Consider the following 51,866-nt stretch of genomic DNA (forward strand, 5'->3'; position numbering starts at 1 on the left):
TCTTCGGCGGCGTTGCTTGCGAGTTGGCGTGTTGGGAGGGGGGAGGGGGGTGTTTAAATGCCCCGGCATAGAAGCCCGGCGTGGGTTTACAGCCCCCCCGGGGTTCAAATCCCTGCTCCTCCGCCATATTTCACGGAAAAGCCATCAGCAATGATGGCTTTTTTGTTTATGCAATTTGAACCCGGGTTCCTCGTGCTAAGCGCTGCTCCAGCACAATAGTCGGCTAAAAAGCCGCTAAGCAATTAGCGGCTTTTTGCATTTACACGACTTCATTTTCGATGAGCGTTTTAAACCTGCTATATTTTGCGTCAGCTTATCAATTAGCCCAATCCTGAGCTCCACTCATACTTTCATCATACCAAGCTCTTAATTTCAAACTGCATTAATTAGCAAGTTGTTTCTTTAAATATCATCTAGTTAACAATATTCATTTTATGCTTTGCGAAATGCCATTGTTGGGCTAAATTACCCTGATAACCTATATTCCGGTTGCGGTATTCTGATTTGGCTAAACTCTCTTAGTCAGCATTGGTTAAAGGTGGATAAAGTTGATATCGATATATTTAGTTGACGATCATGAGCTGGTGAGAACTGGGATCCGCCGTATCTTAGAAGATGAGCGGGGGATCAAAGTTGTGGGTGAAGCGCCCGATGGTGAGACCGCGGTACAGTGGGCGAGACAAAATGAAGCCGACGTCATCTTAATGGACATGAATATGCCAGGTATGGGCGGACTCGAAGCGACGCGTAAGATTTTACGTTATCAACCCCATGCTAAGATTATTGTGCTAACAGTGCATACTGAAGATCCGTTCCCCAGTAAAGTGATGCAGGCGGGCGCGTCTGGTTATTTAACCAAAGGTGCGACGCCACCTGAAGTATTGCAAGCGATACGTCAGGTTTCCCGTGGGCAGCGCTATTTATCTCCTGAAATTGCCCAACAAATGGCATTGAGCCAATTCAATCCGGCCGATGAGAATCCGTTTAAAGCCTTGTCTGAGCGTGAGCTGCAAATTATGTTGATGATCACCAATGGTGAAAAGGTCAATGATATTTCTGAGCAGCTCAACTTAAGCCCCAAAACCGTTAACAGTTACCGTTACCGCTTGTTTGCGAAGCTTGGGATCAGTGGTGATGTGGAGCTGACTCGTTTAGCGATCCGCTATAAAATGTTAGATGCTGGCCATTTCTAATGGCCGCTTGTGTCAATGGTTCTAGCATTAATTAAGTGTTAGCTGTGAGTTTGAAAACGATTTATCAAGCAGTTTTGAAGATGGTAAGTAAAAGAGTGGGTGTGTAACGATGTCGACAGGTTTTAACGCCCAGAGTTTTTTACGCACGGTCTCATCCTCTGCTGGGGTTTATCGCATGTATGACGTCAAAGGTGACGTCATTTATGTGGGTAAGGCCAAAGATCTTAAAAAGCGCTTATCTTCCTATTTCCGTAAAAACCTTGGCAATGTGAAAACTCAGGCGCTGGTGTCCCATATCCATCATATTGATGTGACGCTGACCCACAGTGAGACCGATGCGCTGCTGCTTGAGAATGACTATATCAAGCAGTACATGCCCAAATACAATGTGTTACTGCGGGACGATAAGTCATACCCTTATATATTCTTGAGCCAACACGAGCATCCACGCCTTGCATACCATCGCGGGCCGCAGCGGGAGAAGGGCTATTACTTTGGGCCTTATCCCAATGGCGGTGCGGTGCGCGAAAGTTTGCACTTGATGCAAAAGCTGTTTCCTATCCGCCAGTGTGATGATCTCTATTATAAATCCCGCACTCGTCCCTGCCTGCAATACCAGTTATCCCGTTGCAGTGCACCTTGCGTCGGTAAGGTCAGTAATGCGGAGTATGACGAGCAGGTTAAACTGGCGAGTCTGTTCCTTAAGGGAAAAGACAAGCAAGTCATCAGTGAACTCGTAGCTAAGATGGAAGAGGCCGCCGAGCAGCAAGCCTATGAGCAAGCCGCGCGTTTTCGCGATCAAATTATGGCGCTGCGCCGAGTGGCAGAGCAGCAAGAGGTCTCTGGTAATACTGGCGATATGGATGTTATCGGTGTGCATTACGCCTCGGGTATCGCCTGTTTCCATTTACTGTTTATTCGTGAAGGTAAGATTTTTGGTAGCCGTAGCTATTATCCAACGGTGCCCGCGCAAACGGATATCGAAGAAGTCTTACGTTCCTTCCTGCTACAGTTTTACTTAAATGCCGATATTCAACGCACTATTCCTAAGGAAGTGGTGATAAGTCATCACTTTGAAGAATTGCATGAGTTAGAAGCTGCCGTCTCTGAGGCGCTAAATAAAAAGTTCAGCATCAAAACCAATGTGCGTGCTGACAGGGCGAGTTTTTTACGCCTCGCGATCACCAACGCCACCAATGCGGTGATGACGCGTCTGTCCCATAAAAATACCGTTGAACAGCGTTTTGTGTTATTGGAGGAAATCCTCGAACTCAATACGCCGATTCAGCGAATGGAGTGTTTCGATATCAGCCATACCATGGGTGAGAGCACGGTAGCCTCCTGTGTGGTGTTTAATCGTGAAGGGCCGCATAAAGCCGAATATCGTCGTTATAATATTGAAGGTATTACGCCAGGCGATGATTATGCCGCGATGAAACAAGCCATTAGTCGCCGATTTGATAAAATCGATGCCAGCGGCAAAATTCCTGATATCTTATTTATCGACGGTGGTTTGGGTCAGCTGCGTATCGCGCAGCAAATAGTGGATGAGAAGTTCGTTAATTTAGATAAAGCGCCGCAACTGATTGGGGTGGCAAAGGGAGAGAGCCGTAAACCCGGGCTGGAAACCTTAATCTTTGGTGACACAGAAACGAGCTTTTCCCTTGAGGATGACTCACCCGCATTGCACCTTATTCAACATATTCGCGATGAATCGCACCGCTTTGCCATCACTGGGCATCGTAATCGCCGTCAGAAAACCCGTAACACCTCAACGCTTGAATCCATTCCGGGCATTGGCCCTAAACGCCGTAAAGCGTTACTCCAACATTTGGGCGGTTTGCAGGAAGTGAAGGGCGCGAGCGTGGCCGAGTTAGCGAAAGTGCCAGGGATCAGCATAGAAATGGCACAAACCATTCATGATGCATTGCGAGGGTGATAAAATTAAGGCAAGATTGGCGCTGCTTTTGACTAACTGGTTTGATCATGCCGTTTAACTTACCCATAGCATTAACTCTTTTTAGGCTTTTTTTACTGCCCATTTTTGTGGTGTTGTTTTATTTACCTTACAGCTGGACGCCTTTTGTTGCCGCATTTGTGTTTTGGTTGGCGGCGTTAACGGATGCATTAGACGGTTATGCGGCGCGTAAACTCAAGCAACTGACCCGTTTTGGCGCCTTCCTCGATCCCGTCGCTGATAAACTGATGGTGATCACCGCGCTCGTATTATTAGTTGACCAATACGCTGATATTTGGCTCACACTGCCAGCACTGTTTATGATTGGCCGTGAAATTGTGATTTCAGCCCTGCGGGAGTGGATGGCTGAATTAGGTAAACGCGGCACGGTTGCAGTTTCTTGGATCGGCAAATATAAAACGGCGGCGCAGATGGTGGCGATTATTGGCCTTATCTGGCAATACAATCCACTCATGATCACCGCGGCATTTGTGCTGTTATATATCGCTGCCGTATTAACGTTCTGGTCAATGATGAGTTACATTTTAGCCGCCTGGAAAGATTTAACGGCTGAATAGCACAATAAAAGATCAAAGAGATTATTTAGTGCGCAAGCAGTAAGTTATCGATAAAACAGCGGTTGACACTGCATCGTAAATAGGTAGAATGCCTCCCCGTAGACGAGAGACGAAGTGAAAACAAAATCTTAACTCTGCGTGATGCGACATTAGCTCAGTTGGTAGAGCGATACCTTGCCAAGGTATAGGTCATCGGTTCGAACCCGATATGTCGCTCCAATCTAAAATGATTGGAAAGATGGCGCGATGGCAGAATGGCTATGCTGCGGATTGCAAATCCGTCGATCTCGGTTCGACTCCGGGTCGCGCCTCCATAATTAAGATATTAATGACATGATTCCCGTCGTTAATATAAAGAGTTTGCCCGAGTGGTGGAATCGGTAGACACAAGGGATTTAAAATCCCTCGCTGGTAACAGCGTGCCAGTTCAAGTCTGGCCTCGGGTACCATTATTATAATGGTGACAGCTCAAACGAGCTGAAGCGTTAAACTTCGTTACCTATACATTGAAATATAAGTAGAAGAGCGAAGCAAAGAGTTAACAATATCAATAGCAGTGCTTACGATATTCAGAGTTTGCCCGAGTGGTGGAATCGGTAGACACAAGGGATTTAAAATCCCTCGCTGGTAACAGCGTGCCAGTTCAAGTCTGGCCTCGGGTACCATTATTCTCAGTGAATAGTAAATAAGCCTCGACATTAGTCGGGGCTTTTTTGCATCTACAGCTTTGATTATTTGGATTTGGTTTAAAGGGCCGTTTCTATCTTCTTCTCTAGAGCCACGGCTTCGCGCTTGCCACTTTTGTTACAGGCATTAGTCCTGCCTTATAACCTACAAATTCCTCAACTTTATTTCTCCACATTGAGCTTGATAGCATCAAACTGAGCTCGTGTAGGCGGCGTTTGAGCGCTAAGGCTTATTGCCAAAGTGATGTCGTTAACCTTGTCCCATAAAAAAGCCCCGTGGTTTTCACGAGGCAATTTTACACATCCACAATACTACTCATTTATCGCTTGTTTTAGCGCTGTCGCCGCCTTAAAGCTTGGCTGGTTAAAGCCTGCAATCTCCATCGTCTCGCCAGTTTGCGGGTTTCGACCCGATTTAGGTAAATGATAACGTAACTCGAAGGTACCGAATTGCGGCAGGAAGACTTTCTCACCTTCGCTTAAGGCGATATGGATCTGTTGTAGGATCTGTTCGACAACAGGTTTAGTGCTGGCCTGGGACTGTTCAAGCGAAGTGGCGATACGTTGGATCAGTTGTGCTTTGTTCATTGAAACCTCTGAATTCAGTGAAAGAGCAGGAAAGGGGAGTTATAACAAGCTCGAGATTAGATTGAAAGTCTAGGTTTACCAAAGCGGCTTAACTGCTGCTTTATTGGTTAGCGGTGATTACTCACCCTTTATTTTGAAACGTAAATACGCCTCATATAAGCAGCACTAGGTAAGCAGCATTAGGGGCTAAGTTGGCCTGTAGCGTTTAGAACTAAAGTAGAAGTTAAAGGATAAAGCCTTTTAACACTGATATTTACGACTGTTTGATGTTTGACATGGTGTAATAAATGCCATTGCTTCAGCAGTGTATAAACAAAACATTAGCCACAAAGCGCCCTTGCGGGCGCTGTTAGAGGTGGAGTTAAACGTAGGAATAATAAGGGACTTGTCGCGGAGTTAAGAAAATAACGTTTCTTCTAATGTGCGTCCTTTAAGTAGCATCTTATATTGCCAATGCTGCTGCTTAAATAGGGCGAGTAGGGCGATTTCAAACTCATAATGGCGATTTGCCGTGTCATCCAATTGGATAACAAACACATGGGCTTGTTTTGAGGTGATATTCACCACACCAGCTATTTGACCTACGGCTTGGATCAGCGCTTCACTGTCGCAGCTTTCCATGGTGAGGGTGAGATAATCACTGCCGCTATTGGATGAGCGCATCGAAATCGACTGGCCCAATTCACCTTTATCTAGATACAGCACTTGGTCACAGAGCTTCTCGAGTTCGTCCAAGTTGTGAGAGCTGATCACAAAGGTGGTTGTGGGTGAGAGCGTTCTGACGAGTTCACGGATTTTCTTTGCATTGGCGGGATCGAGTCCTGCGGTTGGCTCATCGAGTAACACCAGCTTAGGCGAGCCGATTAAGGCTTGGGCAATCGCCACACGTTTACTCATCCCATGGCTCAGGCTCGGTGGCTTTTGCTGCGCCACCTCGGCTAAGTCTACTAAATTCAGCACTCGCAGGGCTTCTTGATTTGCCTGCTTGCTATCCATCCCTTGAAGACGCGCAAAGAAGCTTAACTGGCTGATAATGGTCAAATTAGGATCGAGCGTTGCATCCTGTGGCAGGGCGGCAATTTGCCCTAATAATGCAGGACTATTTGGCGCTTCTCCCAGAATACGAACCGTGCCCGCGCTTGGGGTGAGGTAACCACAAAGTAGGCTAAATAGCGTGGTTTTACCTGCACCGTTAGGGCCAACCAAGGCGATGGGCGCTCCCGATTCGAGGGTTAAGTTAACGTTATTGAGCGCTTTTTTACTGCCATAGTGTTTGGACAGTCCTTGGCATTGAATGAGGATCATAGTTGACTCCTTTGGATATAAACTCGGCCAAGGAAGAGGGCGAATGCGGTTTGTAATAGGGGGATTGGTGCGTAGGCAAAGCTCTGGAGTCCATTGGTGTTCACCATGTTCGACAGTTGAGCGCCAGGCAATATCCATTGTAAGCCTTCAAATAAGCTGGATTGATTACCCAAAATCAATAGTGCAATCGAGACGACTGTCCACAAGATGGTGGCGAGCACCATGGCCTGTCTTGCCGTGTTGGCATAGAGGGACAATAAAGTCATGACCGCGGTAAAGGGTAAAATCACGATAACCAAGTTGATGCCTACCAAGGCAGCCGACGTTAATGCGGGTAATAACAAGCCGATATCGCGAGTGAGAGCCAGCGCTACGGTGGCGAGTATGGTCAATAAGATCAGTAGACCTTGGATCAAGATTTGCCCCAAAAAGCGGCCGAAGAGTAGACTGTCTTTGCTGGTTCTTAGGATATAGAAGCGCAATGTGCCGCGGGATTTGTCTGAGGAGAACTGATCGGCGGCAATCAAAATACTGAACATGGGAAACAGATACAGCGCAAAGCACCAGAAGATAGCCATTTCCGCCACGGGCCAGTCAAATAGCACATTGAGTGCTTGGCTGCCTAAGAGACCGTCGATCAGATCTTTAATATTGGGCTGCATCAATAGGGTCGAAGCGCCTTGGATGGGATAGAGCAATAGCATGCCCCACACTAATGCAAAGGCGATCAGGGCGATAATCCCGCGAAGGTTGAATAGAAATTTGCGACATTCAAAGCCAGCGATCAAAAGCATGTTGTTGAATGTACTGGGAGCGTTTGGTGTCATTCGCTGTCTCGTCAGTGAGTGGGCGGACAAACTTTCACGTTAGTCATCATTAAGAGCGACCATTCGCGAAAGTCGTCCGCGGTGCGGTTAGGATAAAGAAGCGATAAGCGAGTCTAACTTATCTTTAAGTTCAGCCACTTGCTCTTCAAGCTGCGTAACTCTCGCTTCCAGTTGTTGTCTATCCTGCTCATTTAGCGGCTGGGCATCTGCATTTGTGGCACTGGTGAATGACCCGGCGCTGACCTGCTCAGCACCTTGGGAGAATAGCTCAGTATAACGGCATTCACGCTTACCCGGTTCCCGTGGCAGTTGGGCTAGCACGGGTTTATCTCGCTCCATCAATTGCTTAATGCAGGCTTCCACTTCGAGCACATCTTTAAAGTCATGTAGCCTGTTGCTGCGGGTACGCAACTCCCCCGGCGTTTGTGGGCCGCGAAGCAGCAGCAAGCAGACAATAGCTACCGCCGCGCTGGAAAGTTGTAACTCGCTAAATTCGGTGTTGCAGAATCTGTGCTTGTATTTGACGACTCGGCTACCAAAGCCGGATTGCTCGCTGATTAGTCGCTTTTTATTCAATGAATCGAGGGCGTCTTGAACCTGCGCTTCGCTTAAGTCCAATACGGGATCGCGGCTGGTTTTTTGATTACAGGCGAGGGTCAGGGCATTGAGTGAAAGAGGGTATTGCTCTGGGGTGGTGACTTCTTTTTCAAGTAGACAACCGATAACTCTGGCTTCGTGTAACGTGAGTTCCATATAAGCTCCAAAGAAAAAAGCATGGCTTTGTTATAACAGAGCCATGCTTAATATCCTAGCGCTTGTCGGTAAACTGAGGTTTAAGGCCAACTATTTGTACAAATAAAGCACGAACATGGGGGCAAGAGAGTGCTAAGTCCCGTATTCGGTTGATTATTCTTCCAAATCAGTCTGCTTCAGTCAGGCGCAAGCCATCATCATCGATGCTTAACTTGCCCGCTTTAAACAGGCCGCCGATGCTCTTCTTGAAGGCTTTTTTACTCATGCCGAGTTGATCGTAAATCACTTCGGCATCGGTTTTATCGGTCAGCGGTAAGAATCCACCCGCTTGCTTGAGTTTCACTAAGATAATGTGCGCGTGTTTATCGAGCTCTTGCTTACTGCCTTGCTGCAAGACCAAATCGATTTTGCCATCGCGGCGAACTTGTTTGATAAAACCTTTCAATCTTTGGCCAAAACGCAGCTTTTGGAACACTTCATTTTGGTAAATCACGCCCCAGTGGGCATGGTTGATAATGGCTTTGTAGCCTAAATCTGTGGTGCCACCGATATATAAGTCAACCTGTTGACCCACTTCGTACTGGGCTGGAGTTTTATCGAGGAACTTATCAATTTTTGATGAGGCGACAATACGTTCATCCGCGCGGTTAACATGCACGTAAACGAGGTAAGAGCGGCCTTCTTCGATGGGTTTATGCTGCTCGCCAAAGGGCAGTAGCAGATCTTTATCTAATCCCCAGTCTAAAAATGCCCCGTAAGGACCCGTTGCCACGGCTTTTAGATAGGCAAACTCACCGACTTGCGCAAGTGGTCTGCGCGTAGTGGCAATGACGATATCTTCAGAGTCCAGATATAAAAAGACCTCTAGCCAGTCACCGACTTGGCAATCTTTTGGGGTGGCTTTGTTGGGCAGTAACACTTGGCCAAATTCGTGGGCATTTAAATACACACCGAAGCTGACTTGTTTTACCACCTCAAGTTTGCAGGTTTTTCCTATCTGTACCATGTAGCTCTCTATCTATAGATGTCATTCGGCGGTGATTATAACCGCTTTATCCGTAAACGGCAGCTTCCAGTTCGGCTTTTAGGTTTGCACTTTAGGATTAATGGCTTAGTGAGCGTTAAAAATCATGCCGACGCTGCGATTGTTAGCCATTTATTCTGCAAGGCTATTAAAAAATATTGAACGTATTAAAAGTAGGATTATTCACTAACTTATTAATTTATCGAAATTAACCCTGCATGGGGATGCCATCCCTGTTAATGGGGTGTTTGTTATATTTTAATGAAAAATATTAAATGAGATTCTTGCTTGCATTCTGTGACATTGCGCGGTTTAATTGCGCCGTTTAACGACTTCGCTCGTTACAGACATGACAAATATTACGTGAGTTGTAATGATTTTATGGTTCACAGGTCATTCACCGTGTAACGTACAATTTATAATGGTTACATGGGGTTAAGAGGAATTGTTTAGCTAATGCACAAGCATCCATTTTTTGCTCTTTGCCTAAAAGCATCACAATGTCAGCGCTCAATCGTTATGCCCTATGACGATACCAGCCTTAAACATCTCACGTTAATCCGTATCAATTCTGGCCGCGAAGAAGCCAACAGTCCCCTGTTACAATAATCTTGCCTGTTATTAGGTGCGCTCGGTCTTGCCTAGCCGCTTAATATGTAATGTTGTTCCTTTAGTGTTACCTGTTGTTGTAGACATGCTTGCCCCCCTTTTTAATGAATTTGGGGTCTTCGGCTGTGATGCAACGCCTAACGTTAGGGTTTTGGGTGTTTTTTAACCTCAAAGCGCGCTAAGGTTAATGCCATTGGTGAGAAACCTTGGCGATAAAAGGTGATATGAACGCAATCTCCTACCATCGCCAGTGTAATAAGAATCTGGGGTCTCCCCCGGCTGCGTTAAGGAAAAACGCATCAATGTCACCTCTGCTGGGTTGATTTTGCTGCATTAAACAGGGTGAATTCATCCTAATTGTATGTCAGGTAAATATATGTTTTACCTGGGTTTGTCGAACGGGCGGTCGCGCAAGAATGCCGTGGCCGTTTAACCCATTTTTTTATAGACGGGCTAAATAAAAATGAATGATTGGTCTATTGATGCTGCTCGTGCTGGGTACAACGTTACCCACTGGAGCCAAGGGTTTTATGGGATCAGCGACCAAGGTGAGGTGACAGTGTCGCCGGATCCTAAGAATCCTGATCACAAGATTGGCTTAAATGAGCTAGCAAAAGACATGGTTAAAGCAGGGGTCGCTTTACCTGTATTAGTTCGTTTCCCGCAAATTCTGCACCACAGAGTGAACAGTTTGTGCCAAGCATTCGACCAAGCGATACAAAAATATGAGTATCAGGCGGACTATTTGCTGGTTTACCCCATTAAAGTAAACCAACAAAAAACTGTGGTAGAAGAGATCCTTGCGAGCCAAGCATCAAAAGAAGTTCCGCAATTAGGCCTAGAAGCCGGCAGTAAGCCAGAATTAATGGCCGTACTGGCCATGGCGCAAAAAGCCAGCTCAGTGATCGTATGTAACGGTTACAAAGATAACGAATACATTCGTTTAGCCTTAATTGGTGAAAAGTTAGGCCATAAGGTCTACATCGTTTTAGAAAAACTGTCTGAGCTGAAGATGGTGTTGGCCGAGTCTAAGCGTTTAGGGGTGAAACCTCGCTTAGGTCTACGTGCTCGCCTGGCATTCCAAGGTAAAGGCAAGTGGCAAGCCAGCGGTGGCGAAAAGTCTAAGTTTGGTTTATCTGCGGCGCAGATTTTGACTGTAGTTGACCAGTTAAAACAAAGCGATATGTTGGATTCGCTGCAATTACTGCACTTTCACTTAGGTTCGCAAATCGCCAATATCCGCGATATTCGTCAAGGTGTGAGCGAAGCGGCGCGTTTCTACTGTGAATTACGTGAGTTAGGGGCCAGCATTAACTGCTTCGACGTCGGCGGTGGTTTAGCGGTAGATTACGACGGCACTCGTAGCCAAAGTAATAACTCAATGAACTATGGTTTAAGCGAATACGCGAACAACATCGTAAACGTGCTTACCGATATCTGTAATGAATACGAGCAACCTATGCCACGTATTATTTCAGAATCTGGCCGTCACTTAACGGCGCACCATGCGGTACTGATCACCGATGTGATTGGCACAGAAGCTTATCAGGTTGAAGATATCCAGCCGCCAGCGGAAGAATCGCCGCAGCTGCTGCACAATATGTGGCAATCTTGGACTGAGCTGAGTGGCCGTGCCGATCAACGTGCCTTGATTGAGATTTATCATGATAGCCAAAGTGACCTGCAAGAAGCGCAATCGCTGTTTGCCTTGGGTCAATTAAGCTTGGCAGAACGTGCGTGGGCTGAGCAGGCTAACCTACGCGTATGCCATGAAGTTCAAGGTTTGTTAAGCACCAAAAACCGTTACCACAGACCGATTATTGATGAGTTAAACGAAAAGTTAGCCGATAAGTTCTTCGTTAACTTCTCATTATTCCAATCCTTACCGGATGCTTGGGGTATCGATCAGGTGTTCCCTGTGCTGCCATTGTCTGGTTTAGACAAAGCGCCAGAGCGCCGCGCTGTGATGCTGGACATCACCTGTGACTCCGACGGTATTGTGGATCAATATGTAGACGGCCAAGGGATTGAAACTACGCTACCAGTACCAGCGTGGAGTGCTGAAAGCCCGTATTTAATCGGCTTCTTTATGGTGGGGGCATATCAAGAGATTTTAGGGGATATGCACAACTTGTTTGGCGACACTAACTCGGCCGTTGTCAGCATTGAAGAAAACGGTATGACCAATATTGAATCGGTACTTGCCGGTGACACAGTCGCTGACGTATTACGCTATGTTAACTTAGATGCCGTTGACTTTATGCGGACTTACGAAGAGTTAGTCAACCAGCATATTGTTGAGGATGAACGCGCACAAATTTTAGAAGAATTACAAGTGGGCCTAAAAGGTTACACTTATTTAGAAGATTTTTCTTAATATTGAGTGTGTTAAAAAAGTCAGCCTAGGGACACTTAGGCTGACTTTTGTTTTTTATAGCCTATTATTTTTGCTAGCGAGTTGCCAAGGTGACTGTGTTGCTTTTTGCTAGCGAGTTGTAAAGGTGAGTGCGTTGCAAGGCTATCATCTTGTAAAAGCAAGCGCGGTGGTTTTATTGCGGCGCTAGTCGTGTAAAAATAGCCGCGCAAATTTGATGGGTTATCAGTCTTAAAATGCGTGCATACATTTAAGTCAGCGTTGCCAGCGAACCATGAATGACTGATATACCAATAGATTAGATGCCCAAACACAGGGATAAGATGAGGCGAACGGCTTGATGTTTTTTGAAGGCGCGGAAAAAAAGCTTGAGATCAGACTCACTTCCAATATGGCATCACTGCGCCAACGAGAGTACGGCTTTTGGTCAACCTTGGTCGCCTGTGCCAATGCGGAAATCCTGTCAATAATCCGTAATCCTGCCTGCGATGCCTATCTACTGAGTGAATCGAGCCTGTTCGTCTGGGATGATAAGATTCTGCTGCTCACCTGCGGTAATAGCACCCTGATTGAGGCGGCCTGCTACTTTATTAACGCCTTAGGGGTTGAGCACATTGCCGCGCTCTGTTATCAGCGTAAGAATGAATACCAAGCCCAGCTACAAAGCACACACTTTGCTGACGATATTGCGAAATTGCGGACCTTGATCCCCGGAAAAGCCTTTCGAGTTGGTCACTTAGATTCACATCATCACTATTTGTTTTGTACTGACAATTTGTTTTGCACTGACGGCCAACCTATGTCGTCAACGTATGATACCTGCCTTGAACTGATGATGTACCACATCCGTGGCGAGTTGGCTGATTACCTCAAGTCGCCCACACAAACCGAGCAGGGGATTTATCAACGCTTAGGATTGCAGCGAATTTTCCCTGATTTTCAATTTGATATGCACTGTTTTCAGCCCGCGGGATTTTCGTTAAATGGGATACGTGGGGCTGACTATGTTACCTTGCATATCACGCCATCGATAGGGCCGGGAGATAACTCCTACGTCAGCTTTGAGACTAATCTGGATTTAGCTGTTTATCCCTATCCCCTTGTTGCACAGATGATTAAGCTATTTATGCCCTCAAGCTGGGATCTCATCCGTTTTAACCAGTCGCTTATGACTGCTGGATTTCCTGAGCATGTATGTTTAGCGCATGGTTCAATCGTAACTGAGCAAGGCTGTCAGATTGATTTTAATCACTATCAACAGCTTCAAACTGAAGAGTTACTGCCTGTATTCCTATAATCGTTTCCCAGAATTGAGTTGGTGATTCAATGGAATAAGCGACTGCTAAAGTTGCGGTGTGATTAGAGGATTTATTCGCCACAAGCTGAAAATTTTTCATCAAAAATGGCCCTAATTTAGGGCCATTTTATGTTTGCTTGCGGTTTTTTTGGGCAATTAAAACTGAAATTTCTAAACTGAGCCGTTGGCAATTAGTCAGAAAATCCCTTGCTATACCATTTAGCGGCTATTACTGCGCTGCAATCTCTGCCAGCACCACTTGATGATGGTCGCTGGTTTTAAACTTATCGAACACATGGGCAATAGTGCCATCGGTGTTGATGAGGAAACTTAACCTATGGATTCCATCATAGACTTTACCCATAAATTTCTTTTCGCCCCACACGCCAAAGGCATCAGCAACGCTGTGGTCTTCATCGCTGAGTAGGGTAAAGTTAAGTGATTGTTTTTCAGCAAACTTAGCTAATTTAGCCACAGGATCTGGGCTAATGCCGAGGACGGTTACTTTGTGGCTGTCGAGTTCAGCTTTGCTATCACGTAAACCGCAGGCTTGTACTGTGCAGCCAGGGGTTGACGCTTTAGGGTAAAAATAGACTAAAACGGGACCACGCGTTAAGCATTCTTGTAGTGAAACAGCGTTACCCTGTTGATTTTGTAAGGTAAAAAGTGGCGCTTTGGCACCAGCGGTTAAGGTATTCATCTATTATCCTCTGTCGTTTCTTGAGGTCGTGCCTTCCATGCGTCTAATGGTGCAATCCAGTGCCATCTCCTCGGAGAGTTGATAGATACTCTTTTCGAGCTTTTCTAGTTCAACTTTTTCAGGAATATTGATGGTTAATGAAATAGTTTGCGTTTGCTCGCCATTTTCAAGCTCTTCAGAGAAGGAGCGGACTGCCGCCAAGTCTAAGGAGCGGTCGGCAAGAAACTGGGTGATGGATTTCATCGTGCCGCGCTGATCTTTACCAGTAAAGCGCACTTCAAGGCGCGAAAGGTAATTTTGCGGCGTGTGCTTAGAGGTACGCTTCATCACCGTCATCAGTTCTAATTCAACACTGAGACTCGGGAGCAAGCTTTCAATTTTCGTTATGGATGCCCACGAACCTGACAACATCATGATTAAGGTAAATTCGTTACCAAATAATGCCATACGGCTGTCGACGATATCGCAGTCACAGTCACTGGCAAGCCGAGCTAGTTTACTTACGAGTCCAGGACGGTCTACGCCCATTGCAGTTACGACCAGGAAATTGGTCATGAATTGTCCTCACTTTTTCGATATCATAGAGCGAAAACTCGAGACCGAGCGCCGAGTTTTTGTGCGGGATGTAATGCTACCATAACTAAATCAATTTGAGACCCCCGTTAGTGCTTGTCATTAATGGTTGGCATCAGTACCATAGCGAATCCTGAAATTTTGGGGAAGTCAGATGATAAACGGAAGCATCGTAGCCTTAATCACGCCAATGAACAGTGATGGCTCAGTAGATTTTGCAAGTCTTGAAAGGTTAGTCGAATTCCATATTGACCAAGGCACAGACGCCATCGTTGCCGTGGGTACCACCGGTGAGTCAGCGACTCTGCCAATGAATGAGCACGTTGCCGTGGTCGCTCAAACCGTTAAGTTTGTCGCAGGTCGTATCCCTGTGATTGGTGGCAATGGTGCGAATGCGACAGCAGAAGCTATCGAACTCACCAAGTCCTTATCTAAAGTCGGGGTTGACGCCATGTTAGGCGTAACACCTTACTACAATAAACCGACGCCAAAGGGCTTAGTGGCCCACTATAAAGCCGTGGCGGCCAGCACTGATATTCCCCAAATTCTCTATAACGTTCCTGGGCGCACCGCGGTTGATATGAAGCCTGAAACCGTGGCCGAGTTAGTGAGCGTGAGCAATATTATTGGTGTAAAAGAAGCCACGGGTGATGTATCACGGGTTAAACGACTACGTGAACTTTGCGGCAATGACTTTATGCTGTACAGCGGTGATGATGCGACAGCGAGAGAGTTTTTACTCCTTGGCGGTAACGGGGTGATTTCGGTTGCTAACAACATAGTGCCAAAAGCCTTTAAAGCTATGTGCGACGCCGCATTGGCGGGCAACGCCGAATTAGCCGCAAGTATCGACGAGCCACTACGTGGTTTATATAGCACACTGTTTTGCGAAGCAAATCCTATCCCAGTGAAATGGGCAGCCCAGCGTATGGGGTTGATTCAGTGTGGTCATATTCGTTTACCTTTGACTGAACTTTCTGAGCAATGTCATGGTCTGTTGTTAGATGCAATGACTCGTGCCCAGATAGAGGTTAAATAATTAATGTTAAAGAAAGTCACTCCACTGTTCTTAGTTGCTGCTGTTGCAGCTTGTAGTTCGCCATTAGAGCGTCGCCAAGCCAACGGTGCTGAAGACTATGTTCAGGCTGAGCAAGCGCCAATGCTAAAGATCCCTGAGGGATTGAAAACGCCGCCTTACAATAAAGAATACGAGGTTCCGGCAATCGGCGCTAAAGCAAACCCTGCGCTTGTTGGTAAAAACCTTGATATCCGCCCACCACTGCAAGTTTTGCCAATGGCAGAAGGTACGCATGTGGAAGAGGGCAGCGATAACATTAAGATTGTGGTTGAATCGATTGATAACAGTGTCGATCTTAAGCAAGAGATTTTCGCTAACTTAGATGGATTCTTAGCGAAGCAAGCGATCCCTGTTCGTAGTCGCGACTATGATAAAGGCAACATTGAAACCGATTGGATTGAAAGCCGAGAGGTGTTGGAGTCAAGTTTATGGGGCTCAGATAAAGAATATCTGCTGCGTCAGCGTTATCGCTTCGATATCGAAACCCGTCCACACGGCCGTACCGCTAATATCGTTATTCACTTAGTAGAACACGAAGAGTTTTACGATGGTAAAGAGCAGGATGTAATGCTCAGTGGTGAGGATAAGCAGCGTTACACCATCGATATGCTTAACAGTGCCATTGCTTATATGAGCGTTAAGCGTGAGCAAACCATTCAAGCAAACCGCTTAAAGCAGACCTTAGGGATCAATGTTGATTTGGTCACGCCAGAAGAGGGTGATGCATATTGGTCTGCTAAGGCTTCCTATAAGCAAGTGTGGGATCGTCTGCGTATAGTATTGCCAGAAATGGGCTTTGAAATTTCAGATATGGACAGTGCTAAAGGCCTGTACTTTATCAAGTTTACCGATAACTCAGGTTTCTGGAGTTCATTGTGGAACGACAATCAATTGTCCTTAAAAGAAGGTAGCTACCGTTTACTCTTACAAGACGGTGATACCCCTGATGAGACTAAGATTTTGCTTCGTGACGCTGAAGATCAGCCGTTATCGAATGACGTTGTCGCCAAGGTGTATGAATCATTGTCGAATCTGATGAAAGAAGAGCGCAAACTGCGTTAATTCCACCTCAGTCAAAAAGGGCGATTTATCGCCCTTTTTTGTGTCTGCAATTCAGCCTATTGCTCTAGGACGATACAGCATGATGTATCAGAATATTTCTAGGTAATATCAATAGTTACATTATGGTTTTAGATTAAACCGCTTAAGTTGTGAGTTATTTTGAAATAATCCGCTTAAATTGCCGTTTATCGTATTGCATTCTTCACCTCGGTGGTGTTTTTCGACTTGTCCGCAGCGTTATTACAAATTTTGCGCGCTCAGCGTAATTTGTAAGAAAAAGTAAAACGTATTGATGCAATGATGCGAGTGGGTAAACTAGCCGTCACTAATGCGAGTCATCATTTGGAAGCCAGATGAAAAAAATCATAATTATCATCGCTATTTTGGCAGCGGCATGGTTTGGATATCAAGCTATGCAACCTCAAGAGCAGCAGCAAGCAAAAGTTAAGCTCACCCCTAATGTGGTTATCGCCACCGCTTCTATGGCACAAGTTCGAGACGAAGTGGAAGCTATTGGCACAAATAAGGCATTTGAGTCCGTCACCATTACGCCCAAAGTCACTGATGTGGTGACCTCATTAAAGTTTGATGATGGCGATATTGTCAAAAAGGGCGATTTATTGGTGCAACTGCAAAATGCCGAGCAGATAGCCAAAGTGAAAGTGGCGCAGGTGAAAGTGAGTGACAATCAGCGTGAATTGGCGCGGATTAGTTCGCTTGTCACCAGTCGAACAGTGGCAGAATTAGAGCGTGACCGCCTGCAAACCTTAATCGATACGGCCCGCGCCGAGTTAGAGCAGGCACAATCTTCCCTCAATGATCGCAGTATTGTCGCCCCCTTTAATGGCCGTTTAGGCCTGCGCCAAGTGAGCGTGGGTAGTTTAGTGACACCGGGTACTGAGATCACCACGCTCGATGATATCTCTAAGATTAAATTAGATTTCTCAGTGCCAGAGCGTTTTATTCAAGACTTGCAGCCCGGCAAGCTTGTTGAAGCAAAAGCCGTGGCTTTCCCTGATGAAATCTTTAAAGGCAAAGTGATTTCCATCGATAGCCGTGTTAACCCAACCACCCGTGCCGTGATTGTACGCGCCGAAATCCCAAATCCAGATTTACGCTTACTGCCTGGGATGCTGATGAAGGTCAAACTCATCAAACGCAGCCGCGAGGCGCTAATGTTGCCTGAGTCGGCGATTATCCCAATCCAGAAAGAACACTTTGTTTACAGTGTGAATAAAGACAATGTCATCGAGCGTAAGCAAGTCACTATTGGAGTTCGTACCCGTGGCTGGGTAGAAATTACCGATGGCTTAGCGATTGGTGAAAATGTGGTGATCCGCGGCCTGCTTAAGGTGCATCCTGGTGATGTGGTAAAGACCCAACTGGCTGAAAAATTTAGCTATCTTTCCGATGCTAATACGGAGCCAAGCGTATGATCCTGACCGATCTTTCCGTTAAACGGCCGGTATTTGCCTCGGTCATTAGCCTATTGCTGGTGGCCTTTGGTTTAGTCGCATTTGATAAATTACCGCTGCGGGAATACCCCAATATCGACCCGCCGATTGTCTCGATTGAAACTAACTATCGCGGTGCCAGTGCTGCGGTAGTTGAGAGTCGCATTACTCAGCTGATAGAAGACAGGATCAGCGGCGTCGAAGGCATTCGCCATGTGAGTTCATCGAGCAGCGATGGTCGCTCACAGGTGACCTTAGAGTTTGATATTAGTCGTAATATTGAGGATGCTGCCAATGATGTACGCGATAGAATTTCGGGTCTATTAGATAACTTGCCCGAAGAGGCCGATCCCCCAGAGGTGCAAAAAGCCAACGGTGGCGATGAAGTGATTATGTGGCTCAACTTAGTGTCGGATCAAATGACCACATTAGAGCTAACCGATTATACCCGTCGCTATTTATCCGACCGTCTGTCGGTGGTTGACGGGGTGTCGATGATCCGTATTGGTGGTGGCAAGGTTTATGCCATGCGCATCTGGCTTGACAGACAAGCCCTTGCATCCAGAAGCCTCACGGTGGCCGATGTCGAAGCTGCACTTAGGGCTGAAAACGTCGAGTTACCCGCAGGTTCGCTTGAGTCCAAGGAGCGCCACTTTACCGTGCGTTTAGAGCGAAGTTATCGCAGCGCTGAGGACTTTGCCAATCTGGTGATTGCTCAAGGAGAAGATGGTTATTTAGTCAAGCTTGGTGACGTAGCTAAGGTGGACATTGGCTCCGAAGAAGAGCGTATTATGTTCCGCGGCAACAAGGAGGCCATGATTGGCCTTGGGGTGTCAAAACAGTCGACCGCCAACACCTTAGAAGTGGCCCGCGCCGTTAATGCGTTAGTCGATAAAATCAATCCTACATTACCAGCGGGAATGTCGATTAAGCGTAGCTACGATAGCTCAGTGTTTATCGAAGCCTCGATCAAAGAGGTGTATCAAACGCTGTTTACCGCAATGATCTTAGTGATTATTGTGATTTATTTATTCCTTGGCAGCGTGCGTGCCATGTTAATCCCTGCGATTACGGTGCCCGTGTCTTTGCTCGGCACGTTTATCGTGCTCTATGCCTTGGGATATACCATCAACCTGTTGACGCTGCTCGCGATGATCCTCGCCATCGGTATGGTGGTGGACGATGCGATTGTGATGTTGGAAAACATTCACCGCCGTATCGAAGAAGGGGATTCCCCCTTAAAAGCGGCGTTTTTGGGTGCCCGTGAAGTCGCCTTTGCGGTCATTGCCACCACCTTAGTGTTAGTGGCGGTATTTATGCCGATCACGTTCCTCGAAGGAGACTTAGGTAAGCTCTTTAAGGAGTTTGCGGTGGCCATGAGTGCGGCGGTGATTTTCTCCAGTATCGTGGCGTTAACCCTAAGCCCGATGATGTGCTCTAAGCTGCTTAAACCCGCGTCGCAGGACTCATGGCTAGTGCGTAAGGTTGATAGCATTATGACGGACATTTCCCGTCGCTATCAAAGCTCGCTAGAGAGCGCGATGGCAAAACCAGTGCTGATGTCAGTTATCGTGTTGATTGCGCTCGGTAGTAGTGTGTTTCTTGCCCAAAAAGTACCGCAGGAATTTGCACCGCAGGAGGATCGAGGCTCATTATTTTTAATGATTAACGGGCCTCAGGGGGCGAGTTACGAGTATATCGAATCCTATATGACTGAGGTTGAAAGCCGCCTAATGCCATTGGTGGATTCGGGGGATATCAAGCGTTTGCTGATTCGTGCGCCCCGTGGCTTTGGCCGCGCGGCAGACTTCTCTAACGGTATGGCGATTATTGTGCTCGAGGATTGGGGGCAACGTCGTCCTATGAAAGAAGTGATTGGCGATATTAACAAGCGCCTCGCGGATTTAGCCGGTGTGCAGGCTTTCCCTGTGATGCGTCAAGCCTTTGGCCGTGGCGTGGGCAAACCGGTGCAATTTGTTATTGGTGGTCCAAGCTATGAGGAACTCGCTGCTTGGCGGGATATTATGATGGAAAAGGTGGCGGAAAATCCTAAACTGCTTGGCCTTGACCACGATTATAAAGAGACCAAACCGCAGCTTAGAGTGGTGATTGACAGAGACAGGGCAGCAAGCCTAGGGGTGTCAATTTCTAATATCGGTCGCACCTTAGAATCTATGTTAGGTTCGCGCCTTGTCACCACCTTTATGCGTGATGGCGAAGAGTATGATGTGATTGTGGAAGGGGAGCGCAGTAACCAAAATACCGCGGCCGATCTGCAAAATATCTATGTTCGCTCCGAACGGACGAAGGAGCTGATCCCATTATCCAACTTAGTTACGGTAGAAGAGTTTGCCGATGCCAGCTCCCTTAACCGCTACAACCGTATGCGGGCGATTACCATTGAGGCCAGCTTGGCGGATGGTTATAGCCTAGGCGAAGCGCTGGATTACCTCAATCAAGTGGCGCGAGCTTACTTGCCTGCGGAAGCAGTCATCAGCTACAAGGGACAATCGCTGGATTATCAAGAGTCTGGCAGCTCAATGTACTTTGTGTTCTTGCTGGCGCTTGGGATTGTGTTCCTGGTATTAGCGGCGCAGTTTGAAAGCTATATTCACCCTATGGTGATTATGCTGACGGTACCGCTTGCCACGGTTGGCGCCTTGATAGGGCTGTGGTTTACGGGGCAGAGCCTTAATATCTACAGCCAGATTGGGATTATTATGCTGGTGGGCCTTGCGGCAAAAAACGGTATTCTGATCGTCGAATTTGCCAATCAGTTGCGGGATAAGGGCGTCGATTTTGACCGCGCCATTATCCAAGCCTCATGCCAGCGTTTACGGCCTATCCTGATGACGGGGATTACTACAGCTGCGGGCGCCGTCCCTCTGGTTTTGGCAACGGGCGCAGGTGCTGAAACCCGCTTTGTGATTGGCGTAGTGGTGCTTGCGGGTATTATGCTGGCGACGCTGTTTACCATTTATGTGATCCCAACTGCCTACGGTCTTTTTGCCCGTAATAGCGGCTCGCCAGAAGCGATTGCTCAGCAATTAGAAAAGGAATTAGCGCAGGATTAACCCCTCGCGAAAGCTTAGCCAAAATAGGCGCTTAAGTACACTTAAGCGCCTATTTTATTTGGGCTAAATCACTTTGGGCTAAATCACTTTGGGTTAACGTCAACGGCTTGAATATAGCGAAAGGAGGTTTTCTCAAAGCCAATGGACTCATAGTAGGCTTGGGTCTGCTCGCGGCGCATAGAGGTAGTGACCTCAAGCTGGCGACAACCTCGTTCACTTGCCCTCGATTTCGCAAAATCAATTAGTTGCGTCCCCACACCTAAGCCTCGACTGGCCTCAGTCACCACTAAAGCAGTAATGCGGCAGATTTGCTGCTGTGAGGGAAAATAATCAAAAAGATTAGGGCGTGTTGACGTTTCGAGATTAAATTTTGTTCGTTCTGGCAAGCTCGTGCTCGCGAAACGAGGAATGAAGTGTAGTTATTCTACTCAAATGACGAGTGGCAAAGAGCAAGGGCTTGCCAGACGAACCCTTCGGGCAGCGTTTGGCAGACGTTTCTGCTACGTTATAGTCCGTTTATGTAGAATAACTACACAGCACGGACTTTGCCTTGCATAAACGTCAGCCAAATAGCTGCAAAAATAACCCTGAAACGCCAACACGCCCTATACTTATCAACCCCACTGCGGCTCCCTCAGACTCGGCGAGATAGATTTCATCCGATCTTTTAGGATCATCGAGATACTGATGTAACTGCGCCTCGGTGGCACTATAACCCAGCTGCAACAGTAAGGCCGACATGGCGTTATGGTCGGCTATCTGTGCTTTTTTTATTAGCATTTTTCTCAACATACTCCAATGTTAAAAATGCTTATCTGTTCATGACCATTTGTAGTGTCATATAAACCTCAGCATTTATAGGCGATTCCGTTGCAGGTGTAACCGAAAAAATCAGCACCATGAAAAGACGAATGCCCTGTTTTAAGTAGGCTATTACCTCCAAGTTCATGGGCTTTAGATTGGCATTGCATAAAAACTCTTGATATGAGTTCTGAGCCAGACAAGTTGGACTCCGGCGTATTTTTTTTATAGCTTTCAGAGGCTTTTACTGGTACGAGCAGTATGCATGTTGTTGGAAGTTCATCCTCTGAAAGATACATTTTTACAGGCTCAGCTGAATTTGCCGTCTGGAGTACGAGAGCTGTGATAATCATCGGTAGTAGTGTTTTCATACTTTTAAATCACTAATAGTGTTGTTGTATCTGTTATTTTCGCTGTCGCTGATAGAGCTTATATCAAGTAACGAGCAATATAAGCACTCATTTTCAACAAAGTTAAGGCTAAATGAAAAGTAAGTAGGTTTAACTAATTCATAGCATTAAATCGATTTCTTATGAGAGTGCTTTGAATCTACGAACGCTATTTGTAATCACCTGAGATATGCCGCTATTACTGCTGGGAACATTCTTAATCAGAAGCATTAACGCATAAAAAATCCCACACTCATAGCGAAACCGACAAGCACAATAAAACCCCGCAACAGGGATTGGGGAATGCGATAAGCCAGCGCGGCGCCAAGATAGCCGCCAATAATCGCCATAATGGCAAGCAGTAACAGATATTGTCCGTCAATCAGATTACCTAGGGCGTAAATCACCACGGCAATGGTGGTGAGTAGGGCGGAGAGTAAATTTTTAAGCCCGTTCATCCCATGTAATTGGGTTTGGCCGAGTAACCCAAAGGTGGCGAGTAAAATAATCCCTAATCCCCCGTTAAAATAGCCGCCGTAAATACAGACGATGAAGAGAATCACCATTGCAGTCAGTGGCTTGACGGTATTCACACGGGTGATGCTGGCATGGGCTAAACGTTTTTTCAGTAACCAAGGTCCAGCGATAAAGGCGAGGGTTGCCAGCAAAATCAACCAAGGGACAAGATAAGCAAACACTTGCTCGCTGGTGCTTAGCAGTATTGCCGCGCCTAGGCATCCGCCAGCTATCGCAATCAGGCACAGGGTTTTTAAGCTAAGATTTGCTGGAGATTCAATCTCTTTTCGAAAACGCCAGGCACTGGCAAGGTAGCCGGGGAGCAGAGCGGCAGTGCCTGTAGCGTTGGCCATCAGTGGTGGCTCGCCGACAAACACAAGGGCAAATAAGGTGATAAAGCTGCCGCCGCCCGCCACCGCATTTAGCATGCCGCCGAGTAAACCTGCGAGGGCGATCAGTAACCAATCCATAGTGAATGCTCCGCTGCCATTGTTGTGCTGAACTAGAACGTCAATTGCTTATAAAAACATCACCTTAACAGTAAGTCACTCAGATGAAAAGCCATCAATATTGCTAAGTCGCGGCAGATTAATGGCTTTGTTATGGGCGTGCTAAATCGGTTTAGGCATAAAACCTTGGCATTTAGTGCTATACAGTTAAATTATCGAAAGTTATTGAGACTTAGCTGTGATGTATTTATTCAGCATGGAACAACCCTGAAGCAAATATCACACTGGCTATGGCCAAGTATTGATCGCTAAATACTTCTTCTCCCCAGCAATGTTGCCCACGCTCTTGATAGTACACATGGTAGCTGGCATTCGATGGCGTAGCGACGCAGTACCAACCATCAAACGTCTGCTTGCTAAAGTTGACCCAATACTGTGCATCCGCTTGTTTGATCTGCAGAAGTAGTGCCTTATCTTGCGCCAATAGCGCCGCAAGTTCGACTACGCCGGTGATCTTGTGCTCGGTTTTTAACTGATTGAGTAATGCTTTGAGTGTCATAATTGCGCCCTTCATCCAGAGGATTGCACTCCATATTAGCGAATGGCTGAGGCAATGGAGGACTCAATTAAAGCTTCAAACACATCGGCTTGGCCTGCGGGGATCAGTTGCCGATGAATTTCGCGGCGCTTTGCACTGTCAAATAAACGCTCCGCAACCCAACCCGTTAAATAGAGCGAGGACAGGCAACCTCCCGCAGTGGCAATATTGCCATTGATCACCAGAGCGCAGTCTTCCACCTCTACGCCCATGGCCACCAATCCGGGTTTGGCATCGGGATGCGTCGTTGCCGAGATATTGTCGAGTAAGCCTAACTTGGCAAAGAAGAATGAGCCCGCACAGATACTGCCAAGTAATTGCCGCGAGGGATCTAATTTAAGGGCCGAAATAAAATCAGGATCCGCAAGTGCGGCAGGTACGCCTTTGTAACCACTGCTGAATAATACCACGTCAGCATCGGCGACTTGCGCGACATGACCATCGGTTGCAACCGTCATTCCCAAACTCGACTTATGGCTAGGTTTGGTCCCGAGCACTTTGACTGTCCAATCGGTTGTTGTGCGGCCGAGAATATCGCGCATTAAAAAGAAATCGATATCAGTAAATTCATCAAATATCACAATCGCAATTTGGTACATCCTTTGTCCTCTCGTTTGCATTGGAATGACTTAAGGCTTGAATAGGCTCAACCTTAAGCCTTGGGGTATTAATATGGAAATGGTTGTTATCTTTCTGATTTTAAATAAAATATTGGTTATCCAGTTAGTCTGCTGTCATAAGGCAAACCCCGAGACTACAAAGCGCCGACATTCTGATTAGACATCATTGTGACTATCGGGCATTAACCTAGCTCAGCACTTATTAAGAAATTTAGCTAACAACTTGAGCATCCTTACTATTTTGGCTGCGGCGAGTTTACCGTAACTGTGCTTAAGATGGCTAATTTTGGTGCTAAAGGGGTAAAACGTCTTTTTGTAACAATGATTCAGCACCTGTAGGTGAGTAAATCGATCGCTTTCAGTTAATAGGTTTTAAAATGATGGGCCTTAAACAACATTTAGCCCTTGATAAGTTGGATAAAAATAAAGAAACCATAATATTGGGATGGATATGACGGTTAGCTGTTTCACTAGGGGGCGAGTGTTGTACCAATACTTATATAAAAAAAACGCGTAGGGAATCTGAAAAAAGAGCGAATAAAACCACATGCCAGCCGCTAATATTATGCCTTCGTGGGCATTTGGCGAGGTATCAATTAAATAGCTGCCAATACCATATAAACCTATGATTGCTTCAACCCACAGTATTGCGCCAAGTGAAAGTACAACGCTTTCGTCATAAGTGAATTTAATAGGAAATGTCACTTAGCACTCTCCCTTATTTAGCTAAGTCATCAATGTTTACAATGTGATAGCTGCTTAGCTTTTGATAATTATTAGCGATGAATAATTTAGTTGGGTAATTCACTAGATAGCTAGGCTTATATAGAAGTCTAAGCCTAGCATTTAGCTGATGTGTATTGTGTGAGTTTATTAACTTATCGTGTTAAAGAACGCTTAAAACACCATCTCTGGTACATGGTCTGGCACGATTAATTTGCCAGCGGTTTTGCTAACAATTTCTTCAACGCTGACACCGGGGGCGCGTTCTAACAGATGGAAGGCGCCATCTTTAATCTCGATAAAGGCTAAATCGGTAACAACACGTTTGATGCAGCCGTAGCCTGTGAGCGGTAATTCGCATACGGGTAACAGCTTAGAGTTACCGTACTTATCGGCGTGCATCATAGTCACGATAATATTTTCCGCACCCGCCACTAAATCCATTGCGCCGCCCATGCCTTTGATGAGCTTGCCAGGGATCATCCATGAGGCGATAGAACCATTTACATCGACCTCAAAGGCGCCGAGTACTGTTAAGTCCACATGGCCGCCACGGATCATGGCAAAGCTTTCGGCGGAGGAGAAAAACGAGGCACCTTTTATCGCGGTAACGGTTTGTTTGCCGGCATTGATTAAATCCGGATCGATGGTTTCTTCCGTCGGAAATTCACCCATGCCGAGTAGGCCGTTTTCCGATTGCAGCATCACTTCCATACCTGCGGGAATGTAGTTGGCCACGAGCGTGGGAATGCCAATACCGAGGTTGACGTAGTAGCCGTCTTGTAATTCTTTGGCAACGCGCTGTGCCAGTTGTTCTCTTGATAATGCCATGATCTTTATCCTTCCTTTACCTAGAGTCGCTATTAGCCTCAATTTTTCGGTCTTTATTTAGGGCTTAGACTCTGTCGCTTTAGCTTGCATAATCGTTCAGCGTTGCTTATTTCGCCGCTTTTACCGTGCGCTGCTCGATACGTTTCTCGAACTTGCCTTGGATGACGCGATCAACATAAATGCCGGGAGTATGGATATGATCAGGATCGAGCTCGCCCGGCTCCACAATAAACTCGGCTTCTACTACCGTGATTTTGCCCGCAGTCGCCATCATAGGGTTAAAGTTGGCGGCGGTTTTGCGGAACACTAAGTTACCCATAGTATCGGCCTTCCAAGCGCGAACGAGGGCAAAATCGGCGGTCAGAGATTCTTCTAACACATAATGACGGCCTTTGATTTCACGGGTTTCTTTGCCTTCCGCCACGGGGGTACCGTAGCCTGTGGCGGTAAAGAATGCCGGAATACCTGCACCGCCGGCGCGGATTTTTTCCGCCAGCGTACCCTGCGGCGTTAAAATCACATTCAGTTCGCCCGAGAGCATTTGCTGCTCGAAAGTAGCGTTCTCACCGACGTAGGAGGCGATCATGGTCGAAATCTGGCGATGTTTTAACAATAAGCCCAGACCGAAATCATCCACACCAGCGTTGTTTGAAATGGCGGTTAAGCCCTTAACGCCCATCTTAACCATTTGATTGATTAAGCCTTCAGGAATACCGCACAGGCCAAAACCGCCAACCATAATGGTCATATCATCGGATAAACCTGCTAACGCTTCTTCATAGCTGCTGACGACTTTATTGAGTCCTGCCATTTTGATGTCCTTTAAATTGTTATTCGTGTCCAATCATTTCTAGAACCTAGAAACTAGAACCTAGCACCTAGGCTTTAGCGCCATGCAAGATTGCATTGGCGACTTTAGAGCCATTAAGACGATTTAATTGTTTGCTGATCCCAAAACCCGCTAATGCCAGTTTTTCCAAATCGATACCCGTCTTCAAACCGAGTCCGTGGAGCATATAGACTAAGTCTTCACTCGCTAGATTGCCCGATGCGCCTTTTGCATAGGGGCAACCACCTAGGCCCGCCACTGAGGCGTCAAAGCTGCGCACACCTAAGTCGAGGCAGGCGGTAATATTGGCTAATGCTTGACCATAGGTGTCGTGGAAGTGCAGGGCGAGTTTTTCTACCGGCACTCGCTCCATCACGGCTTGCAGCATTTTACGGGCTTTTAACGGCGTGCCTACACCGATAGTGTCGCCGAGCGAAATTTCGTAACAGCCCATTTTGTAAAGGATTTCAGACACTCTTGCCACTTCGCTCGCCGCGATTTCCCCTTCATAGGGGCAACCTAAAACGCAGGACACATAGCCACGCACTGGGATATTGGCGGCTTTTGCCATGTCCATCAACGGGATAAAGCGTTCTATCGACTCTTCAATCGAACAGTTGATATTGCGTTGGCTAAAGCTTTGTGACGCCGCACCAAAGATAGCGACTTCGGAAGCTTTTGCATCCAGCGCCAGCTCTAAGCCTTTGACATTGGGGGTGAGGGCGCTGTAAACCACGCCCGCTTGACGGCGAATTTGGCGCAATACGTCACCGCTATCGGCCATTTGTGGCACCCATTTGGGTGACACAAAACTGCCTGCTTCAATTCGCTTCACGCCCGCATCGGCGAGGGCTTCAATCAAGGCGACTTTGGCCTGTGTCGGGACGGCGGCTTCATTCTGCAAGCCATCACGGGGCCCCATCTCGAACAGGCTAACCCTATCCGAGCTGGCGTTTACCGAGGTCGTGCTTAAGTTCGCAAGATCCAGCGCAGACATCTTAGGCTTCCTCGCTCTGGGCTTTGGGCTCAACATGGAGCAGCACAGCGCCATCGCTCACTAACTCGCCCGCTTTGAAGTAGAACTCGGTAACTATACCGTCGAAGGGCGCTTCGATGGTGTATTCCATCTTCATCGCTTCCATCACCAGTAGCCCTTGTCCCGCCTTCACCTCTGCACCAACATCGACCAAGTGAGTCACGACTGTGCCATTCATCGGTGCCTTGAGCTTATCTTCATTGCTGGCCTCGGCCTCCACCACTTGGGTTTTAACCGCTTTAAAATGATAACTGCCAGAGGGTAAAAATAGCGTAAAATCATCGCCCTGGGCGCTAACGGGCACTTTGCTCTTATGGCCGTTGATTTCGGCTAACAGTAAATCCTGCTTAAGCTCACCACTAAGGGACTTGCTGATATGACCTTCTTCCGTTGGCAGAGATAACTGATAGTGGTCGCCAAAGTCTAATAGCACCAATTGTTGTAACTCGTGGGCATCGTCGAGCAGGGCAATGGTATGCTGACTGACGCTGTTGAGTCTAAAGCCACTGACTTGGCCCCAAGGCGAGTAAGGATCGGCGCTATTAATTGCCTGTGCCTTGGCGGCTTCTTTACGGGCAAGCACTTGATACAGCGCGGCAAAAGCGATAGCCGTATCGGTTTCGCTCGAAGCACTGCCAATCAGCGCATCGCCGTAACGGTTGATAAAGTCAGTGCTAAAATCCGCCTTGGCGAAGGCGGGATGCTCAGCAATATTGGCCAAAAATGCAATATTGTGCTTAAGCCCGCTGATTTGATAGGACTCGAGGGCATGCACTAGGCGTTGCAGCGCGCGTGGACGCGATTCATCCCACACAATCAGTTTGGCGATCATAGGATCGTAGAAATTACTGATCACATCGTTTTCACGGATGCCGGAGTCGATACGCACGTATTTGCTTTGCTCGGGCTCGCGCAGAAAGTTGAGCTTACCGCTGGCGGGTAAAAACTCATTTTGCGGATCTTCGGCGTAAATACGCACCTCAAAGGCGTGGCCGTGGATACGCACTTCGTTCTGTTTGAGCGGTAAAGGCTGACCACTGGCGACCATTAACTGCCATCTGACTAAGTCTTGGCCCGTCACCATTTCGGTCACCGGATGCTCTACCTGTAGGCGAGTATTCATCTCCATAAAGTAGAAGCTATTGTCGGTATCTAACAGGAATTCAACGGTTCCCGCGCCAACATAATCGATGGCCTTGGCGGCGGCCACGGCGGCTTCACCCATTTGGGCGCGCAGTTCATCACTTAAACCGGGTGCTGGCGCTTCTTCGACCACTTTTTGATGGCGGCGCTGAATCGAGCAGTCGCGATCCGATAAGTAAATCGCATTGCCAAAGGTATCGGCAAACACTTGCACTTCGACATGGCGGGGCTGGCGTAAATAACGCTCCAGCAATAATTTATCGTTACCGAAGGAGGAGGCCGCTTCACGGCGCGCCGAGTTGATGGCGTCCATGATTTCGCCTTCATGCTCAACGATACGCATACCTTTGCCACCGCCACCGTAGGCGGCTTTAATCAGCATCGGGAAGCCGATTTTTAAGGCTTCGGCCTTGAGGGTGGCATCGGTTTGATCGTCGCCATGGTAGCCCGGCACTAAAGGCACTTGCGCCGCCGTCATAATGGCTTTGGCTGCACTCTTGCTACCCATGGCATCGATGGCATCGCTGCCTGGGCCAACAAACACGATTCCTGCTGCCTCACACTTGCGGGCAAAGTCGGCGTTTTCCGATAAAAAACCATAGCCTGGGTGAATGGCTTGCGCCTGAGCTTTTTTGGCGATTTCAATAATCAAGTCGCCCTTCAGGTAAGAATCCGCTGGGGCGCTGCCACCTAAGTAAAACGATTCGTCGGCCATGGCAACATGGCGGGCGTTTTTATCGGCATCGGAATATAAGGCTACGGTGCGAACGCCCATGGCCTGCGCGGTTTTGATAATGCGGCAGGCAATTTCACCACGGTTAGCAATTAAAAGCTTAGTGAACATGCTGTTAGTCAACATCAAAGAACTCCTTGAGTATCTGTTGGCGTGTGCCAGTTCGGCTGACGTTTTTCAAAAAAGGCGTTTAAACCTTCTTGGCCTTCATCAGATACCCGAATGCGGGCGATGCGCTCGCTGGTGTAATCAATCGTATCTTGGTCTATCACGCCGTCTTCGAGGCGGGCGAGTAGGGTCTTTACCCATGCCATGCCCTGCGGACTGTTGGCGAGCAGTGCGGTGATAATGGGCTGCGCTGCGGTCGCTAAATCGTCGTTTATCTCATGGATAACATTGAGTTTTAGCGCCGTTTGCGCATCAAAACGTTCCGCGGTCAGCATATAGCGGCGTGAGGCGCGATTGCCCATGGCGCGGGCAACGTAGGGGCTAATCACCGCAGGGATCAGCCCGAGTTTAACTTCGCTTAAGCAGAAGCTTGCGCGCTCGGTGGCGATGGCAATATCACTGGCGCAGATTAACCCAAGCGCGCCGCCAAAGGCTGCCCCTTGGACTAAGGCGATAGTGGGTTTTGGAAAGGTATCTAAATCCTGCATCAGCTTGGCCAGCGCCTTGGCGTCATTCAGGTTTTGATCAAAATCCATCTTGGCTTGTTTGCGCATCCAATTTAAGTCGGCGCCTGCGCTGAAGTTTTTGCCATTGGCTTTTAATACCAGCAGTTTGCAGTCTTTGTGCTCGGCAAAATAACCGAGGACGGCGATCATTTCGCTGATCATCACCTCATCGAAGGCGTTGTGCACTTCTGCTCGGTTTAGAATTAACTCGCCCACGCCGTTATTCAGCGCATAGCTGACGTGCTGCAAATTGCCTAAGTATTGAGTGCTAGTGTTCTGGTGTTGTGTGTCAGTCATTGTTATTCCCTCTATATGAGTGATACGTAAGGCATCGCAAGATGCGTTACATACGGAAGACGCCGAAGCGGGTGTCTTCGATAGGGGCATTTAATGCGGCTGACAGGGCAAGGCCCACCACATCACGGGTTTGCGCTGGGTCGATAATGCCGTCATCCCACAGGCGGGCGCTGGCATGGTAGGGATGACCCTCTTTATCGTATTGGGCAATAATCGGTGCTTTAAAGGCTTTTTCGTCCTCAGCAGACCATTCTTCACCTTTACGGGCTAAACCGTCGCGGCGCACTGTCGCTAATACGCCAGCGGCTTGTTCGCCACCCATCACAGAGATGCGCGCATTGGGCCACATCCACATCATGGTCGGCTCGAACGCGCGGCCACACATACCGTAGTTACCCGCGCCGTAGCTGCCACCGATAATCACAGTGAATTTAGGCACATTGGCGCAGGACACTGCGGTCACCATCTTGGCGCCGTGCTTAGCGATACCTTCGTGTTCGTACTTTTTACCCACCATAAAGCCGGTGATGTTTTGCAGGAACAGCAGCGGGATCTTGCGCTGGCAGCACAGCTCGATAAAGTGCGCGCCTTTTTGCGCCGATTCGGAGAATAAAATGCCGTTGTTGGCCACAATCCCCACGGGATAGCCGTGAATGCGGGCAAAACCACAAACTAGGGTTGCGCCATAGTTGGCCTTAAACTCATCGAAATCCGAGTCGTCGACGATGCGAGCGATCACTTCTTTCACATCGAAGGGCTTTTTCAGATCGGTGCCGACAATGCCGTAGAGTTCGTTGATATCAAACTTCGGTGGCTTAACCGGGCTTAGCAGACTGTTGATTTGTTTTTGATGATTCAGACGCAGCACTGCGCGGCGGGCAAGCTCTAATGCATGCTCATCGTTTTGGGCTAAGTGATCCGCCACACCTGAAATTTTAGTGTGTACATCGGCGCCGCCAAGTTCTTCAGCGCTGACTTCTTCACCAGTCGCGGCTTTCACTAACGGCGGTCCAGCTAGGAAGATAGTGCCTTGTTCTTTAACGATAATCGATTCATCGGCCATGGCAGGAACATAGGCGCCGCCCGCGGTACACAGACCCATCACCACCGCAATTTGTGGAATGCCCTTGGCGGACATTTGCGCTTGATTGTAGAAAATCCGGCCGAAATGGTCGCGGTCTGGAAAAACTTCATCCTGACGGGGCAAGTTAGCACCGCCCGAGTCGACTAAATAGATACAGGGCAGATGGCAGCGACTGGCAATCTCTTGTGCCCTTAAGTGTTTTTTGACTGTGATAGGGTAGTAAGTGCCGCCTTTGACCGTGGCATCGTTGGCGATAATCATGCACTCTACGCCGCTCACGCGGCCAATGCCTGCAATGATGCCTGCGGCGGGCACTTCTTCGTCATAGACTTCAAATGCCGCAAATTGCGACAATTCTAAAAAGGGCGAACCTGCGTCGAGGAGTTTCTCAACCCGTTGACGAGGAAGGAGTTTACCGCGGGCCAAATGGCGCTCTAGGGCAACGGGGCCACCGCCGAGTTCAATTTTGGCGAGCTTGGTTTTGAGATCGGCCACGAGGGCGGCCATATCGTCGGATTTGGCTTTAAATTCATCGCTACGGGCGTTGATACGACTGCTTAATTGCGTCACGTTGATTGTCCTTATAAAGCGGTAACTCAGTATCAGTTGGCTCGGTGGGCGAAGGGGCATGAAAGGCTAAAGCTCATCATGCGCCGTTCGCCCTAGGCTGCTTATTTCGATTCGTTAAAGAGCTCACGGCCAATCAGCATACGGCGAATTTCTGAGGTGCCGGCACCGATCTCATAGAGTTTGGCATCGCGCAGTAAGCGGCCAGTGGCATACTCGTTGACGTAACCGTTACCGCCGAGCAATTGAATGGCATCCAGTGCCATTTTGGTGGCCAGCTCCGCGCTGTAAAGAATGGCGCCTGCGGCGTCTTTGCGGGTGGTTTCACCGCGATCGCAGGATTTCGCCACGCTATAGACATAGGCTTTAGCGGCGTTCATGCCAGTGTACATATCGGCTAATTTGCCTTGTACTAATTGGAATTCACCGATGGATTTACCAAATTGCTCACGTTCGTGGATATAAGGCACGACGATGTCCATACAGGCATTCATAATCCCCAGCGGGCCGCCTGAGAGCACGACGCGTTCGTAATCTAAACCGCTCATCAGCACTTTAACGCCATTGTTGAGGCCGCCGAGAATGTTTTCCTCTGGTACTTCGACATCTTCAAACACCAGTTCACAGGTGTTTGAACCGCGCATGCCCAGTTTGTCGAGTTTTTGCGCTTGGCTGAAACCTTTAAAACCGCGCTCAACGATAAAGGCGGTGATGCCGTGGGCGCCCTTCGTTAAGTCGGTTTTTGCATAAATTACATAGGTATTGGCATCGGGACCGTTGGTGATCCACATTTTGTTGCCGTTGAGGATATAACGATCGCCTTCTTTACGGGCGTGTAGCTTCATTGAAACCACATCGGAGCCGGCATTAGGCTCACTCATTGCCAGTGCGCCGATATGCTCACCGCTCACCAGCTTTGGTAAGTATTTAGCTTTTTGTGCAGCATTACCGTTACGGTTAATTTGGTTCACACACAGGTTAGAGTGGGCGCCATAACTTAACCCGATAGAGGCTGAAGCGCGGGAAATTTCTTCCATGGCGACCACGTGGGCGAGGTAGCCCATGTTTGCGCCGCCGTATTCCTCAGGCACAGTGACACCTAAAAGCCCCATCCCACCCAGCACGGGCCAAATTTCATTGGGAAAGGCATTGTCGTGATCCACTTTCGCAGCAATCGGTGCGATTTCATTCGCGGCAAAATCCTGCACCGCATCGCGCAGCATATCGACATCTTCGCCTAGGCCAAAATTAAGACTGGTGTAGAGTGAGTTCATTGCTTGTGTCCTTTCTGATGTTCTAATTTATATTTTTATGATTATTAGGTGCTTGAGTCTTTAAATCTGTCTTGCTTTGCGTGATGTATCCCTGTCACGCGGTCGTACCAACTGAGGTGTTCGTTAATGTTATGCTCGCAAGTTCGAAGGTATTAGGCCTTAGCCTTGCTTTCTTCTAGGGCGAGGCGGCATTGCTGCTCGGCTGAATTTAGCTCCATCAGGACCACTTTAATGTCGTCCATTTGCTGCTGTAGGGCAGATTTCTTTTCTTCCACTAGGGCAAGCATAGTATTGAGCTGAGTGGTGCTGCTCTTGTCGGCATCGTAAAGTTCGAATAGGCGACGGGTTTCTGCCAGAGAGAATCCAAGGCGCTTGCCGCGCAGGATAAGTTTGAGTCGAACCCTGTCTTTGAGACTGTAAATACGGGTTTGACCGCGACGTTTTGGCTTAAGTAAGCCTTGGTCTTCGTAAAAACGAATGCTTCGGGTCGTGATATCAAACTCTTTAGAGAGATCACTGATCGAATAAGTCGTTTGTGGCGTGTTAGTTGCGCTCATTCAGGCACCTTAGTTAATCATTTTTATGCAAGATATATGAAGTTTACGTAAAGGTAAAGATTGTGGTGTGGTTAGTCGATTTTTTTTGTCAATTCTTGTTGCCACTTGGCTCAAGCTATGTTGTTTAACATGTTGATAAATATTACGTTAGCTTGAACTCAAACAAGTGTTTTTTTAGGTGAGCCCACCCATATTGCCTTAAGGCTCCACGGGGGAAGAGAACTTATTAAGTGGTGGCGTTAAGGCAGGCGTGTAAGCCGTTATTCCAACGTATTGAGCAAGCCATCATCGGCTAACACACCCTCATAGGTTGGGCGATTTAATGCTTCGATAAGTACCGGGTCACGTGTGTATATATCATTGTAAAATTTAATTTTTCCGTTTTTGATGGTCACGGTCCAATACATAATCAAAATATCTAAGGGCTGATCTAAAAACAGGTTTTCTGTTTTTCCCTCTGCAAGTTTGCGATTGAGCGTTTCACTGGACCAATTCGCATTGGCGCTCAGCAGTTTATCGGCGAGCACTAGAGGATCTTTTACTCGAATACAACCGTGACTGAAGGCTCTATTGGTTTGCTCGAATAGATTTTTCGATGGCGTATCATGCAGATAAATTGAATATTGGTTTGGGAAGATAAATTTAACTAAACCAAGGGAGTTATCTTCCCCTGGCCCCTGCACAAACCAGTAGGGAAAGTTTTTGCGGGTCATACTGTGCCAATCGATGCCGCGAGCATCGACGGGCGTGCCCGAGGCTTCAACGACTTTAAAGTGCTTTTTTTGCAGATAATCGGGATCTTTACGTAAGTGGTTGATGATCTCCGTGGAGATACTGCGGGGCACGGTCCAAGTGGGATTCACAACCACATATTTTAATTTGGATTTAAACAATGGCGTCTTTGCGTCGATTTTGCCGATGATAATGTCAGTACGCCAGTTTAAGTTATTGTCTTTAAATAGTAATAATTCGTAGCCAGCCAAATTAACCAGCAGATAGTTTGCCGGCAAGTTGGCTGATAGCCAGCGGGCACGCTCGAGGTTAATGCGGATCTGCTCGACCCTTTGTGTATAGGGAACATTTAACGCCGCCATTGTGCCTGCGCCTATCACCCCATCGGCCTTAAGGCTGTGGTCAGTTTGAAATTGACGTACCGCAGCTTCAAGCGTGCTGTCATAAGTTAATGGCTCGTTCACGGCGGCGCTATTCTCCGCTGGCGAGCTTGCTGCTAAGTAACCTAACTCTTTTAGCCGTGTGGCAATGCTTTGTACCGAGGGGGAAGTGCTACCGGGTTTAATGACTTCCGTATAAGGAATCGTGGTAAAGGGATAGCGAGCGGCCAAGTCTTTGTACTGGGCAAGATACTGTTTAAGCTGGTGATATGGCGCAATCTTAGGCGCTAAGCCTGTAATCGCCTCGGCCACAGTGTGCGCTTTAATGTGTTCTTCAAGCTGTTTTAATGTGGTATCAAAATCCAGATGAGCTTCATCATAGTTCCAGGTTTTGCCGAGCATACTGGGATTGACTTTGCCATTCAGTAAATGAATAGCATAGGTAATAATTCCATCGGTTAGTAGCACTTCAAATACACTACTGCGATATTCATCTTGCCAATTCGATGCACTCAGTTGTTGGTAAAGTTCGACCAACTTGGGATAGTGGTAATCTTCCTTCGCAAGACCCTCTTCATCGGCACTTTTAATTACATCGAGTAGCGTGCCTGCATAGTCTTTATCCTCCCAGAGCGCTTGATATTGGCGCACTTGATAGACCCGTGAGAGTAACTTAGCGCTGATGATCTGAGTGTTATCTACGTTAGCCCGCTCACCGATAGACAGGGGTTCGAGTAATGCTTCAAGTTGTTGTGTCGAAGCAAAACAAGCCGTACTGACGAGATTGATGAATAGGAGTAGACCGAGTTTGACTTGGCTTAAGCGGCGCATAATGAGTATTTCTTTCCGTGAAAAATCCATTAAAGACATAAGATTATGTGGAAGTCTTCTACACGGCAAGTGTTAGATGGTCTATCTCTTCGGATTTATTTTTTAACCCCAGTATATCCCTTAGTCTAATGGGGGAATAATGCGTGGCAGGTCATAATCAACCTCGGAAGGAAGGGGAGAGTTTCATCTGTGTTGACACGGATGAGTGTCATGATGGGAGGCCTTATGACAGATGTTGGACAACAATTACATCAGACATCTATTGCGAATAAACAGGCATTTTGGCAACAAGCCGCCAAGGCCTTAGATTGGGTTACGCCAAGCAAACAAATATTAGATGAAAGCGAGGCACCATTTTACCATTGGTTTAGCGATGGTGAGTTAAACACGTGTTATAACGCGATAGACCGACATGTGTTAGCGGGACGTGGTGAGCAGATTGCGATTCATTACGTTAGCCCAGTAACCGAAACCGAATACAGTATTACCTATCACGAACTGCAGGCTCAAGTAGCAAGGCTTGCAGGGTATTTGCGTACTATGGGGGTGACCAAGGGTGATCGGGTGGTTATTTACATGCCGATGGTACCCGAAACGGCCTATGCCATGCTTGCCTGCGCGCGCATTGGCGCCATTCATTCGGTGGTATTTGGTGGCTTTGCGGCCAATGAACTTGCCACCCGTATCAATGATGCCAAACCTAAGCTGGTAATGTCTGCCTCCTGCGGGATTGAACCTTCAGGGGTTGTGCCCTATAAGCCCTTACTAGATAAAGCATTAAATGAAGCGGTGCACAAGGTTGAGCATTGCTTGATTTTAAACCGCCCTCAATATGAAGCGCAGATGCAAACTGGTCGAGACGCCGATTGGCAGACCGCGCTTAAAGGATGCGAAAGCGTTGACTGCGTCACGGTAAATGCCACCGATCCTTTATATGTGCTCTATACCTCTGGCACTACAGGCCAACCTAAAGGGGTGGTGCGTGACAATGGCGGTCATGCGGTCGCATTAGCTTGGTCGATGGCCAATATTTACGATATTCATCAAGGCGATGTGTTTTGGGCTGCATCGGATGTGGGTTGGGTTGTTGGTCATTCCTATATTGTTTATGGCCCGTTACTCGTGGGGGCGACCACGCTGTTATATGAAGGCAAACCCGTTGGTACACCCGACCCAGGCGCCTTTTGGCGTACGATTGCCAATTATCAAGTTAAAAGCTTTTTCACCGCGCCCACGGCGATTCGCGCTATTAAGCGTGAAGATCCCGACGGCGAATTTATTCAAGGTGTTGATTTAAGCTGCTTGAAGAATGTCTTTTTGGCTGGGGAGCGCTGCGATCCCGACACCCTGCATTGGGCTGAAGACAAGTTACATAAACCGGTTATCGATCATTGGTGGCAAACTGAAACAGGTTGGCCAGTAGCCGCAAATCTAATGGGGGTGGCGCCTATTGCGGTTAAAGCCGGCTCACCGGGGCGACCCGTGCCTGGATACGAAGTTGATGTGGTCGATGAGCTGGGCGCTAAAGTGGCGCCGAATGTCTCTGGTAATGTGGTGATAAAATTACCCTTGCCACCGGGCACGCTCACAACGCTCTGGCAAAACAACAAACGTTATCAAGACAGTTACTTATCTATGTACCCAGGCTATTACCTCACGGGAGATGCGGGTTACATGGATGAAGAGGGTTATCTCTACATTATGAGCCGCATTGATGACATCATTAACGTTGCGGGTCATCGTCTCTCTACTGGGCGGTTTGAAGAGGTGCTGTGCCAGCATCCCGATGTGGCCGAAGCCGCCGTGATTGGTGTTGATGACAAATTAAAGGGCCAAGTGCCATTAGGCTTAGTGGTACTTAAAAAGGGCGTGACTATTACGGATGAGGAGCTGCATAAGCAGTTAATTGCACTCGTTCGTCAAGAAATTGGTCCCGTTGCATCCTTTAGGTTGGTGAGCGCGATTCAAAAGCTGCCGAAAACCCGCTCGGGTAAAATCCTGCGCGGCACTATGCGTAAAATTGCTGATAATCAGCAATATACGGCGCCAGCGACCATTGAAGATCCGCAGACCCTCGATTTAGTCCGCACGACCTTAACCCGCATGGGCTATGCCGATGCTTTAGTGGGCTAGAGTGAGCGGCTCAAGTTAACGACTTAAAAAGTTAAGAGCGTCAAACAAAAGAGCAAGCGATAGTCTTTTTAGATTATCGCTTTCTTATTTTAGATTTAGACGAATGCTTAGATCACTTGCCCTTATTCGTCACATTTTGGTAGTCTAGCCAGCATTCTTAATAGAGCTTTGCGTCGACAGTGCACTATTAAGGCGCCGGATCTTAAGCGGTACTGCGGACATTCATTATCCTTATTGCTTTTGACCCATTAACATTTCACAACGGCTTAGGGACGACCCTAAATACGCCGATATCAATTTGGGGACGACCCCGTATGGGAGTTCTCTATGAGCTGGTTACTGTTAATACTTGCTGGACTTTTTGAAATTGGTTGGGCCATCGGTCTCAAATACACCGATGGTTTTACTCGCTTGTGGCCGAGTGTGTTTACTTTGCTCTCAATGGCGTTCAGTGTGTTGCTACTGGGCCTCGCCGTTAAGCAATTGCCGATAGGCACGGCTTATGGGGTGTGGGTTGGCATAGGTGCCATGGGCACGGCAATTGCGGGCATTATTCTCTTAGGCGAGGGAGTGAGCTTGCTGAAAATCGCCAGCTTAATCCTCATTTTGCTTGGCGTACTCGGCTTAAAACTCGCTCATTAATCAATTCTCTTCCCCAAGGAAGCGCTCGCCCCAGATGTATACGATTGGTAAAGATGTTTGATGAGATCTAGGAATATTTTCCTGAAAAAACAACGCATCTTAGACTGTAATCGAGATTGCCAATCGTATGCATCGTCTATTGTCTCTGGTAATTAAGTTACAAAGCCCGATATAATTACACCTCCAAATTGGTTATTTCTAACCTCTGTGACCCGTGGGAATTATATAATGCAAAACCACAGCAATCTTAATGACATTGGCGTGATTGGCCTTGGCGTGATGGGCAAAAACCTCGCGCTAAACATCGCCGACAATCAATATCGCGTCAGTGCCTTCGATCTCGATCCTGTTAAAGTCAACGGGGTTTTACAACAAGAAAAACAAGAACGTGTAGGACAGGATCTGCGTATTACAGGCTGTGCTAATCTTTCAGAAATGTTAGCCAGCCTCACTCATCCCCGTATTCTCGTGCTATCTGTCCCTGCGGGTGCGCCTGTGGATGGGGTATGCCATGCCCTGATTTCTGCTGGTATCGAAGCGGATGACATCGTAATCGATACGGGCAACAGTCTTTGGACTGACACCGTTGAACGCGAAAAGCGTTATCAAGGCAAATTTATCTTCTTCAGCTCAGCCGTTTCGGGCGGTGAGGTTGGTGCGCGTTTTGGGCCTTCATTAATGCCAAGCGGCGATCTTGGCGCATGGCAACATGTTGCGCCGATTTGGAAGGCTATTGCCGCTAAGGTTGACCCTAAAACGGGGCTGCCGATTGAGCGTTTTGAGCCGGGAAATCCGGTGACCGAAGGCGAACCTTGCACGACCTATATTGGGCCTGCGGGTGCTGGGCATTATGTGAAAATGGTGCATAACGGTATTGAATACGCCGATATGCAGCTGATTTGCGAAGCCTATCAGTTAATGCACGATGGCTTAGGCATGAGCGCTGCACAGGTAGGTGAGGTGTTTGAACGTTGGAATAAGGGCAGTTTAAACAGTTATCTGATGGGGATCAGCGCAGAGGTGCTCAAACAGGCGGATCCGCTAACGGGTCAGCCATTAGTTGAGATGATCCTCGATAAAGCAGGGCAGAAGGGCACTGGACTTTGGACTGCGGTGAGCAGTTTACAAATAGGTTGTCCGGCTCCCACCATTGCCGAAGCTGTTTATGCGCGCGCGGTGAGCACCCAAAAATCCCTCCGTGTTGAGCTCAGTAAAAAGCTTGCTGGCCCCTTATCTCCTGCGATGGATGAAAACCAAAAAGCCACCTTAATCGATGCCTTAGAGAGTGCGCTCTATTGCGCTAAGGTCTGTTGCTACGCTCAAGGTTTCCAACTGATGGCGATGACGGCGCAGGAGCAAAAATGGCAACTCGATTTTGCTGAGATCGCGAAAATCTGGCGTGCGGGCTGTATTATTCGTGCCACCTTCTTGCAATCGATAACCCAAGCTTATCAAGCGGATGCTGACTTAAGTTGTTTGTTAATGGCAGACACCTTTGCAACTACCTTATCAGAAAAACAAACAGCGTGGCGCAGTGCTGTGGCGGCGGCGGTTATGCAAGGGATCCCAGTGCCTTGCATTGGCTCTGCACTGGCATATTACGACAGTTATCGCAGTGAGACCTTGCCAGCTAATTTGCTCCAAGGACAACGGGACTTTTTTGGTGCCCATACTTTTGAGCGTTTAGATAAGCCAGCCGGTGAGAAATACCATTTAGATTGGAGTGCCACAAACAGAGTTTTAATTAAACTCTAGATAAAATAATTTGAATAGCCCCTAGAAATAGGGGCTTTTTTATTGGTCGTATCTGTTTTATAACTTAAGCTTGTTTTGTAAATGTTAATAATATGACGGTTTAACCGTTCGCCATTCTATATTTTTGGGCGGTTTAATTTTGCTTTTTTAATATTTTTAAAGAATTTGAAGATTCAAAATGTAAAAATTTATGTAATTTAAACAGTTTGTTGTCTTGTAATTAAAAAAAGCAAATAAAATTATTATCTTTTTGTTTTTAATCTATTTTTTTATATCTTATTTATTGTCTGTCTTTATCTGTTCTTAATTTTATCTGCTGATAAAATAATCGAATAAACCTATTCAGTCTTTCATTCTGTTTATATTTGTTTTCATAATTATTTCCTTTGTGTTAAATCTTTGCTTCCCATTTGATGCTTGTATTTTATAAGAGTTCATAGGGTATAACTAAAATAACAGAACTTAATGCGGAATAATGTTAATCAACATTATCACGCCAAATTAAGTTGTAATAAGTAATGAGAAGAAGGAATGTCTATTATGCGTATGTCCATTGTTGCATTAAGCATCACGGCGGCCTTATTGGCTGGCTGTGGGAGCGATGATAAGAAGACTCCGGCACCTGTGCCTAAAGTGAATACTGCCCCGACCACAGCGGATATGACTGTTGATGTGTCACAGTCGATTCTTTTTACTGGAAAACTTGAGGGGACGGATGCCGAAGGTGGTTTAACTTATTCTTTAGTGGACCCTGCTGATCTCAAACTCGGCACCTTTACGCTAGTCAATAAAAGCACGGGTGAATTTACCTATGCATCTGATGCCAATGAAGGGACTGAGGTGATTCGGTTCAAAGTCTCCGATGGCCAATTACAGGCTGAAGCCAATCTGACAATCAATATTAAGCATGGCGATCCACTCTTTACCTACCAATGGCATTTAAAAAACACTGGGCAGAATGCTTTTGCGGCTAACCGCGGTGTTGCCGGTGAAGATATGAATGTGAGCGGTGCAATTTCAGATAATGCTATGGGACAAGGCGTGATTGTCGCGGTGGTCGATAGCGGCTTAGAAATTGCTCATCCAGATCTAACAAATAACACTGTAAATGGTGGTTCATACAATTTAATTACAGGTACTGTTGATCCAACACCTTTCTCTGGGTCTGCTACAGCAGCTCATGGTACAGCAGTAGGAGGGATTATTGCTGCAGAAGGTTGGAACGGTATTGGTGGTCGCGGTGTGGCACCTAAGGCAAAATTAATTGGCTTTAACTTTTTAGATGAAGATCCAACGGGTAAAGTGACAAACGTACAAACATTTGAAAACTTTGCTAAATCCCACGGTGCCAGTGCCTATAGCGATAGTGCACGCGTTTTTAACCAAAGCTATGGTTACAGCGTGCCATTCCCTCATGGGTTTGATGAGGATGAAACCGAAGTTTATCAAGATATTGCAACGCAAAGCTTCGATGGCAAAGGCAGTATTTTCGTTAAGTCCGCGGGTAATGGGTATGACTACTATCGTTTCCGTACTTTCTGGTTACCGGGAGATTACTTCACGGCAACGACGGAAAATCCCGCTAACCACGGCTTACCTTTCCATAATTCCAACATGTCCTCTGACAATGCTAACGTTTATAACTTAGTTGTTAGTGCAATTAATGCTAAGGGTAAACTTTCTAGCTATTCATCCGTGGGCTCGAATATTTTTGTCACAGCACCTGGTGGTGAGTATGGTGATAATGATCCTGCGATTGTTACAACCGACTTTATGGGATGTGTGAAGGGCTCAGCAATCGCTGAAGATAGACCAAGCACGCCATTCCACGGTGGTTTAAACCCGTTAAACCCCAATTGTGATTACACATCGACAATGAACGGTACCTCGTCTGCGGCACCTAACACTTCGGGAGCTGTCGCCGTCATTATGAGTGCTAATCCAGATCTCACTTGGCGTGATATTCGCTATATTTTGGCGAAGACCGCTACTAAAGTTGATGCGGATATTGCGCCTAAAACCGTGACCATTGGTGAGGGTGAAGGTGCGCCAGTGTATGCGGCTATCCCTAGTTGGTTACAAAACGCGGCGGGTTTTTCATTCCATAACCTCTATGGTTTTGGTCGAGTGAATTTAACTGAAGCCGTTAAGCTCGCCAAATCCTATGCACAGGACTTAGGCGACTATGTCGTAACCGAGTGGCAAGCAAGCGCAGCGCTCACCAAAGCGATTCCCGATGCCGATATTAATGGCGTGACGGATACCCAAGTAGTCGCTGACGATTTAGTGATTGAAGCCGTGCAAATTGAGCTGACTGCCGATCACCTGCGTCTACCTGATTTAGCGGTAGAGCTGATTTCGCCTGCAGGTACTAAGAGTGTGTTGATGACACCTTATAACGGTTTAGTTTATCAAGGGGTGATGGATAAGAATGATCCGGATGATCTTGTTAAAGGCTATGATGCAACACCTATGTTATCAAATGCTTTCTATGGCGAATCATCAAAAGGTGAATGGACAATCAAGCTGATTGATGTGAATAGCGGTAGCTATCGATTTGTTAAATACGATCAAGGCTATATCTCAATCCCTAACGAAGCCGATGGCAAACTGAAAGGTTGGTCAATTCGTTTCCATGGCCATGCCGCCAAGTCTGCATCTTAAGGAGTAACCAATGAAAGCGTTAAATTTATCATTAGTAGCTGTTGCACTTTCACTGTCAGTTCAAGTAATGGCACATGACAAGATCGAACTCACTGAACCTCAAGCTGAGTCTAAAGGTATTCAAGTGAGCCGTGCCGAGTTTCTCGGTTTAGATACACCCTACTTTGTTAAAACTGAGACTGGGGTTAAACAGGCTAAGCAATTGGTTAAAGGGCAGAAAGTGGTGACTCAATCGGGTAAACCCTTTGCCGAAATGACCGGAAAGTTAGTGGTTAAACTAAAACCAGGTGTATCAGCCGATGATTTTGCTAAGACTCACGGTTTAAAAGTTGATTGGCAGAATGACAATAACTTATTGCTGCTGGCCGCCGAAGAAGGTACTGATTTAATTGGCTTAATTCAAGCGGTTAAAGCCTCGCCTGAAGTGGAGCGTGCTAAGTTAGATCGCGCACTCGCCAAGCAAGAAATTCAGTAAGCCATTTAGCGAAGCTAAAAGGTGAATAAAGGGCCGCAAGGCCCTTTATTATGAGTTAATTATTAATATGAGCCTATTAACATCAGAGGCTTTATCGTAAAACGACAAATAATATAACCACTTAGCGTTAAACTATCTGGTTCACGATGGGTTTACAGACTATAATCTGCTTTTATGCCTTGGGGCCGTGCTTCACTCGGCTTTCGCGCATGATTAACATGGACCATGTTTGCATTATTCCATGTACTTTTCCATACGAGTGGTTGCATTGTTCAGCCCGAAGGTCTCACCAACTCAAGTCTCAATATGAACTACTGGAATAGCGATAACTTTGAAGGATTAAAGTCGATAGGGACTCAGTATTCGGCTCTGAAGGGGTATGAACTTTTTGGCCAATATTGTCTGCAAAAAGAGCAAGGACTAAAGAAGCAAGCGATTGCGACGGTGAATACATTTGTGTCGCACTGTAAGAGCCAATCCTTGACTAAACAAAGGTAAATAGCTGAAGAACTATCATCCTTAGGTTATTGGCAGCGTGAAACACACCAGTTACTCGCTTATCCCCTCACCGTATTGCTCAAAAATGTGCTGGCCCAATGGGCGGTAGATGAACCCAACAACCCCATTCCCCACAAATGGTTAGGCTATATTGGTGAGGATATCGCCTCCTATGAAAGGGCGTTGGCGCTTGAGCCTAACGATGAAATTTGTCTTACTCAAGTTGCGTTGGCCCATTTAAACAGTGTCGATTTTCAGACCCACCATTTATCTGAATCTGTATTGTTGGGCGATATAGTACGAGCAAAAGACTCACTAGCGTCAGCACACACATTAATCGAGCGATTACAAACGCAGGAGAGTAAATCAAGGCTGCAAAACCGGCATGATTATTACCAGTCGATGATAAATTGCTGGGAGGAGTATTCCACTCATGCAGTGGCTGAGTCGTTTCCGGATTGGTGCGCTGCCAAAGGCGAGCAGTTTGATTTTTGGTCAATTATTTATTATCGGCGCTGAGTTAATTGCTTGTTGGATAGCATGACTGAGTAATATGTGGGAAAAATTGCGTCATCGCGGCTGCAAATTACGCGATAAAACAACAATAGGCTTTTACTGAATAAGCATGATGAAAACCGTATGAGAGTGTCACGCGCATTTATTTAAGTGCTCCTTTAGGCTGAACTTTTAGCTTCTATCCAGGCAGCCAGCCTTCAAAATATGACTGATTAACGAATGTCATATTCAGATTACATATACAGATTACATATACAGATAGTGTGATATCAAAAGAGGTCAATTATCAGCTTGGTTTAACGGCTAGTTGCACTAAATTGTCCCATAGCGCCTGTGCCACAGGGCCTAGTGGCGAGTGGGGCGGCCGCATCACATAGTAATCGAGTTGGATCAGGTTTTGTCTTTCTTGTAGTTCAAGCTGTTGTAAGCTTCCTTCTGCGATGGCTTCTTCGACCATATAATAGGGAAGTTTTCCCCATCCCATCCCTCCTTGAATAAGCATTTTCTTCGTATAAAAATCATTCACATACCAACGGCGCTGCCCAGCTTGCACCCCAAATTCGATATTGGCGGTGCCAGTGCCAGTATCTTGGATCACAATTTGGTACTCGTTCACCAATTGCCTTACATGACTTAGGTGGGGATAACGGCTCAGTAAACGGGGGGAAGCAACATCCAATAAACTCCCTGAAAATAAATAACCAAGCTCATAATGGCTTGAGCGAAGCAGCTCAATACCGCCAGCTGAAATCGCAATATCGGCTTTGCCTTGATTTAGGGCTTCGAGTGCCCCAGTTAAATACTCTTGTTTAAGAATAATTTGTGTATGTGGAAATTCATTTTGTGTGCGCTCTAACATCGGCAAGATTCGAGCAAGATTAAAGGAGGCCTCAAAGGCTAAGGTGATACTGGCCTCGTTACCTTTGGCTAAATGCTTAGCCACTTGGCGCATTTCCTGCGCTTCATTCAGTACGCGCTGGGCGTATTGCAATAGCTTTCGTCCCTCTTGGGTCAGTGCTAATCGATAACCTTGGCGGTCGAACAGCACTACATCTAGCTGGGATTCCAATTGTTTAATGCTCTGACTGATCGCCGGCTGGGTCTTATGGAGTTTGTCACTGGCGGCCTTTAGCGAGCCAGCGAGGGCGACGGTATTGAACATCAGCAGTTGTTCTAAGGTCATGGCAATACCCTTAAACAAATAAAGAATTATTTTAGAAGATGTTAGATATTATTCCATATTTATTTATTTTTTGTGGGCGCATAATCTCGCCATATGACAGTAGTGGGCACAAAATATGAGCCCACTACTTTGCGTTTAGAGTACTGTTTAACCTGAACTCGGGATAACGAGTGTCGAAAAATCTAAATTTAACAAACAAAATCAATGCTATAAATGATTTCTTTGAAAAGAGGAATCTTTTTTCTGGCTGAATGCGCAGATTTTTGCGCATATCAAGGCGCTCTGTCGTATGCCATAGCGAGCTATGGTTAGACAGAGCAACGCAGAGAGGCCCGAAAAGATGCCTATTCAGCGGCTCTACTTATCCCGAGCTCAGGTTGTTTAGCAAGAGTTTATACGGAATTAGGTCTAAAAGTGATGAGCAATGAGGTCGTTATGTCTATCAATCAATTATGTTTTGCCAAAAGTGAAAACAAAACCGCGGCCGAGACTGACCCTCAAAAACTCTTTGTCTGTGCCAATACCTTAAATCGTGCGGCGGCTTTGGTAACGCTCGCCATGAGCATAGTGTTTTTATTCTCGGGCATGGGTAAGTTACTCAGCGTGCCGTTTTTCCATGCGCCCTTTAGCGTGATGAATTTACCAACGGGTTTTGGCTACTTTATCGGTGTGGTTGAAGTGCTGGGCGCCATTGGTATTGGCTGGCGTGAATCTCGAGTCCTGTCGGCAACAGCATTACTGTCGGTGATGATGGGAGCCATTTATTACCACTTTAATTTTGAAGCTACCCTTAACGCGCTACCCGCATTGTTATTATCTGCCTTGCTTTTTTTAATCATCAAGTTAGATGAAACCGTCGATAGATTAGTGCGTTTTCAACGTCAGCTGGTGGACATAAAAGCGGTTTTCTGATTTTGGCCACCGCGCAGACAAGTTTTAATTTACAAGTGACAACTCACGGTTTAATCAAGAGACATTTACTATGACGTACGCGAACTCGGCTCAAATGCCAGTGCTGTTTGTTCCCCATGGTGGCGGGCCTTTACCATTACTCAATGATGCAAATCATCGGGAATTACGGTCATATTTATCCAAGGTGGCAGAGACTATTCCCACGCCCAAGGCGATTGTTTTAGTTACCGCCCACTGGGAAGAGGCGCAGGTGACACTGTCGAGCCATTCTCATCCTAGTATGCTGTTCGATTACTATGGTTTTCCCCCTGAGGCTTATACGCTTTCTTATCCTGCACCCGGTGAGCCGCAGCTTGCCGAAACCATTGCCAGTTTACTTAAGGCAAGCGGCATTGAGGTTTGGCTAGATAATCAACGCGCCTTCGATCACGGCACCTTTGTGCCACTTAAGTTGATGTATCCTGAGGCCAACATTCCTGTGGTGCAAATGTCCTTAGTGCAGCATTTGGACCCGAGTGCCCATATTGCTATCGGTGAAGCATTGGCATCATTACGTACCCAAGGGGTGCTGATTGTGGGGTCTGGCATGTCGTTTCACAATATGCGCGCGTTTTTCTCTGGCGATCCTAAGGTGTTGCCTCGCAGCCAAGCGTTTGATACTTGGTTAACCGATGTAGTGACATCAGGCGATAACCACGCCAAGGCACAATTAATCGATTGGCAATCAGCGCCAGAGGCGCGTTTTAGTCACCCAAGGGAAGAGCATTTAATTCCTTTACATGTGTGTTTTGGGGCGGCGCATTTACAGACGCCAAAAGCCACGCATCAATTTAGTGGCGTGTTATTTAACACGGCAATCTCGGCTTATCTTTGGTCTTAATTTGTCCCTAACAGCAAAAGGTTCATCATGTTGTGCGTTTGGCGCATCATGACGAACCTTTTTGTATTTTAACCTAGCTAATTGGTGGCTGGCTCTTACTCAGTAATGGGGACAACTCTGAGATGTTGGTATTCCAGCTTAAGCGGTAAACACCAGTCCCACACTGAATAGGGTACTGAAAATCATAGTAAGTTTTGCTGTGCGTCCCAATAGTGGATTAAGCGCCTCACCCGATACAGCATAGAAATCGCTACTGAGTTTACGGGCGATAAGCAGAGATAAACCCGCCAACAATACCGGTAATCCAGGCAGAATGCCCAGTAAGAATCCCGCGATCACTAAACCAAAGGGTAAGTAAATTAAGGCTTGATACAAGACTTTGGCCTGTGCCTCGCCAATCCTCACGGCTAGGGTATGTTTGCCCGCTTGGGTGTCGGTGCGAATATCGCGGGTGTTGTTAACTAACATAATGGCGGCGTTAAATAAGCCAATCGCACAGCCAAGTAGCCACGCATTCAAATTAGTATCACCTGCCTGCAAATAATAACTGCCGACCACAGCCACTAAGCCAAAAAACACAAAGGCGGCAACTTCGCCTAGCCCGTGTGAGGCTAAAGGATAAGGACCGCCGCTGTAGCCGAGGGCGCCTATAATCGCCGCCGCCGCTAAAATCGCTATTGGCCAACCACCGTGCCAAATCAAATAGGAACCTACTGTTAACGCGAGTAATAAGCAGAAGATCATCGCATTACGTACTTTATAGGCTGGGATCATCCCGCTTTGCGTCACGCGAACTGGGCCAATACGTTCGGCAGTATCGATACCATTTTTAAAATCAAAATAGTCATTGGCGAGGTTGACAGCGATCTGCAATAAAATCGCGCACAACATCGATGTCACGGCAATTAACCAACTGAAACGCTCAAGGTGCAGCGCCAGAATATTACCAATTAACAGGGGACCGATTGCCGCGGGTAAGGTGCGAGGTCTGATGGCTAAAATCCAAGGATTCATGATGTCTAGTCGTTATCTAAAAAGGAATGAGTAGTGAACAGCGCCATAGCATAACAAGAAATTACCCTAAAGTGAGTACTATCTAATACACGCATGTAATAGAGTTTGAATTGGCGCACAGATGTTTCGCGGTTAGGGAAAAGATTTGCCGCCAATGTCAAAGAAAATCCACATTGTCTGTGCTTTTATAGTTTATGCCGTTTACCCGTATGTCATTGGTAAAGCCAGTAACTTAACGCTGATAGAGCCTTGAGTGTAAGGCAAGTCATCGGGCTTAGCTGCCGGAGAATGAGCACGTCACCTTTATGTCAATGATAAGGATTCGATAGGATGCGTTTCGATAACCAAGTGGCGTTGATCACCGGAGCTGGCGCAGGGCTTGGGAGAGCCTATGCCATTATGTTGGCAGAGCGGGGCGCCAAAGTGGTGCTTATCGACCAACCTAAGGTGTCCTCTAAACGCCAAAAACACCCTGATGCTGACTATAGCAATGATGAATTGCGCCAAACCCATGAGACGATTTTAAAACTCGGGGCCGAGTGCCTTTGCTTTGAGGTGGATGTCAGTCAACAGATGGATGTTCAGACTATGGTGAATAGCTTGCTTCAATGTTGGCAGGGCGTGGATATATTAATCAATAATGCCGGTGTTTATGGTGCTCGTCCTTTTGAGCATATTCAACAAGCTGAGTGGCAGCGGCAGTTTGACGTTGATGTTAATGGCAGTTTTTATCTGACTCAAGCAATATGGCCAGCGATGAAAGCACAGGGTTATGGCCGCATTTTGATGACAACGGGGGTTTCGGCACTCTTTGGTGATTTACACCAAGTCGCATTCAGTGCCGCCAAGATGGCTTTAGTGGGAATGGTAAACAGCCTATCGATAGAGGGCGAGCAATATAACATTTATATCAATAGCTTATGCCCTCAGGCATTAACGGCTATGACTCGAAAGCATTTAGCTCCTGCGATTCAACAGCTATTTTGCTTTGATACGCTGACTGCGACCGTGGCGTTTTTAGTGAGTCCAAAGGCCCCTAATGGTCAGCATTTATTGGCGGGCGCTGGCAGTGTCAGCCACGGCAGATTCGCTGAGTTCCAGTCTATCTACTTTAGTGAGGGACAATGTACGCCCGATAAACTCGTGAAATATTGGTCAGAACTTCATAATGCCTTTCCGGTTAATTTACATTCCTGTGGTGAGGATAAAGTGTTGGCTTGGTCAAAACAGAGCGCTCTTGAGCATCATATAAAAATTGAGTAGTTCGGCGTGCGTTTTGTTAAATTGTTAACAAACACCATGCCAAGTGACTCCCTACTGGTCAGCCCTAGTCGAACTGAGTTACCCTTGTGTATTCATTGCTAATTTTCCGTAGGATCCCATGAGTCAGGTATTAGACGATCTCTTATCATTATTATCCCTTGAGCAAATCGAAATCGGGCTGTTTCGCGGTCAAAGTCAAGACCTAGGATTTGGGCATGTGTTTGGTGGGCAAGTCATGGGACAGGCCTTGAGCGCGGCTAAGCAAACCGTACCAGCTGAGCGCCAAGTGCATTCGCTTCACTCTTATTTTTTACGCGCAGGAGATGAGAAGTTACCCATAGTGTATGAAGTTGAAAATATGCGCGATGGGGGCAGCTTTAGTGCTAGGCGGGTGAGTGCAATACAAAAGGGACGGCCGATTTTTCATATGACCTGTTCCTTCCAAGAACCCGAGGTGGGTTTTGAACATCAAGCACAGATGCCGCAGGTGCCTGGCCCTGAAGGTTTATTAAATCAAAATGAGTTGGCTATGACCTTAAGGGACAAAGTCCCAGCAAGGATCCTTGAAAAGTTTATGGAAGACGCGCCAATTGAGATGCGCTTAGTCAACCCTCTGCATCCCTTCGCACCTAAAGAAACCGAGCCATATCGCTATGTGTGGTTAAGGGCGAATGGTGCAATGCCAACAGATAGTCATATCCATGAATATTTACTAGCCTATGCCTCCGACTTTAATTTTTTAGTCACGGCGGCTCAGCCCCATGGCGTGTCGTTTTTAACCCCGGGCATCCGCATGGCAACCATAGATCATGCGATGTGGTTCCACCGACCCATTAATATGGGAGAATGGTTGCTCTATAGTATCGATAGCCCAAATGCCAGTGGGGGGCGTGGGTATGTCCGAGGACAATTTTTTAATCAGCAGGGCGAGCTTGTCGCATCGACGACCCAAGAGGGGCTGATCCGTATGGTAAAAGGAAGCTAATATGTTACTGAAATTAAAAATATTTATTCTATTCTGTTTAAGCTCATTGACGATGGCTGGTTGCGTAACGGTACAACCTGAACCACCCATTATCATCAATGGTGCGGCGGGTTATTTAGAGAAAATTATCTTGCCACAAGGCAGTGAAATTACTATTGCCATTATCGATTTGAATACTCCAGGGGCCATTATTGCTCAAAAAAGCTTTAATATCGCCCGAGCGCCTGTGCCATTTAAGTTCTTATTACCCGCGCAATCAATCGATAAACGTATTAATTATGGCGTAGTGGCTATGATCAAGTACCAGGACAAGGTGATTTTCCAGACCTATGATCGTTTCCCCGTGATTAATAATGGTAAATACACCACTGAAGTATTGATGAAGGCGGTGATGATTAATCAGTAAAGCATGCGTTATTTCAAAAAGCCCTTTTCGTAAGGGCTTTTTGTTTTGTAAATCTCGATTATTTTTTATTTCCTATCTCGAGCTTAATATCATTCATCTTGTTTGGTGTAGGGGTATTCGGTAACGTTGATGGCATAATGCGATTATTTATTGCGTTTATCATATGTAATTTTTAGCTATTTGAAATTATTTCATCTATAAATTTAAGTTGTTTTCTCCCGAATTCAACTGCGAAGTGCGACACTCGCCAATATCAAGCAGCCAATACCATTTCTTTAAAGACAATCGCTGGTTGCTTGAAATCTAAACACTTTTTCGGTCGATAATTTATCCGTGATAAAGCG

At 46.8% G+C, this 51,866-nt stretch carries 45 protein-coding genes, 4 tRNA genes and 1 pseudogene; 25 read left to right on the forward strand and 25 right to left on the reverse strand.

Going from position 1 to position 51,866, the window contains the following annotated elements; translation table 11 throughout:
- Positions 1-548 precede the first annotated feature (548 nt).
- The 7 genes from uvrY (at position 549) to AEA42_RS15580 (ending at position 4,393) form a co-directional block, all read left to right on the forward strand.
- Complete coding sequence (gene uvrY, locus AEA42_RS15550) at positions 549-1,193, forward strand: UvrY/SirA/GacA family response regulator transcription factor (protein WP_011622328.1); 645 nt, start codon at positions 549-551, stop codon at positions 1,191-1,193.
- A gap of 109 nt (positions 1,194-1,302) precedes the next feature.
- On the forward strand, positions 1,303-3,132 hold the full coding sequence (gene uvrC / locus AEA42_RS15555; protein ID WP_055648210.1) for an excinuclease ABC subunit UvrC: 1,830 nt from the start codon (positions 1,303-1,305) through the stop codon (positions 3,130-3,132).
- Positions 3,133-3,179: 47 nt separating this feature from the next.
- Positions 3,180-3,728, forward strand: coding sequence for a CDP-diacylglycerol--glycerol-3-phosphate 3-phosphatidyltransferase (pgsA, locus tag AEA42_RS15560; RefSeq protein WP_037417386.1), 549 nt, complete (start codon positions 3,180-3,182; stop codon positions 3,726-3,728).
- A gap of 143 nt (positions 3,729-3,871) precedes the next feature.
- A tRNA-Gly gene (locus AEA42_RS15565) sits at positions 3,872-3,947 on the forward strand.
- Positions 3,948-3,968: 21 nt separating this feature from the next.
- Positions 3,969-4,042, forward strand: a tRNA-Cys gene (locus AEA42_RS15570).
- Between the two features lie 48 nt (positions 4,043-4,090).
- A tRNA-Leu gene (locus tag AEA42_RS15575) sits at positions 4,091-4,177 on the forward strand.
- 129 nt (positions 4,178-4,306) lie between these two features.
- Positions 4,307-4,393 (forward strand) — tRNA-Leu (locus AEA42_RS15580).
- Between the two features lie 333 nt (positions 4,394-4,726).
- Here the strand turns inward: AEA42_RS15580 and AEA42_RS15585 are convergent.
- The 5 genes from AEA42_RS15585 to AEA42_RS15605 all read right to left on the reverse strand — a co-directional run bounded on the left by AEA42_RS15585 (position 4,727) and on the right by AEA42_RS15605 (position 8,893).
- Positions 4,727-5,002, reverse strand: a complete 276-nt coding sequence (locus AEA42_RS15585; RefSeq protein WP_037425710.1) for an HU family DNA-binding protein — start codon at positions 5,000-5,002, stop codon at positions 4,727-4,729.
- Positions 5,003-5,398: 396 nt separating this feature from the next.
- The gene (locus AEA42_RS15590; RefSeq protein ID WP_055648211.1) at positions 5,399-6,307 is read right to left on the reverse strand and encodes an ABC transporter ATP-binding protein; all 909 of its coding nucleotides are present in this window, start codon (positions 6,305-6,307) and stop codon (positions 5,399-5,401) included.
- On the reverse strand, positions 6,304-7,134 hold the full coding sequence (locus tag AEA42_RS15595) for an ABC transporter permease subunit (protein ID WP_055648212.1): 831 nt from the start codon (positions 7,132-7,134) through the stop codon (positions 6,304-6,306). The genes AEA42_RS15590 and AEA42_RS15595 overlap by 4 nt, the downstream gene beginning before the upstream one ends.
- Before the next feature lie 87 nt (positions 7,135-7,221).
- Positions 7,222-7,887, reverse strand: a complete 666-nt coding sequence (locus tag AEA42_RS15600; RefSeq protein ID WP_055648213.1) for a DUF480 domain-containing protein — start codon at positions 7,885-7,887, stop codon at positions 7,222-7,224.
- A gap of 166 nt (positions 7,888-8,053) precedes the next feature.
- Positions 8,054-8,893 carry a S1-like domain-containing RNA-binding protein gene (locus AEA42_RS15605; protein ID WP_055648214.1) on the reverse strand — a complete coding sequence of 280 codons (840 nt, stop codon included), beginning with the start codon at positions 8,891-8,893 and terminating at the stop codon, positions 8,054-8,056.
- Between the two features lie 474 nt (positions 8,894-9,367).
- On the opposite strand from AEA42_RS15605, the gene AEA42_RS22375 reads away from it, so the two are divergent.
- The 3 genes from AEA42_RS22375 to AEA42_RS15615 all read left to right on the forward strand — a co-directional run bounded on the left by AEA42_RS22375 (position 9,368) and on the right by AEA42_RS15615 (position 13,191).
- A complete protein-coding gene (locus tag AEA42_RS22375; protein ID WP_011622337.1) occupies positions 9,368-9,520 on the forward strand; it encodes a hypothetical protein in 153 nt (50 codons plus the stop codon).
- Positions 9,521-9,983: 463 nt separating this feature from the next.
- On the forward strand, positions 9,984-11,897 hold the full coding sequence (speA, locus tag AEA42_RS15610) for a biosynthetic arginine decarboxylase (RefSeq protein ID WP_055648215.1): 1,914 nt from the start codon (positions 9,984-9,986) through the stop codon (positions 11,895-11,897).
- Positions 11,898-12,234: 337 nt separating this feature from the next.
- On the forward strand, positions 12,235-13,191 hold the full coding sequence (locus AEA42_RS15615; protein WP_055648216.1) for an adenosylmethionine decarboxylase: 957 nt from the start codon (positions 12,235-12,237) through the stop codon (positions 13,189-13,191).
- A gap of 229 nt (positions 13,192-13,420) precedes the next feature.
- Here AEA42_RS15615 and bcp read toward each other — a convergent pair whose 3' ends face one another.
- Positions 13,421-13,891: a thioredoxin-dependent thiol peroxidase gene (gene bcp / locus AEA42_RS15620; protein WP_047536092.1), complete on the reverse strand. Its 471-nt coding sequence runs from the start codon at positions 13,889-13,891 to the stop codon at positions 13,421-13,423.
- Positions 13,892-13,894: 3 nt separating this feature from the next.
- Entirely contained in the window at positions 13,895-14,446 is a 552-nt protein-coding gene (locus AEA42_RS15625; RefSeq protein ID WP_037417572.1) for an ACT domain-containing protein, read from the reverse strand.
- A 172-nt stretch (positions 14,447-14,618) separates the two neighbouring features.
- On the opposite strand from AEA42_RS15625, the gene dapA reads away from it, so the two are divergent.
- The 4 genes from dapA to AEA42_RS15645 all read left to right on the forward strand — a co-directional run bounded on the left by dapA (position 14,619) and on the right by AEA42_RS15645 (position 21,132).
- The gene (dapA, locus tag AEA42_RS15630) at positions 14,619-15,503 is read left to right on the forward strand and encodes a 4-hydroxy-tetrahydrodipicolinate synthase (protein WP_055648217.1); all 885 of its coding nucleotides are present in this window, start codon (positions 14,619-14,621) and stop codon (positions 15,501-15,503) included.
- Positions 15,504-15,506: 3 nt separating this feature from the next.
- On the forward strand, positions 15,507-16,604 hold the full coding sequence (gene bamC, locus AEA42_RS15635) for an outer membrane protein assembly factor BamC (protein WP_055648218.1): 1,098 nt from the start codon (positions 15,507-15,509) through the stop codon (positions 16,602-16,604).
- A 353-nt stretch (positions 16,605-16,957) separates the two neighbouring features.
- Positions 16,958-18,040 carry an efflux RND transporter periplasmic adaptor subunit gene (locus tag AEA42_RS15640; protein ID WP_037425693.1) on the forward strand — a complete coding sequence of 361 codons (1,083 nt, stop codon included), beginning with the start codon at positions 16,958-16,960 and terminating at the stop codon, positions 18,038-18,040.
- Positions 18,037-21,132, forward strand: coding sequence for an efflux RND transporter permease subunit (locus AEA42_RS15645; RefSeq protein ID WP_055648219.1), 3,096 nt, complete (start codon positions 18,037-18,039; stop codon positions 21,130-21,132). The genes AEA42_RS15640 and AEA42_RS15645 overlap by 4 nt, the downstream gene beginning before the upstream one ends.
- Before the next feature lie 83 nt (positions 21,133-21,215).
- Here the strand turns inward: AEA42_RS15645 and AEA42_RS15650 are convergent.
- The 16 genes and pseudogenes from AEA42_RS15650 to AEA42_RS15725 form a co-directional block, all read right to left on the reverse strand.
- A pseudogene (locus AEA42_RS15650) lies at positions 21,216-21,467 on the reverse strand (GNAT family N-acetyltransferase); the annotation flags it as partial.
- A 226-nt stretch (positions 21,468-21,693) separates the two neighbouring features.
- Positions 21,694-21,912 (reverse strand): hypothetical protein, encoded by a 219-nt coding sequence (locus AEA42_RS15655; protein WP_231640403.1) that lies wholly within the window; start codon positions 21,910-21,912, stop codon positions 21,694-21,696.
- Positions 21,913-21,980: 68 nt separating this feature from the next.
- A complete protein-coding gene (locus AEA42_RS15660) occupies positions 21,981-22,304 on the reverse strand; it encodes a hypothetical protein (RefSeq protein WP_055648220.1) in 324 nt (107 codons plus the stop codon).
- A gap of 248 nt (positions 22,305-22,552) precedes the next feature.
- Entirely contained in the window at positions 22,553-23,308 is a 756-nt protein-coding gene (locus AEA42_RS15665) for a sulfite exporter TauE/SafE family protein (RefSeq protein WP_055648221.1), read from the reverse strand.
- A 226-nt stretch (positions 23,309-23,534) separates the two neighbouring features.
- Positions 23,535-23,846: a hypothetical protein gene (locus AEA42_RS15670; RefSeq protein ID WP_055648233.1), complete on the reverse strand. Its 312-nt coding sequence runs from the start codon at positions 23,844-23,846 to the stop codon at positions 23,535-23,537.
- Positions 23,847-23,881: 35 nt separating this feature from the next.
- Positions 23,882-24,484, reverse strand: a complete 603-nt coding sequence (locus AEA42_RS15675) for a DJ-1/PfpI family protein (RefSeq protein ID WP_055648222.1) — start codon at positions 24,482-24,484, stop codon at positions 23,882-23,884.
- Positions 24,485-24,892: 408 nt separating this feature from the next.
- A complete protein-coding gene (locus AEA42_RS15680) occupies positions 24,893-25,210 on the reverse strand; it encodes a hypothetical protein (RefSeq protein WP_037425681.1) in 318 nt (105 codons plus the stop codon).
- Between the two features lie 192 nt (positions 25,211-25,402).
- Positions 25,403-26,059, reverse strand: coding sequence for a 3-oxoacid CoA-transferase subunit B (locus AEA42_RS15685; protein ID WP_037425678.1), 657 nt, complete (start codon positions 26,057-26,059; stop codon positions 25,403-25,405).
- Between the two features lie 106 nt (positions 26,060-26,165).
- Positions 26,166-26,870 (reverse strand): CoA transferase subunit A, encoded by a 705-nt coding sequence (locus tag AEA42_RS15690; RefSeq protein ID WP_011623088.1) that lies wholly within the window; start codon positions 26,868-26,870, stop codon positions 26,166-26,168.
- A gap of 67 nt (positions 26,871-26,937) precedes the next feature.
- A complete protein-coding gene (locus AEA42_RS15695; RefSeq protein ID WP_055648223.1) occupies positions 26,938-27,885 on the reverse strand; it encodes a hydroxymethylglutaryl-CoA lyase in 948 nt (315 codons plus the stop codon).
- A 1-nt stretch (position 27,886) separates the two neighbouring features.
- Positions 27,887-29,926, reverse strand: a complete 2,040-nt coding sequence (locus tag AEA42_RS15700; RefSeq protein WP_055648224.1) for an acetyl/propionyl/methylcrotonyl-CoA carboxylase subunit alpha — start codon at positions 29,924-29,926, stop codon at positions 27,887-27,889.
- Positions 29,926-30,771 carry an enoyl-CoA hydratase-related protein gene (locus AEA42_RS15705; protein ID WP_055648225.1) on the reverse strand — a complete coding sequence of 282 codons (846 nt, stop codon included), beginning with the start codon at positions 30,769-30,771 and terminating at the stop codon, positions 29,926-29,928. The genes AEA42_RS15700 and AEA42_RS15705 overlap by 1 nt, the downstream gene beginning before the upstream one ends.
- Before the next feature lie 46 nt (positions 30,772-30,817).
- Positions 30,818-32,425, reverse strand: a complete 1,608-nt coding sequence (locus tag AEA42_RS15710) for a carboxyl transferase domain-containing protein (RefSeq protein ID WP_011623084.1) — start codon at positions 32,423-32,425, stop codon at positions 30,818-30,820.
- A gap of 101 nt (positions 32,426-32,526) precedes the next feature.
- Entirely contained in the window at positions 32,527-33,696 is a 1,170-nt protein-coding gene (locus tag AEA42_RS15715; protein ID WP_055648226.1) for an isovaleryl-CoA dehydrogenase, read from the reverse strand.
- 152 nt (positions 33,697-33,848) lie between these two features.
- Positions 33,849-34,253 carry a MerR family DNA-binding transcriptional regulator gene (locus AEA42_RS15720; protein ID WP_011623082.1) on the reverse strand — a complete coding sequence of 135 codons (405 nt, stop codon included), beginning with the start codon at positions 34,251-34,253 and terminating at the stop codon, positions 33,849-33,851.
- A gap of 260 nt (positions 34,254-34,513) precedes the next feature.
- Positions 34,514-36,226, reverse strand: a complete 1,713-nt coding sequence (locus AEA42_RS15725; RefSeq protein ID WP_231640404.1) for a L,D-transpeptidase family protein — start codon at positions 36,224-36,226, stop codon at positions 34,514-34,516.
- 195 nt (positions 36,227-36,421) lie between these two features.
- Here AEA42_RS15725 and AEA42_RS15730 point away from each other — a divergent pair, with 195 nt between their 5' ends.
- The 6 genes from AEA42_RS15730 to AEA42_RS22955 all read left to right on the forward strand — a co-directional run bounded on the left by AEA42_RS15730 (position 36,422) and on the right by AEA42_RS22955 (position 44,882).
- A complete protein-coding gene (locus tag AEA42_RS15730; protein WP_156312355.1) occupies positions 36,422-38,329 on the forward strand; it encodes a propionyl-CoA synthetase in 1,908 nt (635 codons plus the stop codon).
- A 327-nt stretch (positions 38,330-38,656) separates the two neighbouring features.
- Positions 38,657-38,971 carry a quaternary ammonium compound efflux SMR transporter SugE gene (gene sugE, locus AEA42_RS15735; RefSeq protein WP_037425659.1) on the forward strand — a complete coding sequence of 105 codons (315 nt, stop codon included), beginning with the start codon at positions 38,657-38,659 and terminating at the stop codon, positions 38,969-38,971.
- A gap of 228 nt (positions 38,972-39,199) precedes the next feature.
- Positions 39,200-40,726, forward strand: a complete 1,527-nt coding sequence (gene gndA / locus AEA42_RS15740; RefSeq protein WP_055648228.1) for an NADP-dependent phosphogluconate dehydrogenase — start codon at positions 39,200-39,202, stop codon at positions 40,724-40,726.
- Between the two features lie 540 nt (positions 40,727-41,266).
- On the forward strand, positions 41,267-43,390 hold the full coding sequence (locus AEA42_RS15745) for a S8 family serine peptidase (RefSeq protein ID WP_037417514.1): 2,124 nt from the start codon (positions 41,267-41,269) through the stop codon (positions 43,388-43,390).
- A 10-nt stretch (positions 43,391-43,400) separates the two neighbouring features.
- Positions 43,401-43,865, forward strand: coding sequence for a hypothetical protein (locus AEA42_RS15750; RefSeq protein ID WP_055648229.1), 465 nt, complete (start codon positions 43,401-43,403; stop codon positions 43,863-43,865).
- Between the two features lie 585 nt (positions 43,866-44,450).
- The gene (locus AEA42_RS22955; RefSeq protein WP_231640405.1) at positions 44,451-44,882 is read left to right on the forward strand and encodes a hypothetical protein; all 432 of its coding nucleotides are present in this window, start codon (positions 44,451-44,453) and stop codon (positions 44,880-44,882) included.
- Between the two features lie 283 nt (positions 44,883-45,165).
- Here AEA42_RS22955 and AEA42_RS15760 read toward each other — a convergent pair whose 3' ends face one another.
- Entirely contained in the window at positions 45,166-46,062 is an 897-nt protein-coding gene (locus AEA42_RS15760; RefSeq protein ID WP_037417509.1) for a LysR substrate-binding domain-containing protein, read from the reverse strand.
- A gap of 435 nt (positions 46,063-46,497) precedes the next feature.
- Between AEA42_RS15760 and AEA42_RS15765 the strand changes: the two genes are divergently transcribed.
- Both AEA42_RS15765 and AEA42_RS15770 read left to right on the forward strand, forming a co-directional pair.
- Positions 46,498-46,974, forward strand: coding sequence for a DoxX family protein (locus AEA42_RS15765; protein ID WP_055648230.1), 477 nt, complete (start codon positions 46,498-46,500; stop codon positions 46,972-46,974).
- Positions 46,975-47,044: 70 nt separating this feature from the next.
- Positions 47,045-47,854 (forward strand): class III extradiol ring-cleavage dioxygenase, encoded by an 810-nt coding sequence (locus AEA42_RS15770; RefSeq protein WP_047537255.1) that lies wholly within the window; start codon positions 47,045-47,047, stop codon positions 47,852-47,854.
- 138 nt (positions 47,855-47,992) lie between these two features.
- Here the strand turns inward: AEA42_RS15770 and AEA42_RS15775 are convergent, their stop codons facing one another.
- The gene (locus tag AEA42_RS15775) at positions 47,993-48,868 is read right to left on the reverse strand and encodes a 1,4-dihydroxy-2-naphthoate polyprenyltransferase (RefSeq protein WP_055648231.1); all 876 of its coding nucleotides are present in this window, start codon (positions 48,866-48,868) and stop codon (positions 47,993-47,995) included.
- 330 nt (positions 48,869-49,198) lie between these two features.
- Between AEA42_RS15775 and AEA42_RS15780 the strand changes: the two genes are divergently transcribed.
- From AEA42_RS15780 to AEA42_RS15790, 3 genes are all read left to right on the forward strand, one after another.
- Entirely contained in the window at positions 49,199-50,131 is a 933-nt protein-coding gene (locus AEA42_RS15780; RefSeq protein ID WP_055648232.1) for an SDR family NAD(P)-dependent oxidoreductase, read from the forward strand.
- A gap of 118 nt (positions 50,132-50,249) precedes the next feature.
- Positions 50,250-51,116, forward strand: a complete 867-nt coding sequence (gene tesB, locus AEA42_RS15785; RefSeq protein WP_037417495.1) for an acyl-CoA thioesterase II — start codon at positions 50,250-50,252, stop codon at positions 51,114-51,116.
- A gap of 1 nt (position 51,117) precedes the next feature.
- A complete protein-coding gene (locus AEA42_RS15790; RefSeq protein WP_037425639.1) occupies positions 51,118-51,522 on the forward strand; it encodes a YbaY family lipoprotein in 405 nt (134 codons plus the stop codon).
- Positions 51,523-51,866: the final 344 nt, after the last annotated feature.

Origin of the sequence: Shewanella sp. Sh95 (genome assembly GCF_001308045.1) — a bacterium.
GTDB classification, from domain to species: Bacteria; Pseudomonadota; Gammaproteobacteria; order Enterobacterales; family Shewanellaceae; genus Shewanella; species Shewanella xiamenensis.

What these genes read in the sequence shown, in the direction of transcription:
- AEA42_RS15790 (WP_037425639.1), top strand. Translation starts at nt 51,118, where the DNA reads ATGTTACTGAAATTAAAAATATTTATTCTATTCTGTTTAAGCTCATTG.
- AEA42_RS15600 (WP_055648213.1), bottom strand. Translation starts at nt 7,887, where the DNA reads ATGGAACTCACGTTACACGAAGCCAGAGTTATCGGTTGTCTACTTGAA.
- AEA42_RS15655 (WP_231640403.1), bottom strand. Translation starts at nt 21,912, where the DNA reads ATGCTAATAAAAAAAGCACAGATAGCCGACCATAACGCCATGTCGGCC.
- AEA42_RS15690 (WP_011623088.1), bottom strand. Translation starts at nt 26,870, where the DNA reads ATGGCAGGACTCAATAAAGTCGTCAGCAGCTATGAAGAAGCGTTAGCA.
- AEA42_RS15595 (WP_055648212.1), bottom strand. Translation starts at nt 7,134, where the DNA reads ATGACACCAAACGCTCCCAGTACATTCAACAACATGCTTTTGATCGCT.
- AEA42_RS15765 (WP_055648230.1), top strand. Translation starts at nt 46,498, where the DNA reads ATGTCTATCAATCAATTATGTTTTGCCAAAAGTGAAAACAAAACCGCG.
- AEA42_RS15590 (WP_055648211.1), bottom strand. Translation starts at nt 6,307, where the DNA reads ATGATCCTCATTCAATGCCAAGGACTGTCCAAACACTATGGCAGTAAA.
- AEA42_RS22375 (WP_011622337.1), top strand. Translation starts at nt 9,368, where the DNA reads ATGCACAAGCATCCATTTTTTGCTCTTTGCCTAAAAGCATCACAATGT.
- sugE (WP_037425659.1), top strand. Translation starts at nt 38,657, where the DNA reads ATGAGCTGGTTACTGTTAATACTTGCTGGACTTTTTGAAATTGGTTGG.
- AEA42_RS15640 (WP_037425693.1), top strand. Translation starts at nt 16,958, where the DNA reads ATGAAAAAAATCATAATTATCATCGCTATTTTGGCAGCGGCATGGTTT.
- AEA42_RS15625 (WP_037417572.1), bottom strand. Translation starts at nt 14,446, where the DNA reads ATGACCAATTTCCTGGTCGTAACTGCAATGGGCGTAGACCGTCCTGGA.
- AEA42_RS15585 (WP_037425710.1), bottom strand. Translation starts at nt 5,002, where the DNA reads ATGAACAAAGCACAACTGATCCAACGTATCGCCACTTCGCTTGAACAG.
- AEA42_RS15685 (WP_037425678.1), bottom strand. Translation starts at nt 26,059, where the DNA reads ATGGCATTATCAAGAGAACAACTGGCACAGCGCGTTGCCAAAGAATTA.
- AEA42_RS15665 (WP_055648221.1), bottom strand. Translation starts at nt 23,308, where the DNA reads ATGGATTGGTTACTGATCGCCCTCGCAGGTTTACTCGGCGGCATGCTA.
- AEA42_RS15705 (WP_055648225.1), bottom strand. Translation starts at nt 30,771, where the DNA reads ATGACTGACACACAACACCAGAACACTAGCACTCAATACTTAGGCAAT.
- AEA42_RS15725 (WP_231640404.1), bottom strand. Translation starts at nt 36,226, where the DNA reads ATGGATTTTTCACGGAAAGAAATACTCATTATGCGCCGCTTAAGCCAA.
- bcp (WP_047536092.1), bottom strand. Translation starts at nt 13,891, where the DNA reads ATGAATACCTTAACCGCTGGTGCCAAAGCGCCACTTTTTACCTTACAA.
- AEA42_RS15645 (WP_055648219.1), top strand. Translation starts at nt 18,037, where the DNA reads ATGATCCTGACCGATCTTTCCGTTAAACGGCCGGTATTTGCCTCGGTC.
- AEA42_RS15605 (WP_055648214.1), bottom strand. Translation starts at nt 8,893, where the DNA reads ATGGTACAGATAGGAAAAACCTGCAAACTTGAGGTGGTAAAACAAGTC.
- AEA42_RS15750 (WP_055648229.1), top strand. Translation starts at nt 43,401, where the DNA reads ATGAAAGCGTTAAATTTATCATTAGTAGCTGTTGCACTTTCACTGTCA.
- AEA42_RS15675 (WP_055648222.1), bottom strand. Translation starts at nt 24,484, where the DNA reads ATGTACCAAATTGCGATTGTGATATTTGATGAATTTACTGATATCGAT.
- dapA (WP_055648217.1), top strand. Translation starts at nt 14,619, where the DNA reads ATGATAAACGGAAGCATCGTAGCCTTAATCACGCCAATGAACAGTGAT.
- AEA42_RS15775 (WP_055648231.1), bottom strand. Translation starts at nt 48,868, where the DNA reads ATGAATCCTTGGATTTTAGCCATCAGACCTCGCACCTTACCCGCGGCA.
- AEA42_RS15615 (WP_055648216.1), top strand. Translation starts at nt 12,235, where the DNA reads ATGTTTTTTGAAGGCGCGGAAAAAAAGCTTGAGATCAGACTCACTTCC.
- uvrC (WP_055648210.1), top strand. Translation starts at nt 1,303, where the DNA reads ATGTCGACAGGTTTTAACGCCCAGAGTTTTTTACGCACGGTCTCATCC.
- AEA42_RS15660 (WP_055648220.1), bottom strand. Translation starts at nt 22,304, where the DNA reads ATGAAAACACTACTACCGATGATTATCACAGCTCTCGTACTCCAGACG.
- AEA42_RS15700 (WP_055648224.1), bottom strand. Translation starts at nt 29,926, where the DNA reads ATGTTGACTAACAGCATGTTCACTAAGCTTTTAATTGCTAACCGTGGT.
- tesB (WP_037417495.1), top strand. Translation starts at nt 50,250, where the DNA reads ATGAGTCAGGTATTAGACGATCTCTTATCATTATTATCCCTTGAGCAA.
- AEA42_RS15715 (WP_055648226.1), bottom strand. Translation starts at nt 33,696, where the DNA reads ATGAACTCACTCTACACCAGTCTTAATTTTGGCCTAGGCGAAGATGTC.
- AEA42_RS15780 (WP_055648232.1), top strand. Translation starts at nt 49,199, where the DNA reads ATGCGTTTCGATAACCAAGTGGCGTTGATCACCGGAGCTGGCGCAGGG.
- speA (WP_055648215.1), top strand. Translation starts at nt 9,984, where the DNA reads ATGAATGATTGGTCTATTGATGCTGCTCGTGCTGGGTACAACGTTACC.
- pgsA (WP_037417386.1), top strand. Translation starts at nt 3,180, where the DNA reads ATGCCGTTTAACTTACCCATAGCATTAACTCTTTTTAGGCTTTTTTTA.
- AEA42_RS15730 (WP_156312355.1), top strand. Translation starts at nt 36,422, where the DNA reads ATGACAGATGTTGGACAACAATTACATCAGACATCTATTGCGAATAAA.
- gndA (WP_055648228.1), top strand. Translation starts at nt 39,200, where the DNA reads ATGCAAAACCACAGCAATCTTAATGACATTGGCGTGATTGGCCTTGGC.
- AEA42_RS15760 (WP_037417509.1), bottom strand. Translation starts at nt 46,062, where the DNA reads ATGACCTTAGAACAACTGCTGATGTTCAATACCGTCGCCCTCGCTGGC.
- AEA42_RS15745 (WP_037417514.1), top strand. Translation starts at nt 41,267, where the DNA reads ATGCGTATGTCCATTGTTGCATTAAGCATCACGGCGGCCTTATTGGCT.
- AEA42_RS15770 (WP_047537255.1), top strand. Translation starts at nt 47,045, where the DNA reads ATGACGTACGCGAACTCGGCTCAAATGCCAGTGCTGTTTGTTCCCCAT.
- bamC (WP_055648218.1), top strand. Translation starts at nt 15,507, where the DNA reads ATGTTAAAGAAAGTCACTCCACTGTTCTTAGTTGCTGCTGTTGCAGCT.
- AEA42_RS15695 (WP_055648223.1), bottom strand. Translation starts at nt 27,885, where the DNA reads ATGTCTGCGCTGGATCTTGCGAACTTAAGCACGACCTCGGTAAACGCC.
- AEA42_RS15720 (WP_011623082.1), bottom strand. Translation starts at nt 34,253, where the DNA reads ATGAGCGCAACTAACACGCCACAAACGACTTATTCGATCAGTGATCTC.
- AEA42_RS15670 (WP_055648233.1), bottom strand. Translation starts at nt 23,846, where the DNA reads ATGACACTCAAAGCATTACTCAATCAGTTAAAAACCGAGCACAAGATC.